This is a genomic window from Geoalkalibacter subterraneus, assembly GCF_000827125.1.
Lineage (GTDB): Bacteria > Desulfobacterota > Desulfuromonadia > Desulfuromonadales > Geoalkalibacteraceae > Geoalkalibacter_A > Geoalkalibacter_A subterraneus.
Map to the genome: position 1 here is coordinate 3,422,516 of NZ_CP010311.1, position 52,080 is coordinate 3,474,595.

Annotated in this window: 71 protein-coding genes, 1 tRNA gene, 3 other RNA genes and 1 pseudogene (2 of these 76 only partly in view); 9 read left to right on the plus strand and 67 right to left on the minus strand. The window is 56.7% G+C overall.

The genetic code is table 11. The features are described from left to right. The 33 genes from GSUB_RS16115 to GSUB_RS16235 all read right to left on the minus strand — a co-directional run. Positions 1-289 carry the 5' portion of a VpaChn25_0724 family phage protein gene (locus GSUB_RS16115; RefSeq protein WP_040201755.1) on the minus strand. Its footprint begins 8 nt before the window's first position, so 289 of the gene's 297 nt are visible here — the first part of the coding sequence; it begins with the start codon at positions 287-289; its stop codon lies off the left edge, out of view. After that, positions 286-732 (minus strand): DUF2730 family protein, encoded by a 447-nt coding sequence (locus tag GSUB_RS16120; protein WP_040201756.1) that lies wholly within the window; start codon positions 730-732, stop codon positions 286-288. The genes GSUB_RS16115 and GSUB_RS16120 overlap by 4 nt, the downstream gene beginning before the upstream one ends. Continuing rightward, the gene (locus GSUB_RS16125; protein WP_040201758.1) at positions 729-935 is read right to left on the minus strand and encodes a TraR/DksA C4-type zinc finger protein; all 207 of its coding nucleotides are present in this window, start codon (positions 933-935) and stop codon (positions 729-731) included. The genes GSUB_RS16120 and GSUB_RS16125 overlap by 4 nt, the downstream gene beginning before the upstream one ends. A 5-nt stretch (positions 936-940) precedes the next feature. After that, entirely contained in the window at positions 941-1,168 is a 228-nt protein-coding gene (locus GSUB_RS19455; RefSeq protein ID WP_158414109.1) for a hypothetical protein, read from the minus strand. Positions 1,169-1,274: 106 nt separating this feature from the next. Then, positions 1,275-1,496: a hypothetical protein gene (locus tag GSUB_RS16135; RefSeq protein ID WP_040201760.1), complete on the minus strand. Its 222-nt coding sequence runs from the start codon at positions 1,494-1,496 to the stop codon at positions 1,275-1,277. Positions 1,497-1,510: 14 nt separating this feature from the next. Continuing rightward, positions 1,511-2,005, minus strand: coding sequence for a glycoside hydrolase family 108 protein (locus GSUB_RS16140; protein WP_052465016.1), 495 nt, complete (start codon positions 2,003-2,005; stop codon positions 1,511-1,513). A gap of 120 nt (positions 2,006-2,125) precedes the next feature. After that, positions 2,126-2,428: a MerR family transcriptional regulator gene (locus tag GSUB_RS16145; RefSeq protein WP_040201762.1), complete on the minus strand. Its 303-nt coding sequence runs from the start codon at positions 2,426-2,428 to the stop codon at positions 2,126-2,128. A 7-nt stretch (positions 2,429-2,435) separates the two neighbouring features. Beyond that, positions 2,436-3,230, minus strand: coding sequence for an HI_1489 N-terminal domain-containing protein (locus GSUB_RS19200; protein ID WP_144402053.1), 795 nt, complete (start codon positions 3,228-3,230; stop codon positions 2,436-2,438). Next, positions 3,227-3,418 carry a hypothetical protein gene (locus GSUB_RS19460; RefSeq protein WP_158414110.1) on the minus strand — a complete coding sequence of 64 codons (192 nt, stop codon included), beginning with the start codon at positions 3,416-3,418 and terminating at the stop codon, positions 3,227-3,229. The genes GSUB_RS19200 and GSUB_RS19460 overlap by 4 nt, the downstream gene beginning before the upstream one ends. After that, positions 3,403-3,570: a hypothetical protein gene (locus GSUB_RS19465; protein WP_158414111.1), complete on the minus strand. Its 168-nt coding sequence runs from the start codon at positions 3,568-3,570 to the stop codon at positions 3,403-3,405. The genes GSUB_RS19460 and GSUB_RS19465 overlap by 16 nt, the downstream gene beginning before the upstream one ends. Before the next feature lie 18 nt (positions 3,571-3,588). Continuing rightward, positions 3,589-3,664: hammerhead ribozyme type II (locus GSUB_RS18800), an RNA gene on the minus strand. Positions 3,665-3,796: 132 nt separating this feature from the next. After that, entirely contained in the window at positions 3,797-4,492 is a 696-nt protein-coding gene (locus GSUB_RS18285) for an ORF6N domain-containing protein (RefSeq protein WP_052465017.1), read from the minus strand. Further along, positions 4,489-4,701 carry a hypothetical protein gene (locus GSUB_RS19205; RefSeq protein WP_144402054.1) on the minus strand — a complete coding sequence of 71 codons (213 nt, stop codon included), beginning with the start codon at positions 4,699-4,701 and terminating at the stop codon, positions 4,489-4,491. Before GSUB_RS19205 ends, GSUB_RS18285 begins: the two co-directional genes overlap by 4 nt. Before the next feature lie 300 nt (positions 4,702-5,001). Next, positions 5,002-5,077: hammerhead ribozyme type II (locus GSUB_RS18805), an RNA gene on the minus strand. A gap of 7 nt (positions 5,078-5,084) precedes the next feature. Further along, positions 5,085-5,528 (minus strand): gp16 family protein, encoded by a 444-nt coding sequence (locus GSUB_RS16170; protein ID WP_040201765.1) that lies wholly within the window; start codon positions 5,526-5,528, stop codon positions 5,085-5,087. After that, complete coding sequence (nrdD, locus tag GSUB_RS18290; RefSeq protein WP_052465018.1) at positions 5,506-5,688, minus strand: anaerobic ribonucleoside-triphosphate reductase; 183 nt, start codon at positions 5,686-5,688, stop codon at positions 5,506-5,508. The genes GSUB_RS16170 and nrdD overlap by 23 nt, the downstream gene beginning before the upstream one ends. Next, complete coding sequence (locus GSUB_RS16180) at positions 5,681-5,866, minus strand: hypothetical protein (RefSeq protein WP_040201766.1); 186 nt, start codon at positions 5,864-5,866, stop codon at positions 5,681-5,683. The genes nrdD and GSUB_RS16180 overlap by 8 nt, the downstream gene beginning before the upstream one ends. Next, positions 5,866-6,105: a hypothetical protein gene (locus tag GSUB_RS16185; protein ID WP_040201767.1), complete on the minus strand. Its 240-nt coding sequence runs from the start codon at positions 6,103-6,105 to the stop codon at positions 5,866-5,868. Before GSUB_RS16185 ends, GSUB_RS16180 begins: the two co-directional genes overlap by 1 nt. Next, positions 6,102-6,287, minus strand: a complete 186-nt coding sequence (locus tag GSUB_RS16190) for a hypothetical protein (RefSeq protein WP_040201768.1) — start codon at positions 6,285-6,287, stop codon at positions 6,102-6,104. The genes GSUB_RS16185 and GSUB_RS16190 overlap by 4 nt, the downstream gene beginning before the upstream one ends. Positions 6,288-6,381: 94 nt before the next feature. Continuing rightward, positions 6,382-6,453, minus strand: an RNA gene (locus GSUB_RS18810) — hammerhead ribozyme type II. Beyond that, positions 6,451-6,654: a hypothetical protein gene (locus tag GSUB_RS16195; protein ID WP_040201770.1), complete on the minus strand. Its 204-nt coding sequence runs from the start codon at positions 6,652-6,654 to the stop codon at positions 6,451-6,453. The genes GSUB_RS18810 and GSUB_RS16195 overlap by 3 nt, the downstream gene beginning before the upstream one ends. Beyond that, the gene (locus tag GSUB_RS19470) at positions 6,651-6,815 is read right to left on the minus strand and encodes a hypothetical protein (protein WP_158414112.1); all 165 of its coding nucleotides are present in this window, start codon (positions 6,813-6,815) and stop codon (positions 6,651-6,653) included. Before GSUB_RS19470 ends, GSUB_RS16195 begins: the two co-directional genes overlap by 4 nt. 121 nt (positions 6,816-6,936) lie before the next feature. Then, the gene (locus tag GSUB_RS16200; RefSeq protein ID WP_040201771.1) at positions 6,937-7,557 is read right to left on the minus strand and encodes a DUF3164 family protein; all 621 of its coding nucleotides are present in this window, start codon (positions 7,555-7,557) and stop codon (positions 6,937-6,939) included. Between the two features lie 6 nt (positions 7,558-7,563). After that, entirely contained in the window at positions 7,564-7,704 is a 141-nt protein-coding gene (locus GSUB_RS19475; RefSeq protein WP_158414113.1) for a hypothetical protein, read from the minus strand. Continuing rightward, on the minus strand, positions 7,697-7,819 hold the full coding sequence (locus GSUB_RS19895; RefSeq protein ID WP_268747553.1) for a hypothetical protein: 123 nt from the start codon (positions 7,817-7,819) through the stop codon (positions 7,697-7,699). The genes GSUB_RS19475 and GSUB_RS19895 overlap by 8 nt, the downstream gene beginning before the upstream one ends. After that, positions 7,816-7,938, minus strand: a complete 123-nt coding sequence (locus tag GSUB_RS19900) for a hypothetical protein (protein ID WP_268747554.1) — start codon at positions 7,936-7,938, stop codon at positions 7,816-7,818. The genes GSUB_RS19895 and GSUB_RS19900 overlap by 4 nt, the downstream gene beginning before the upstream one ends. Further along, entirely contained in the window at positions 7,935-8,369 is a 435-nt protein-coding gene (locus tag GSUB_RS16205) for a hypothetical protein (protein WP_040201772.1), read from the minus strand. The genes GSUB_RS19900 and GSUB_RS16205 overlap by 4 nt, the downstream gene beginning before the upstream one ends. Before the next feature lie 4 nt (positions 8,370-8,373). Then, on the minus strand, positions 8,374-8,706 hold the full coding sequence (locus tag GSUB_RS16210) for a hypothetical protein (RefSeq protein ID WP_084212169.1): 333 nt from the start codon (positions 8,704-8,706) through the stop codon (positions 8,374-8,376). Next, positions 8,703-9,119 carry a hypothetical protein gene (locus tag GSUB_RS16215; RefSeq protein WP_040201774.1) on the minus strand — a complete coding sequence of 139 codons (417 nt, stop codon included), beginning with the start codon at positions 9,117-9,119 and terminating at the stop codon, positions 8,703-8,705. Before GSUB_RS16215 ends, GSUB_RS16210 begins: the two co-directional genes overlap by 4 nt. A gap of 71 nt (positions 9,120-9,190) precedes the next feature. Next, positions 9,191-9,922 (minus strand): AAA family ATPase, encoded by a 732-nt coding sequence (locus tag GSUB_RS16220; RefSeq protein WP_235269854.1) that lies wholly within the window; start codon positions 9,920-9,922, stop codon positions 9,191-9,193. 99 nt (positions 9,923-10,021) lie between these two features. After that, positions 10,022-10,399 carry a hypothetical protein gene (locus GSUB_RS16225; RefSeq protein WP_040201776.1) on the minus strand — a complete coding sequence of 126 codons (378 nt, stop codon included), beginning with the start codon at positions 10,397-10,399 and terminating at the stop codon, positions 10,022-10,024. Beyond that, complete coding sequence (locus GSUB_RS16230; protein ID WP_040201778.1) at positions 10,392-12,587, minus strand: Mu transposase C-terminal domain-containing protein; 2,196 nt, start codon at positions 12,585-12,587, stop codon at positions 10,392-10,394. The genes GSUB_RS16225 and GSUB_RS16230 overlap by 8 nt, the downstream gene beginning before the upstream one ends. Before the next feature lie 26 nt (positions 12,588-12,613). Further along, on the minus strand, positions 12,614-12,883 hold the full coding sequence (locus tag GSUB_RS16235; RefSeq protein ID WP_052465019.1) for a helix-turn-helix domain-containing protein: 270 nt from the start codon (positions 12,881-12,883) through the stop codon (positions 12,614-12,616). 744 nt (positions 12,884-13,627) lie between these two features. On the opposite strand from GSUB_RS16235, the gene GSUB_RS18295 reads away from it, so the two are divergent. Next, positions 13,628-14,302 carry an XRE family transcriptional regulator gene (locus GSUB_RS18295; protein WP_052465020.1) on the plus strand — a complete coding sequence of 225 codons (675 nt, stop codon included), beginning with the start codon at positions 13,628-13,630 and terminating at the stop codon, positions 14,300-14,302. Positions 14,303-14,312: 10 nt separating this feature from the next. On the opposite strand, the gene GSUB_RS16250 is transcribed toward GSUB_RS18295, so the two are convergent. From GSUB_RS16250 to GSUB_RS16270, 5 genes are all read right to left on the minus strand, one after another. Further along, the gene (locus GSUB_RS16250; RefSeq protein WP_040201781.1) at positions 14,313-14,828 is read right to left on the minus strand and encodes a hypothetical protein; all 516 of its coding nucleotides are present in this window, start codon (positions 14,826-14,828) and stop codon (positions 14,313-14,315) included. 242 nt (positions 14,829-15,070) lie between these two features. Continuing rightward, positions 15,071-15,250 (minus strand): hypothetical protein, encoded by a 180-nt coding sequence (locus GSUB_RS16255; protein WP_040201782.1) that lies wholly within the window; start codon positions 15,248-15,250, stop codon positions 15,071-15,073. A 548-nt stretch (positions 15,251-15,798) separates the two neighbouring features. Then, the gene (locus GSUB_RS16260) at positions 15,799-16,074 is read right to left on the minus strand and encodes a hypothetical protein (RefSeq protein ID WP_040201783.1); all 276 of its coding nucleotides are present in this window, start codon (positions 16,072-16,074) and stop codon (positions 15,799-15,801) included. Further along, positions 16,071-16,508: a DUF5681 domain-containing protein gene (locus GSUB_RS16265; protein WP_052465021.1), complete on the minus strand. Its 438-nt coding sequence runs from the start codon at positions 16,506-16,508 to the stop codon at positions 16,071-16,073. The genes GSUB_RS16260 and GSUB_RS16265 overlap by 4 nt, the downstream gene beginning before the upstream one ends. A gap of 336 nt (positions 16,509-16,844) precedes the next feature. After that, a complete protein-coding gene (locus GSUB_RS16270) occupies positions 16,845-17,834 on the minus strand; it encodes a DUF3987 domain-containing protein (RefSeq protein ID WP_052465022.1) in 990 nt (329 codons plus the stop codon). Between the two features lie 126 nt (positions 17,835-17,960). On the opposite strand from GSUB_RS16270, the gene istA reads away from it, so the two are divergent. The 3 genes from istA to GSUB_RS16285 are packed head-to-tail and all read left to right on the plus strand — an operon-like array spanning position 17,961 to position 20,444. After that, complete coding sequence (istA, locus tag GSUB_RS16275) at positions 17,961-19,412, plus strand: IS21 family transposase (protein WP_084211813.1); 1,452 nt, start codon at positions 17,961-17,963, stop codon at positions 19,410-19,412. Next, positions 19,402-20,187 (plus strand): IS21-like element helper ATPase IstB, encoded by a 786-nt coding sequence (gene istB, locus GSUB_RS16280; protein ID WP_040199855.1) that lies wholly within the window; start codon positions 19,402-19,404, stop codon positions 20,185-20,187. The genes istA and istB overlap by 11 nt, the downstream gene beginning before the upstream one ends. Positions 20,188-20,198: 11 nt before the next feature. Then, the gene (locus GSUB_RS16285) at positions 20,199-20,444 is read left to right on the plus strand and encodes a hypothetical protein (RefSeq protein WP_040199854.1); all 246 of its coding nucleotides are present in this window, start codon (positions 20,199-20,201) and stop codon (positions 20,442-20,444) included. A gap of 56 nt (positions 20,445-20,500) precedes the next feature. Here the strand turns inward: GSUB_RS16285 and GSUB_RS18300 are convergent, their stop codons facing one another. From GSUB_RS18300 to GSUB_RS16320, 8 genes are all read right to left on the minus strand, one after another. After that, positions 20,501-21,934 (minus strand): DUF3987 domain-containing protein, encoded by a 1,434-nt coding sequence (locus GSUB_RS18300; protein WP_052465023.1) that lies wholly within the window; start codon positions 21,932-21,934, stop codon positions 20,501-20,503. Further along, positions 21,931-22,164 (minus strand): hypothetical protein, encoded by a 234-nt coding sequence (locus GSUB_RS16295; protein WP_040201784.1) that lies wholly within the window; start codon positions 22,162-22,164, stop codon positions 21,931-21,933. The genes GSUB_RS18300 and GSUB_RS16295 overlap by 4 nt, the downstream gene beginning before the upstream one ends. Beyond that, entirely contained in the window at positions 22,161-22,391 is a 231-nt protein-coding gene (locus tag GSUB_RS16300; protein ID WP_040201786.1) for a hypothetical protein, read from the minus strand. Before GSUB_RS16300 ends, GSUB_RS16295 begins: the two co-directional genes overlap by 4 nt. A gap of 207 nt (positions 22,392-22,598) precedes the next feature. Further along, complete coding sequence (locus GSUB_RS16305; protein ID WP_040201787.1) at positions 22,599-23,213, minus strand: hypothetical protein; 615 nt, start codon at positions 23,211-23,213, stop codon at positions 22,599-22,601. Between the two features lie 39 nt (positions 23,214-23,252). Beyond that, positions 23,253-24,269, minus strand: a complete 1,017-nt coding sequence (locus GSUB_RS19210) for a hypothetical protein (protein ID WP_144402056.1) — start codon at positions 24,267-24,269, stop codon at positions 23,253-23,255. Between the two features lie 89 nt (positions 24,270-24,358). Next, positions 24,359-24,688, minus strand: coding sequence for a helix-turn-helix domain-containing protein (locus tag GSUB_RS16310; protein WP_040201789.1), 330 nt, complete (start codon positions 24,686-24,688; stop codon positions 24,359-24,361). Beyond that, complete coding sequence (locus GSUB_RS16315) at positions 24,685-25,044, minus strand: type II toxin-antitoxin system RelE/ParE family toxin (protein ID WP_040201790.1); 360 nt, start codon at positions 25,042-25,044, stop codon at positions 24,685-24,687. Before GSUB_RS16315 ends, GSUB_RS16310 begins: the two co-directional genes overlap by 4 nt. 70 nt (positions 25,045-25,114) lie before the next feature. Next, positions 25,115-26,326 carry a tyrosine-type recombinase/integrase gene (locus tag GSUB_RS16320; protein ID WP_158414114.1) on the minus strand — a complete coding sequence of 404 codons (1,212 nt, stop codon included), beginning with the start codon at positions 26,324-26,326 and terminating at the stop codon, positions 25,115-25,117. A 191-nt stretch (positions 26,327-26,517) separates the two neighbouring features. Here GSUB_RS16320 and GSUB_RS19290 point away from each other — a divergent pair. The 5 genes from GSUB_RS19290 (at position 26,518) to GSUB_RS16335 (ending at position 31,744) form a co-directional block, all read left to right on the plus strand. Then, a tRNA-Phe gene (locus GSUB_RS19290) sits at positions 26,518-26,589 on the plus strand. 198 nt (positions 26,590-26,787) lie between these two features. Further along, on the plus strand, positions 26,788-27,324 hold the full coding sequence (locus GSUB_RS18305; RefSeq protein ID WP_052465024.1) for a rhodanese-like domain-containing protein: 537 nt from the start codon (positions 26,788-26,790) through the stop codon (positions 27,322-27,324). A 3-nt stretch (positions 27,325-27,327) separates the two neighbouring features. Beyond that, positions 27,328-28,071 (plus strand): rhodanese-like domain-containing protein, encoded by a 744-nt coding sequence (locus GSUB_RS18310; RefSeq protein ID WP_052465025.1) that lies wholly within the window; start codon positions 27,328-27,330, stop codon positions 28,069-28,071. Positions 28,072-28,263: 192 nt separating this feature from the next. Further along, a complete protein-coding gene (locus GSUB_RS16330; protein ID WP_040201792.1) occupies positions 28,264-29,148 on the plus strand; it encodes a bifunctional methylenetetrahydrofolate dehydrogenase/methenyltetrahydrofolate cyclohydrolase in 885 nt (294 codons plus the stop codon). A gap of 199 nt (positions 29,149-29,347) precedes the next feature. Further along, positions 29,348-31,744, plus strand: coding sequence for a glycoside hydrolase family 65 protein (locus tag GSUB_RS16335; RefSeq protein ID WP_040201794.1), 2,397 nt, complete (start codon positions 29,348-29,350; stop codon positions 31,742-31,744). A 24-nt stretch (positions 31,745-31,768) separates the two neighbouring features. Here GSUB_RS16335 and GSUB_RS16340 read toward each other — a convergent pair whose 3' ends face one another. From GSUB_RS16340 to yidD, 21 genes and pseudogenes are all read right to left on the minus strand, one after another. Then, on the minus strand, positions 31,769-33,007 hold the full coding sequence (locus GSUB_RS16340) for an MFS transporter (RefSeq protein WP_040201796.1): 1,239 nt from the start codon (positions 33,005-33,007) through the stop codon (positions 31,769-31,771). A gap of 57 nt (positions 33,008-33,064) precedes the next feature. Continuing rightward, positions 33,065-34,351, minus strand: a complete 1,287-nt coding sequence (locus GSUB_RS16345) for a diadenylate cyclase (protein WP_040201797.1) — start codon at positions 34,349-34,351, stop codon at positions 33,065-33,067. Between the two features lie 91 nt (positions 34,352-34,442). Continuing rightward, complete coding sequence (locus GSUB_RS16350; protein WP_040201798.1) at positions 34,443-35,054, minus strand: hypothetical protein; 612 nt, start codon at positions 35,052-35,054, stop codon at positions 34,443-34,445. Beyond that, on the minus strand, positions 35,051-35,365 hold the full coding sequence (locus tag GSUB_RS16355) for a redoxin domain-containing protein (protein ID WP_040201799.1): 315 nt from the start codon (positions 35,363-35,365) through the stop codon (positions 35,051-35,053). Before GSUB_RS16355 ends, GSUB_RS16350 begins: the two co-directional genes overlap by 4 nt. A gap of 9 nt (positions 35,366-35,374) precedes the next feature. Continuing rightward, entirely contained in the window at positions 35,375-35,635 is a 261-nt protein-coding gene (locus GSUB_RS16360; RefSeq protein WP_144402058.1) for a thioredoxin domain-containing protein, read from the minus strand. A 78-nt stretch (positions 35,636-35,713) separates the two neighbouring features. Beyond that, positions 35,714-36,370, minus strand: a complete 657-nt coding sequence (locus GSUB_RS16365; RefSeq protein ID WP_144402059.1) for a hypothetical protein — start codon at positions 36,368-36,370, stop codon at positions 35,714-35,716. A 92-nt stretch (positions 36,371-36,462) separates the two neighbouring features. Beyond that, positions 36,463-37,494: a 4Fe-4S binding protein gene (locus GSUB_RS16370; RefSeq protein ID WP_052465026.1), complete on the minus strand. Its 1,032-nt coding sequence runs from the start codon at positions 37,492-37,494 to the stop codon at positions 36,463-36,465. A gap of 211 nt (positions 37,495-37,705) precedes the next feature. Continuing rightward, positions 37,706-38,386: pseudogene (locus GSUB_RS18815) on the minus strand (ATP-binding cassette domain-containing protein); the annotation flags it as partial. 172 nt (positions 38,387-38,558) lie between these two features. Next, positions 38,559-39,407, minus strand: coding sequence for a hypothetical protein (locus GSUB_RS16380; RefSeq protein ID WP_052465029.1), 849 nt, complete (start codon positions 39,405-39,407; stop codon positions 38,559-38,561). 126 nt (positions 39,408-39,533) lie between these two features. Then, positions 39,534-39,827: a hypothetical protein gene (locus GSUB_RS18320; RefSeq protein ID WP_052465030.1), complete on the minus strand. Its 294-nt coding sequence runs from the start codon at positions 39,825-39,827 to the stop codon at positions 39,534-39,536. Positions 39,828-40,436: 609 nt separating this feature from the next. Next, positions 40,437-41,816: a glutamate--cysteine ligase gene (locus GSUB_RS16385; protein WP_040201803.1), complete on the minus strand. Its 1,380-nt coding sequence runs from the start codon at positions 41,814-41,816 to the stop codon at positions 40,437-40,439. A 15-nt stretch (positions 41,817-41,831) separates the two neighbouring features. Further along, positions 41,832-43,136: a pyridoxal phosphate-dependent aminotransferase gene (locus GSUB_RS16390; RefSeq protein ID WP_040201805.1), complete on the minus strand. Its 1,305-nt coding sequence runs from the start codon at positions 43,134-43,136 to the stop codon at positions 41,832-41,834. Between the two features lie 277 nt (positions 43,137-43,413). After that, entirely contained in the window at positions 43,414-43,857 is a 444-nt protein-coding gene (locus GSUB_RS16395) for a bactofilin family protein (RefSeq protein WP_084212171.1), read from the minus strand. A gap of 40 nt (positions 43,858-43,897) precedes the next feature. Further along, positions 43,898-44,761, minus strand: a complete 864-nt coding sequence (locus GSUB_RS16400) for a ParB/RepB/Spo0J family partition protein (protein WP_040201807.1) — start codon at positions 44,759-44,761, stop codon at positions 43,898-43,900. Between the two features lies 1 nt (position 44,762). Further along, positions 44,763-45,527 (minus strand): ParA family protein, encoded by a 765-nt coding sequence (locus GSUB_RS16405; RefSeq protein WP_040201808.1) that lies wholly within the window; start codon positions 45,525-45,527, stop codon positions 44,763-44,765. A 118-nt stretch (positions 45,528-45,645) separates the two neighbouring features. Beyond that, complete coding sequence (gene rsmG, locus GSUB_RS16410) at positions 45,646-46,350, minus strand: 16S rRNA (guanine(527)-N(7))-methyltransferase RsmG (protein ID WP_158414115.1); 705 nt, start codon at positions 46,348-46,350, stop codon at positions 45,646-45,648. Beyond that, on the minus strand, positions 46,316-48,178 hold the full coding sequence (mnmG, locus tag GSUB_RS16415) for a tRNA uridine-5-carboxymethylaminomethyl(34) synthesis enzyme MnmG (RefSeq protein ID WP_040201810.1): 1,863 nt from the start codon (positions 48,176-48,178) through the stop codon (positions 46,316-46,318). Before mnmG ends, rsmG begins: the two co-directional genes overlap by 35 nt. A gap of 197 nt (positions 48,179-48,375) precedes the next feature. Then, complete coding sequence (gene tnpA, locus GSUB_RS16420; protein WP_040198735.1) at positions 48,376-48,813, minus strand: IS200/IS605 family transposase; 438 nt, start codon at positions 48,811-48,813, stop codon at positions 48,376-48,378. A 179-nt stretch (positions 48,814-48,992) separates the two neighbouring features. Continuing rightward, on the minus strand, positions 48,993-50,417 hold the full coding sequence (gene mnmE, locus GSUB_RS16425) for a tRNA uridine-5-carboxymethylaminomethyl(34) synthesis GTPase MnmE (protein ID WP_052465031.1): 1,425 nt from the start codon (positions 50,415-50,417) through the stop codon (positions 48,993-48,995). Between the two features lie 16 nt (positions 50,418-50,433). After that, positions 50,434-52,047, minus strand: coding sequence for a membrane protein insertase YidC (gene yidC / locus GSUB_RS16430; protein WP_040201812.1), 1,614 nt, complete (start codon positions 52,045-52,047; stop codon positions 50,434-50,436). A gap of 24 nt (positions 52,048-52,071) precedes the next feature. After that, positions 52,072-52,080 carry the final stretch of a membrane protein insertion efficiency factor YidD gene (yidD, locus tag GSUB_RS18820; protein WP_235269855.1) on the minus strand. The gene runs 201 nt beyond the window's last position, so the window shows 9 of its 210 coding nt (coding positions 202-210); its start codon lies beyond the right edge, outside the window; the stop codon is at positions 52,072-52,074.

Below are 52,080 nucleotides of genomic sequence, written 5' to 3' on the forward strand. Positions count from 1 at the left end.
TCGGCCGGGGGCGCTTGATGCCGTCGACGCGGGCGGCGCCGGTAGAGACGTCGATGCCGCGCCCGGTGATGCGCGCAACCTTGATGCCTGCGGTATCGCCCACGGTCACCAGCCCCTGCTCTTCGAGCCAGCCAAGCTCGGTGCGCACCCGGTCACGGGTCACGGTGTGCCCGAAAAGCCCTAGAATCTCTTGCAGGATGGACTCGTTTGCGCTGTAGCCCTGGTCTTCTGCCAGCGCCTTTAGAATCACCAGCCGGATATCCGCAGTGACAAGATCGGCAAAGCTCATGTGTTCCCCCGGTTGTTCAGCAGGTGCTCATGCACCAGTTGCAGGTTGTTGTTCAGGCCCTTGACCGCGCCCACCAGCTCGTGCACGTCGCCGTGGATCTGGTCGATGCGGCGGTAGACTTTAGCGAGGTCTGTGTGGTTGGGCAGGTGCTTGACTTCGCCTTCAACGGTGCGGATCCGGTCGCCGTGCAGCGCCATGATTTCATCGATTCGTTTATGGTGATCCCTGCAGTCGGCTGGGGACGTCACAGCGTCGAGCCGTTTTCTCAGGGCGTCCACCTGTGTTTTGGGGGCCCGGTCATTCACCGCCGCTTCAACCGCCCTGAAACGCTTTGAGGTCACCTTCTCGCGATCGCGCCACCAGGAAAAGATCCCCAGCGCAATCAACCCGCCCAGCTGGACCACGTCGAACCAGAACCGCGCCGCGCCGTAGTTTTCAATCATCGGTGCGCCTCGATCTCGCGCTGGCAGTCGATGCAGCGCACAGCATTGGGGTTGGCCTGGCGGCGTTTCAACGGGATCTCCTCTTCGCAGTCGATACAGTGTGTGCGCCCGGCGGCGCTGCTCTGTCGGTTGCGCCAGGCGTCGAGCGCCTGGGCCTGGTAGCGCTCGTTGTGCCTCTGCGCCCGGTCGATATCGTCAGCCATGTCGTCTATTCTTCTTGCAGCCGGTCGCCGCAGCACTCCAGCAGATCGACCAGCGCCTCGTCGGAGAGCAGCCAGCCGGTAAAGGGGGCGGGCTCTGTCGCCTCAAGGGCGATCGTCTCGCTGCTGCCCCGCAGATAAATGTTCTCGGGCGGCTTTGCGGCGCAGCTCGTCAATACGAGCGCTGACGCGATCAGCGTCCCTCTCAGCCACAGCCCGGCGTATCTCTTGCTCATCCTCGGTTCCGCGCCGCTCATCCTGGCGCGCCTTCCATTCCTGGTAGTGGTGCAGCAGCGCGACGATGACCGCCGCGATGCCTGCGATTGCCTCCAGCACCGCCGCTTAGTCCGTGCCCTGTGCGCCGACGTGCGGGTCGGTCTTATCCCCCCAGGTCACCGGCTCTTTGGTCATCAGACGCAACGCCACGTTGATGGCGGCGAGGAGCGAAACCTGTGTTTCAGGGTCGATTACAAAGCCTGTAAAGGACTGTAAAACCATCGCCAGCAGTGCGACGACGTTGGTCCAGAAGGTTTTGGAGAGATAGATTTTCTTTCCGGTTGCCATAGGGTGTGCTCCTTTCAGCTTTCGAGACGGCCCAGCCAGCCGGCCAGAAAGCGCGGCTGATCAAGGGATATGTAGTGCCCGGCGGCCTGGTATTTAAGCGCAGCAAGCAGGGCGCGCGGGTGATCGTACTCGTTGACGGCGGCGGCGGTGACGGGGCCAAGCAGGCCGTCCACAACCAGAGAGCCCCCGGCGCGCAGCAGGTTGCAGGCACGCTGCAGCATGCGCACAGCCGCCCCGGGCCCGCAGTTGACCCCCAGGTCGAACAGGCGCGCGGCCAGATCCGGGTGCTTAATGCGCCAGATGCCGGGCTTCTCCCAGTAGTCTTCGCGGTAGATGGCCACAGCGTGGGCCATCGAGAGATTGGCAATGTCAAGGTCGGGATAGGCGCGGCGGCTGATGCCGTACTTCGTCGCGCCGCCGCGATCGTGCGCGTCGTCGACGTAGCCGCCTTCATGCTGGATGGTACGCATCACCGCATTATTGAAATGATCTGTCTCGGAATGGCCCATGTCGATACCCTTAAAGCCGCCAGGCGGGCCCGGCGGCGTTGCAGTGTGACGTATTCTGTCACGGTCAGGGTATGAAAAAGCCCGCCGGGCGGCGGGCGGTTTGTCAGGGGTGAGATAATTCTAAAGAGGCAGGTCCATCTGGTTGGGGTCGTCGAACTTGCGGGTGATGGTGCGGTTGCGGGCGAGGAAATCAACCAGCTCCTGGTAGCGTACCCGGTGGTGGCCGCGCGTCATGTAGCTATCGAGCGTCCAGGGCAGGCGGGGGCTGCCGTCAAGCTCCTGATCGTAGGCGGCGACCATGCGCCAGAATGTACGCTCTGAGACACCCAGGATCAGACACACCTCGCTGCGCCGGTAGCTGGGGCGCACCGGCAGGCCTGCGGCCTTGAGCATGCCGTTGAGCTTTTCTTGGGCGAGGTCCATAGGCTGTTCACTCTCCTTTCTTGGCAAGCTGTTCGCGCAGCTCGCGCAGCCGCTGTTTTCCGGCTTCGCGCTCTGCGTCGCTGAGCGGCGGCTCGTCGAGCTTTGGCCGGTCGGGGCGGCGCGGCAGGGCCTCGATCAGCGCTGCGGGTTCGGGCCAGCGTTTGAGCCCCTGGGACAGCAGCTTTTCAAAACCCTTGCGGATGCGCGGCGCGTCGATCTCTTCAATCTTCAAGCCCTGGCGCTGGGCCACCAGCCGCCAGATATCGGCGGTGCGGCAGATCACATCGGCGGCGGGCGTGCCGTCAAGCCCCAGCGTCAGCAGCGCCGAGAGCCCTTCAGCCAGGCCGCGCTCCAGCCAGCCGCTTCCCGCCCACTCTGAGAGCGCCACGATGGCCGAAGCCCGCTTGCCGCGTGGGGCGGGGTTGTCGTTTGCGACATATTCTGTCACGGCATGCGCCCCGGCGTCGACGGACTCAACAACGCGTTTCAGGTAATTATGGTTCTTCAGCGGCCGCACGTCGCCCTGGTCGCGCTTGGCGCGCATGGCTTCGACGGTCTCGGTCAGGGCCGTGGCCAGGGCGCTGCGGTCGGCGGGCAGCTCAAGCACCTCGCGCGCCAGCTTGAGGGCGCGGGCATGGCTTAAATCTCGCGACGCCGGGCGAAAGCAGCCCAGGTAGGCCACCAGCGGCTTGAACAGCGGGCCGCTGCCGGCGAGCAGAACCAGCAGCTCGCGGCCGGATTCGTCGGCGGTGAAGGCTTCAAGGCTGTTGCTGGCGTGGCAGCAGGGGCAGCGCAGTTTCATGCCAGGTCCAGCAAGCGTTCGACGATGCGCAACAGATCCTTGGCGACGTCGCCGTCTCTGCCGAACTGGTCCCCGGCGAACTTGAGGCGCTTTACGCAGGCGGCGTCAATGTCGCCGTCGTCGATATAGGGGCGCCCAGTCGTCAAAATGGCGTCAACCAATTCTTTTTCGGTCATATCTTCCTCCATTTGCACACCATCACCGGCCCGAGCATCAGCGACCATTCGAGCACATCATAGGGCGCGTCGCAGCGCTCGAAACCCCAGCACTTCCACCAGACGCGCAGCGGCCCGCCGTAGCTGCAGGTGATGCGGGTTAGTCGAAAAAAAAGGCGCTTCATCCGTTGCCTCCCATCTTTTTATGGCTGCTCGTCAGTACCGGGTCGCCACGCCCGGCAGACGTGAGGTCGCAAAATGCGGCCTCACGTTTCGCTTAAGTTCGACGCTTCTTCTCCGCCTCAGCCTCAGCCTTCCATCTCTTGAGCTGCTCTAGCTCGGCAATAAAAGCGGCATACTCGTTGGCATCCAAAATGACTTTATTCCCGTTGTACCCCAGTATTCTAGGTATCATTCCAGCTCCCCTCTTTTGTGTTTATAGATCTGGGTTGCGATGGTGTTAATGTTGACGCCGGTCAAGTCTCTAATTTTCGCAGGCTTTAACCCTTGATTGTGGTAGGTGATGATCTGCCTTTTCATGTCGGGAGCTATCCTCGCGCGCTGCACGCCTCGCAACATCCGGTTTTCGCACTCTATCAGCTCGTAATAGCGGTCTTCAGGGATGGTGCGCGTTTTCGTGGCGGCCTGCGGTGCCGGGGCAAATCGCTCGCTCGGTGCGGCTGGCCTGTCCTGTTTCTCAAGCGCATGCTCGAAAGCCATAAAACCTTCGACGATGCGGATCGCCTGCTCGGTCGCCTCCGGCGTTTGCAGGATGGTGGCAAACATATAGGCGCCGCGACGGGTGTAGGCATAGGGAAGATGACCGCCGTTATAGGCGATATCACATTTTGTGACCTCGCGCCTTTCCAGCTGAAAGTAGGCCGTTCCTTCCTGAAACTTGGCGGGGTTTCTGTTCCTGGCCTGGTTTAACTCTCGGGTTGTTACCCCATAAATTTTCGCCAGGTCGGACTGCACCATGAAGGGTTCGCGGTCTGCAAGTTGATAAATTTTTGCTCCTGCATCCGCCAGTACGGCGGACCGAACGGCAGGCTGGAAAAGGGAGTCGAAAACATCGTCAAGATAGCTCTGAGCTTGTTTTTTGCTCATGCGGTTGCCTCCTTCTCTTCAAGGGTGTTCTTTGCGTGAGTGATGTTGCGCTCGATGTCCGCCAGAAGCATGCTGAGCCCCTCAAGCCCGCGCGGGCTGAGGTTGTCGCGGCTGTGGGCGGCGAAGCAGGAAAGGGCGTCGGCCAGAAAGGCCGACTTGCAGATGCACTCTGAGAGAGCATCCAGGGGATGGGGAGCGGGTTGGGTCATGATTTTCTCCTTGGGTTGGGGTTGAATCCCCCTCTTCCCGCCGTCAAACGAAAAGAGGGCGCGCCATGCGGGTTGACGGACCGGCACCCAAGGAAGCCGGCGAGCCAGAAGGCTCCCCACATGACGCGCCCAACTGAAGGCGCGACCATGTTCCGGACGCACAAAAACCGCCTGAGACTCTCGGCGGTTGCGTCCGCCTTGGGTGTTTCGGGCCGTCAAACCCGGCCACTGGATTTTGCCAGCAGCAGGGCAAGCGTAGCCCGAAGCGGTTTTTGTGTCAAGTTTCTGCATTGTCTTCACCTGTGGCTGCTCATCAGTACCGGGTCGCCACATCCGGCAGACGCGACATGACAAAATGTCATGTCACGTTTCGCAAGTCAGGCTCACTCCCCGCTCAAATCCCACCCCTCACGCACCGCCTGCTTCCTGAGCGCCGTAATCAGCTTGTAAAGCTCGTCATCCGGCACCCAGGCGACCTTGTCGACCTTGCAGATCCGCTGCGCCAGGGCATCGGCATAGCCCCAGGGCTTGCCGCCAACGGTGAGCAGCGCTTCGATCTTCGCCAGCTGCGCGGCGCGGCCGTAGCGGCCCGCCTCGATGTTGTGCGGCCGCTTGCCTTTGCCGCCGGGTGCGCCACGGCGCTTCCAGACGCCTGCGGCTTCGGCCTTGTGCTCCAGGTCGGCCAGCAGCTTCGCGGCCTTGAAGGGGGTTAAGTCCTTGCTGGAGCTGGCGCCGTAGGTGGCGAGGATGTCGCGGTAGGCGTCGTCATCGAGATTCAGCGCGCCCTTGACCACATGGATCAACTTAATCTGCTTCTTGGTCGCCATGGCCTTTGCCTTTCTTGGTGTTCTTAGCGTCTTGGTGGCTGCTCAAATAGGGCGTGCGGTCTTTGTATTCCTGACGCTTGCCCTTGTTCCACTGCTGCACGGGCCGAAAGAAACCGCAGACGCGGGACCAGACCTCTGTGGGGCGGCTGCATTTAGGCATCGCGCCGCTCCATTTCTGACCTCACATCGCTGTAGATCTGCTGCATGACGGCGGTTTCAAGGTAATCGCTGATGCACACGCCGCGTTTTTTAGCGTCGGCGATCATCGCCCGGTAGACCTCGCCGGTCATGCGGCAGCTGGCGACGTGCGTCTTGGGGTTTTCGACTGTTTTTCCCATCAGAACAGGCTCCTTTGGTTTTCGAGAATCATCTGGTACTCAAATCGCCCGCGGCCGACGCAGCGGGTCACGATGTCGTAGCCGTTGCAGCGCAGCTCGGCAATGACCGTATTGACGGCGCACACGTCGGCTGCGCGCATGATGTCGCGGGTGCTGTGCCAGGCTCCGTCGGAGAGCAGGCGGTGAGCACGTTGAAGGCGCTCGCTTTCGTCGATCTTTGCGTAATGGATACGGCTCATTGGTCTCCCCTGCGCGCGTCTGCGGCTCCGCGCCGCCAGTGGATGGCGGCAAACGAGGTGTATGGATAAGGGCAGGGCGCGCCCTGGGCGGCCAGCCCCTGGTGGTAATAGCGGTTTTGGGCCTCCTCGGTCTGGCGGCGGATCGCGGCCATGGCGGCTTCCCATTTCCAGTCGGTTGCCATGATCTCAAGCCCCTTAAAAAAGTTCCCCGGCGCAGCGGCTCAGGAGGAGGGGGCCGCTGCTCCGGGTGAGGTAATAAACCTCGAAAGCCTCGGTGGCTGGCTGCTCATCAGGCCCGGGGCACCACCCCCGGACGACCGGCCCCTGAAGAGGGGCGCGGTTTCGCTAGATTTCTCGCTCAAGCAGGGTACAATCCTGCGGCTTGACCCACTGTTTTTCGGGCTTGATGCCTGCGGCCAGGAAGCGCACCTGCACTTTTTGCTTGCCGACCCGGACGATCTGGGCGCGCTCGGCTTCAAACTGCTCGGGGTCTTCGTCGACTTCAACGACATCGCCCAGGTACAGAACCTCTCCGTCTCGATCGATCATGACTGCTCCTTTACAAATGCGGCGCAGGTTGACTTCCGGCCGACCTGGTAGTTGCACTGCAGCGGGCATTCAAGCCGTGCGCTTGCGGGGCGAACGCGGTGGTTTTTGCACTGTGCGCAGGTGCCTTCCTCACGTTTTGCGGTGCGGTATTTGTGTGCCATGGCTTCTTCCTTCCTCTCCATCGGTGGGTATTTTTAGCGGCGCTTGAGCGCGTCAAGGGCTTCGTCTGTACTCTGGCATGTCTGGCTGCCTACAACGATCAGCATAGCGGCCCCCTTTAGCTCAGGCGTTGGCCAGGTCGAGCGGGATCTGCTCGTAGCGGCCGCCCTCGGTGCGCTCGTAGATGCGCAGGTAGGTGCTGGAGCCGACCACCTGGAGGCTTTCGCCGATGGCGTCCATGGCGCGGTTCCAGCGCGGGTCGTCGATGTCGTAGCGGCGCAGCTCGAGGATGCGGCGAATATCGAGTCTGCCCTCCTGGTTGACTTTGAAGGCATCGTTGACGATGACCTTGAGGTTGGCGTTTGAGCCTTCGGCCCATTCGTTGATGCACTCGTCGATCAAGGCTTTCGCGGCCTGCACGCCTTCATCAAACGTCAGGTGCTCGGCCTGATCGCGCCGCACCTTGTATTTGCCGTCGAAGGTCGAAAGCTGCACGTTGCCCTTGACGCCGCCGAATTTGACGCCGTAGCGCTCCAGCGAAAGTTCAATGAAGGCGTCGATATCCCCCAGGCGCTGCAGCTTGAATTCAGCCAGGTGCCGGCGCAGCTTGAGGGCGGCTTCGACGATCTCGCGCACCAGGGCGTCGCGCTCGATGTCGATGGGCCTGATCTTCTCCATCGGAATCAGCCGCCCCTGGGCGTCTTCCATGTAGCCTTGAGGGATGTCTTTTATCTGTTGTTCCATGATGGTTTATCCTTTCTTTAAACTCGGTTGATTGAGGCCCTGCACGGTGTTATTGGCCACCATCAGCTGGGCATTCTTGACGGCGCGCTGGTAGCGGATGCGGCGTTCTTTGCGCCAGGCGAAATAATTGCGGATGCGGTTAATCATTTTGACCTCCTGAGAGTCTGCGGCGGGCCCGCTCTTCGCGGTACACGCGGATAAAGCCCATGACGTTGATGCCGACAACGATGCCGATAAAAAGCAGCGTGGCGTCGCGGATCATGCCGACCGGCCTTTTTCGCCGGGGCTTTCTTCGGTGCTGCTCAAGGCCAGGGCGCACATGATGGCGATGCCGACAAAGCCGCCCAGCAAAAACATAGCGATCAGATACACAGCGTTCATGACGCCCTCCTGCAAGTCCGTCGTTCGGGGTTCTCGATAAAGGTGCCGTCAGCCTGCTCAAACAGCGGCGGCGGTGCGGTTTGCTGGCCCTGATTCCAGTTGCGCCACAGCCGGGCATGGGCCGGGCACAGCGGGTACGTCGCGCAGCCTTCGACGTAGGTCTCTTCGCAGCCCTGCACAGTGCAGGTACGGGTGCGCTCGGCAACCCACTTGCGGCGGCTCTCAGAGGCCTTACGGCTCTTCACGGTGCGCTCCTGGCTGGCCTGGTCGGCGCGTCTTACCGCCCGCTCTTCAACCCGCTTGGGCGCTTCGCGCTGTACGCTGAAACCACAGCGCAGGCAGCGCACGCGCTGGATCTTGGTGTTTTCGAGGTAGTCGACCTGAGCGTCAAGGTACGCCGGGCCGCCTTTGCATTTGGGGCAGTGGGGCATGGGTTCACCTCCTGTTACAGTTGCGGCAGGCGCGGTACATGTGCACCCGCAGCGGGTTGGTGGCGGCAAAGGGCTTCTTGCGCCACTGGCTGCATTTGCCCAGGGTGATGGTTTCGCCAAGGCCGGGACAGTCGACGGTCGAGTTTCCATAGACTTCCTCGACGCGGGTCAAAAGGTTGTTCAGGTTGCCGCGATACTTGCCGCTTAAAGCCTGGCTGATCGCCGCCGAGGAGTAGCCAAGCTCCTCGGCAACGCGCGACTGGCCGCCTTGCCCCATCTCCCTGTTGTATTCGGTCACCTTCTGGCGCAGAAGGCTGAGCAGATCCGGGTGGGTCATTGTTTGCCTCCCGCAACTCTGAGGGTTTCGTCATCGGGGGTGTCCTCTTTGTTTTCTTCTTTGTCTTTTTCTGTTTCTTTGTCTTTTTTTTCACAGGCAGAAGCGATTGAATTGCCGCACTTCTCGCAGGATTGAGGGTAAAGAGGCCCCGAGTCGCGCACCAGGCGAAACACCTGGTAGTCACCGGCGCGGCCTGAAACGGGGCGGCCTTCCTTGACCACCACGCCGTGGGCGCAGAGGTTGGACATCCATTTGCGAAGGTTCTGGTAGTCGTTCTTACCCCGGCTTGGGCCGAGGGTCCGGCAAAGGTCAGGCAGGGTGAAGCGGCGCATGATGCGCATGCTCTGCCAAGCCTTGGCGCGCAGGGTGTGGGGTCGACGGCGGCGATGTTGCATGCCCTTTTTTCCAGCCATAAAAACGAACTCCATAAATTCAGATTGAACGGATTGTAAATGCGGATAAAAAGCGTCCTGAACTCAATGGGTCAGCCGCCGTTTCGCGTCGGTCGCGTGGTAAAAATAGGCTGATCGTAGAAAAGCTCCCGGTCGCCCCATTGTTCATGGGTAACCCGCCCGATTCCGCTGGCCTTGCCCATGCGCTCGATCTTGCTCAGCCCGATCACCATGCGGCCGATGTTGCCGCGCGCCGAGCTGTGCAGGTGCGCCAGCAGGCAGTCCGCAACGCCGACTTCACACAGCTCGTCGGCCACGGCGCGGGCGTCATCCAGGTCGATGCCGGTGAATTCGACCCACTGGGTGATGCGGCGGGCAAAGCGGCCGTGGGCCTGCACGGTGCGGGCGATGTCCTCCATCCCGCACAGGATGATGGGGCAACCGCTGATGTCGTAGATGTCGCGCAGGGCTTCTGCCATCTCGAACTTTTTCGGCTTGTCGAAGAGGTGATCGGCTTCGTCGATGAAGATCGGACGCTTGTTCTCGGCGAGCTGCTCGACGATGAAATCCACCATATCGGCGCGGCGCAGCATGCGCTGCCCGCCCAGCTCTCTGCACAAGTAGCCGAGCATGCTGGTCACCGTCCAACTGCTCATGGCGCGGGCGTAGATCCCGTCCATGGCATTGACGACATAAGCGATGGAGGTTGACTTGCCCTCGCCGGGTTCGCCCCACAGCAGACCCATGCCTTCGGTGCCCATCGGGCGGTCCATCAGTTCATCGACGGCGGCCAGAAACCGCCGCATGTTCTTGGTCATTGCCATTACGTGCCTCATTTTGGTATCCTCCTTAATGTTGCTGTTTTGCGCCCCAAAAAGGGCGCGCCCAATTTGCCGCCGGCGGGGCCTCGCCGGCGGCTTGTTTTATTTGACCCGGCGCAACCTGGCCCCGTCGAGCACGCGGCTGGGGATCTCACCCATCGGCGGGTTGAGCCACAGCTCATGCTTGCGGTCAAGCGCGGCAAGCTTTAGCCGCCGGTTATTTTCAAGCCGGGTTTCGTGCCTGCGTCTCTCATGCAGGTTCATGGGCCGCAGCCCCTCTTCTTCGAGCCAGCGTCGGCGGATATCGCACCCGCCCACCACATGATCCAGGCGCCGATAAGCCTCCTCGAAATACGCCTCTTCCTTTTCCACCGACCACTGCGGACCGAAATCTCTGTCGAGCTGTGCGAGAACGTCCCTTTCATGCCATTTCAGGACGGCCTCCGGGTCATAACTGCGGCTGCTGATGTCGTTATTCATCGCCTCGCTCCCCTCTGGCCTTGCGGGCCCTCTCAGCAAACGGCTGCCAGCCGGACCGCAGCAGGCCCTTCTTGCCTTTCCCGGCCAGGAAGGCGTTGTAATCCGCCAGCCATTGCTGTTCTTTCTCGGTCAGCGCCTCGCCGCGCTTGCGCTCGGCTTCCAGCCGTTCGTAGGCTTCGTAGTCGTTGCTGGGCATGAAGTCGGCCTGCCCTTTTTTCTCGACCTTGGCGATGATGCGCTCTGACTTCTCCAGGGCTTCCGGCGCAATCTCGACGACCTCGGGGGCTTTGCGCGCCTCGATCGGTCCGCCGCGGCGCTCAAGCTCGATCTCTTCGGCCCGCCGCTCGACATTGCGCATGCGGTTTTTGTAGCGCTCCTCGCGGGCCTGCTCGACCTTCGAGACCGGGAAGAATGCGCTCTTGTTGGCGTCGCGCTTGGCGATCACGATCAGGCGGCCTTCCTGGTCGCGCACCCAAACGCGGCTGGCGTCGTGGATGTCGTAGCCCACCATGACCTGCTCGCCGTGATAGTGCTCAAGCGCGGCATCGGCGTAGACGTTCTTCCACAACCGCACGATTCCCTTGCGGGTGGTGACTCTCTGATGCGGGCGAAACAGCAGCGCGATTTCGTCGTCGGTCAGGGTTTCGGGGCGCCAGCCACGTTCGAGCCAGCTGGCCCAGGCTTCAAGGGGGCACATGTTGCGGCGGCGGCCGGTCTGCGGGTCGGTAATGCGCGGCAGGGCCGAATGGGGGCGGCGGTTGTAATCTTCCACCGCGCTCTCCATCAGCAGCAGAAATTCCGCCCAGGGAATCATCAGGTCGGACTGCACGTCGCGCTGCTCTTTCTGGGCCTGCTTCACCTCTTTATCCAGTGCGAGATAAACCTTGCGCTTGACGGCGGTGTCCATATCCTTGCCGGTGTAGGTCGGCAGCTTCTTTGCGGCGCGAATCCACAATCCTTTATTGAGGTTTTCCACCAGGCCGCGCCCCTGCGGGTTGCCCGGGCGTCCGCTCTCGAAATTGATGCCGACCCGGGGGAAGAGGCCAGCCACCTTGTCGATGTTGACCTTCGCCATGTTGCCCGCGCCCTTGTCGGCATAAACGAACAGCGGCAGGCCGCCCACCGGTTTGTTTTCGTCGACGGTGACGCCGTGACGGATCGCGTCGGCCACCGTGGTTGCACTCTCGGCAAGCCCCGCGCTCCAGCCGATCACCACCTTGGTCACCGTGTCGATCACAGCGCAGACCTCGGGGTGAAAGGGGCGGCCGTGGCTGGGGTGCGCCACGTAGGCTTTGAAACTGTGGCCGTCGATCTGCACGATGTCCAGCGGCAGGAACTCGCTCACGTCGCGCTGGCGGTACATGCGCTGGCCCCGCAGCTCGCTTGCGGTCTTGCGGCCGCGTTGCACATCGAGGCGGCTGAACTTTTTCAGGAATCTGCGCGCTTGGCCCTCGCTGGGAATCGGTTCACCGGGCAGCGCAACCATCTTCATGCGCTCGATGGCGTCGGCCACGCTGATTTTCTGCGGCACCTGGTACTGCTTGAGAAACGCGGCGGCCCAGGGCGGCAGCTGATCCTTTTCAACGGTTTTCGGGGCCAGGGCGGCGTAGTTTCCGCCGGATTTTTTGTAATCGCTCCACCACCGCATCAGGGTGCGCCGCGACAGAGCCCGTGCCCCGCCTTTGCCGGATCGCGCGTTGGCCACCGGCACCAGCTCCTGCAGCTCCTCGGGCAGCGTGCCCGCCTTCGATTCGCGCACCAGGTAGTCAATCCCTTTAGAGACGCCGGCTTCCATCTCGGCCCGTTCGATCAGGCGAATAAACACCAGGCGCGCATCCATGCGCCGCTGCTGCCATGTTTTGAGCGAACCCAGGTCCTGCACGTCGATCACGGCGGGAAGGCCGGCATCCTCCTTGGTCGCAAGGGCGGTTTGCGGATCGTCGCAAGGCAGCGCCTCGGGGATCTGGCGCGTCTCTTCGGTGAGCTTTCCCAGCTGTTGATCGGCCAGGTAGCCGCGGATCAGCTCGCGCTCCTCCCTCGAAATCGGCAGCGCCGCCAGGTCGTAGACCTTTCCGCCGCCTTTGGCCCGCTTCGGCAGCGGCGTCCAGCCTTCGTTCGCGGCGCGCTTTCTGATGGCCCTGTCACCAACGCCAAGCGCGGCGGCTATGTCGGATGTTTTCACGTTCATCGCTCGACTCTCCCGGGGGAAACTTGCTATTGCCGTGGCTTGCGCCCTCGTTTACAATGTTTCCCCGCCCCGTAGCGCTCGGGCCAGATCTGTTCGGGGGGCATCCCCAGCTTTGCTGCGATGGCCCGCTCCATCCGGGGGCGCCGGTCGGTCATGGCGCGTCCCACCGCCTGGCGCGAAACGCCAAGCTCTCGCGCGATGGTGGCAAAAGATTCGCCGCGCAGCTCAAGCTGGCCCTTGACCCAGACGCGGCGCTCTGCGTCGCTGAGCCCTTTTTTCGGGAAAGGAGCAATCATGGACGTGTCCTCCCTGCTGAGATGGTCTCTCGGACGCGGTAGCGAGCTTCGGAGAGAGTTTTCCGAACAAGATATTTCCACGCTGTGGCAAGACCTGCGGTCAATGGGCAGTGCCCGCTGGGGAGTTTGGCTTCGCGAGCACAGGCCTCACATAGCCTCTCTCGCTGCCGCCGCGCCTCGCGAGCTGCGCGCAGAGCTTGAGCCTCTGGATCGTTCTTTTCGGCTTCGTATCTTGCTAGGAGTGCTGCTCTGTAATCTTGAATCGTCCAGGTTTTTCGAGATTCTGGAGTATGTGGTGTTTGACCAGGACGCGCCGCCGGAGGCTCTTCAGTCCGGGGCAGCCGAGGCTTACGATCTGATTCGGCATGATGCGCCACAGCCTCTGTGGCCGTTTGCGGGCGATTCTCCGTTTGGGGGTTCATAGACAGTCTCCTTTGCCGACTTCGTGTCGGTTTTTTTAGTAACCGTTTGGTTGACCTGAAAACGACTATAAGTCCCCAAACGGAAACCTGTCAAGGTCAAATTTACCGTATGGCCTTTTTTTATAAACCGTTCGGATTTTTTCATTCTGGGAGTTTTCGTTTGGTTCCGACTTAACAAAAAGCCAGAAGTCGGAACCAATGACAGATTTTCATTTAATTACAATACCTTGCGGTCTAGTCGGAACCGCTTGCAGGATTTTGCCATAGTTCCGACTTTACAAGCAGAGAAGTCGGAACTCCCAAACGGACATCGGAGATAGGTATGGAAAGCATAGGGAGCCGAATAAAAGCTATTCGAGGCGAAGAGCTCCAGGAGGGATTTGCAAAAAAGGTAGGTGTTTCAAAGATGACTGTAGGTCGATGGGAGCGTGGAGAGAGATTTCCCAATTTTGAAGACTTACAGAATATTTTAAAGACCTGCCCTGAAATCAGCCCAGCCTGGCTTCTTGCCGGAGAAGGCCCCATGCTGCGCCAGGCAGATAACGACAGCGCCTGTTTCAGTGCGCAGGAGTGCCTCAGCGGCGATTTCGCCCTGGTGCCGCGCTACAACGTCTGCGTCAGCTCCGGCGGCGGGGCCGTGATCGAAAGCGAGCAGGTTGTCGATTATCTGGCGTTTAAAAGAAATTGGATCAGCGAGATGGGCTTGCAAGTTGATCGCCTCGCTCTGGTGACCGCCATAGGCGATTCAATGAGCCCGACCATCCAGGAAGGCAATCTCCTCCTGGTCGACCTAAGTCAGACACACGTCCAGGACGGCGCGATCTACACACTAAGAATGGATTCAACCCTCGTCGCAAAACGACTTCAACGAAAAATAGACGGCGGAATTATCGTTAAAAGCGACAATCCCGACTATTCAGACCTGTTCGTGGACGTCAAAGACCTGAACATGCTGAATATCGTTGGGCGTGTTGTTTGGGCGGGGCGGAGGATGTAAGAGCAAAGAGTTACTTTTCACGCAGGTGATTGACAAATCCAGCGGATAGCCAGCCAGAGGCCGCACCCACAAGCAGCAGAACAATCCCAAGGAGAGAGTCATGCAAGGTATTGTCTTCGGAATCTTTGCTCATCCCTTGATCACGATGGTCATAGGGTTCCTTTTCGGCTTCTACGGACGAGTTCTGACGGATAGGTTCAAGCTTTCCAGGCAAGCCGGGTCCGACCTCGTCGCTACTATAGACAGTGAGCTTCTGTCTTTGACTAGCAGACGACGCGCAGATGGTTGTACCAACTACAAAGCCGTTGAAATTACCACCCGCGAGATATCCAGGTATCGTAGCCTGGCAAGCAGAAAAATCCGAAAACGCATCAGCACTTACTGCCAGGAATACAAAAGCCAGATAGAACACCACCGTTTGCACGAAGACCCAAGCGAATTGTTTTTTGGCTACCGAAACCACTTTGCAGCGGCTGATGCTCTTAAAAAAATACGATTTGAGATTTGCAAAGAATAAACGAACCATTGCTGACATCCTTTCCTTGCCTCGATTTGCACAGCTTTTCAGTGCCAAATCACGCAACAGAAAACGCTGCACTGGATAAATATGTCGAAATCCAGTGCCAAATTGCAAAAATTTCGTTGGCGGTTAAACTTTTTCTCAAAGCCCGATAAATAAAGGCTTCCCGTTCAATCCCATCGTTTCCAAATCGTTCCCGGCTTAGTGCCATAGCAACCAGTGGGTAACACTGTTTTTCCCGTCTTTTTTCAACCCGGCAACAGTTCGACCAGCAGGCCAAGTGCTTCACTTTTTGTGATCCTGAACGGTGTCTCCGACTCCAGCCCCTTTTCCGTTTTGAGCCGTCGGATAAGCTCGACCATGCCCTCAGGTGCAAGTTCATTGCCTGCCTGCTGCTCGATTCGTTCAAGTCGTGTTTTTAGTCGCATGGTATCTGCTCCGTTACTGCGTAACAATTGCTCCGCAAATCAGCAGTAACTGATCCGCAACTGCCGCCCATTCTCTGGAGTAAAAAAACATTATCTGCCGATTCGGGTCGATCAAGTCGCAAGCAATCGCCAGAATGGGAGACTTTCGTCGGCGTTGCGGGTAGTGGGTGCCGCCAGGGTCATTCACTCCCGGCGGTTCATATACGCGCTTCACACGCAAGCAATGACCACACCATGTAAATCAATCCGCCGTCCTGCCTGCCGTTCGTCGCTCACAGGGCAAATCTGAGCGCCGGTTGTGAGTAAATGACAGCTACACACTTGTAGTTTCTGGAAAGGATTATTGATTGAGCAAACACTGCATGACTGTTGAGAAAAACCGAGATGGTATGATACATGCTTTCTGAGTAAATAATGGCATCAAACCGCCGCCGTTTGAGTAATAAAAAACCTCTGCCACCACAAAGGGCGACAGGGGCATAACTCCCGGCCATGGCCACGGAACCGGATTTTTCACGTTGTTGATCATGGGCTGATAACGCTTGTTATCAGTCGCACTTGCTGATCTGCCGAAACATCATAAACGCCTGTTCGCCCTGTGTCTTGGCGTGATCCAGTGCCCTTTGCTGGAGTGCTTCGTCGGATTCGCCATCCATCCGCAGGATGTCAACGTCGCCATAGCGCCAGCCGATTGCAGGGACGCGCCAGCCATCAGAGGCGTTGCCATGCTCTTTTGAAACAAGGCATATCCATAATGCCCTCGGTTCCGTGGGAGAATGCCGGGCCTCGAGTTCGTCAAGTCGCCGCCTCAATGTTCGAGTCATTTCTCCAGACTCCTTTCGAGTTCGGCCAGTCGCTGTTCGAGTTCGTCAATCTCGCGGACTTTCGCCATAGTGGATAGCGCCTGCATCAGCTGGCCGGCAATGTCCGGTGCAATAGTGCCATCAGTAGCCGCCTGCAATATCCGTTGCGCCTGATCCAGCAGATTGCCGCTTGCTGGCATCTCCAGTTGAATTGGTGCGGCCTGACCCTTCAGCGGTGGTGCAATTCGCGCCAGACAGGCATTCAGCGCCGTTGTGTCGCCTGCCAGTGCAAGGTTGATTGCAGTCTGTGTCAACTGTTCGGCATTCGCCATCAGCAGACGCCTTGCCGGGTTCTCGACGGGTCGCCCTGACGGGTTGCCGCTTGCGCCTTTTTTCCACCGACCATCCTTGGTGCGTGATTTGGCCGTGCTTTCAGGGTGTGGTGATTTCTTCATGGAACAGACTCCCTTCTATACTTGCGTATGCCGTACATTGCCTTTTTGCGTGGGGCCATGGGTAGGTCGGGATCTCGCCAATGCTACAAGCGCCCCTGCCTTGCTCCGGGTTGATGGTGTCGCGCTCAAAGTGTCGGCATGGCCCGCAGGTGACAACAGTCGCCGCCGCCGGTTTAGAATAAAATCCTGACGGTGCCGGGGTGGTTTTTTCGGTGGCCCGATCCCCTGCTAAAGTCGCTAAAGTTGCTAAAGTTTCGTTTTCATCCGGTTCGGGTTTAGCAACTTTAGCGACTTTAGCGGCCCCCGCCGTGCTGAATTGGAATTTCGGGAACAGACTCACGCTGTTACCTCCCATACTTCCCGCCGCTTTTTCCCGCCTATTTCTGCGCCGCCATCAACCGCCCTGATCCGTCTGTGTTGCTCCAGAATTTCAACAATCCGCTGGGCTGTTTTTCGGTCTCTGACGCGATTTGGGCCGCGCTGATATAAACAGGGCAAGCTAAAGCGTCCGCCCTGCTCCGTCGCCCATGTCAAACAGGTTTCGGCAAGTACCAGCTCCGGGTCGTCGGCACTGCTATGGAATAAGCGCAACGATTCGCCAAGGTAGAATTGAGCGATTGAAATCCCGGCCTGAATCTCCAACTTGGTGATGGTGGTTTGTGCCGGGTCGTCGATAATTGCCAGAGTGCCCGCGATCCGCGCCGCCTGCTCCGCTGCCTTGCAGGCGAACCCCTTAATCGGTGCAAGTGCTTCGCCCTCCCTGCAAAGCAATTCAACATGATCATGAAACCTGATCCATTCCCCTTTGGCGTCGCTTGTCAGTGTAATTTGTCGCGGGTTCAGCTCGTTGCGCTCGCCGTCTGCTATGGGTTGCGGGTATTCAAGCAACGCCATCATGGTTGAAAAATAACGCCTTGCCTCGATGGTGCTGTTCAGGTCAACAGACTTATAAAGACGGGTGCCGATGGTGCTTTGGGGGTAGCAGGTCAAACAACGCGACAATAGTCCCTGATCCGCCAGGGTCTGGTTTGCCAGCAACCGACCAGATATTCCCGGTTGCAACATCAGATGGACCGAACAACGTCGTCCATACAATAAAATATTGCCGTCTTTACTCCGTGTTCGATCAATAGGGCTGCCGTCCCAGAGTTTGGATAGTCCCGCCGCTGTTTTGAGCTGATTATCTTGGTTCATAGCGTGACCGCCGACAAAGCGGCCACCTTCGCTGCTGAAAATTCCAAGGGACGGTTGCCCGTGCTGTAGTAGCACGACAATGCCCTCATAAGTCGGTTCTTCCGTGATGATCTGTCCCTTGATCAGCGACAATTAAATCTCCCGTCCGGCGACAATTATAATTCCCGAAATTTTTAGGGGATTGTAAGCTTCCGCCCATCTTTAAAGAAAGGATGGCGGATGGTCACCGATCAACAAGTAAGGAGGTTATTCAAGCTGATGAAAACGCAAACCACAGGCTGCGTTGCCGCTGCCAAGGCCGGCATGGATGAAAAGACCGCCCGCAAGTACGTGAAGGCGGGCAACCTACCCAGCGAGCTCAAGGTTGAGCACACCTGGCGAACCAGAACGGACCCCTTTGAGGCCCATTGGGAGGACATTCGTGAGAAGCTTGCCGATAATCCGGGGCTGGAGGCCAAGACCCTCTTCGAGGATCTCCAGCGCCGCTTTCCCGGCGTCTTCTCAGACGGCCAGCTGCGCACCCTGCAGCGTCGCGTGAAGCGGTGGCGGGCCCTGGAAGGTCCCTCCAAGGAAACGTTCTTCCCTCAGCTGCACCGCCCCGGCGAGCTGGCCCAGTCCGATTACACGCACATGGGCAAGCTCGGCATCACCATCGCCAAACAGCCCTTCGACCACCTCATCTATCACTTCGTGCTCACCTACTCCAACTGGGAAACCGGCAGCATCTGCTACTCGGAGAGCTTCGAAAGCCTCAGCGAGGGGCTGCAGGCGGCGTTGTGGGAACTCGGCGGCGTGCCACAGGCTCATCAGACGGACCGGCTGACGGCGGCCGTGCACAACGCCCTGCACCAGGAAGAATTCACCCAACGCTATCAGGCTCTGCTCAGGCATTACAACCTGAGTGGTCGCAAGACGCAGGCCGCCAGCCCCAACGAGAACGGCGACGTGGAGCAGAGCAACTACCGTTTGAAGAGGGCGGTTCGCCAGGCCCTCCTTCTGCGCGGCAGCTTCGACTTCGAGAGCATCGAGGAGTACCGGCGCTTTTTGCGCGAGCTCTTCACCAAGCTCAACCGCGGTCGCCGCGAGCGTTTTCTGGAGGAGCAACGCATACTGCGCCACCTGCCACAAAGGCGGCTGGAGAGCTGTACGCGCCTTGAGGTCACGGTCAGTCGCGCAAGCACCATCCGGGTCAGCAACAACACCTATTCCGTCGAAAGCCGCCTGATCGGCGAGAGCCTACAAGTTGAGCTTTTTGCCGACCATCTCGATCTTTTCTACGCTCAGAAGCGCGTGGACTCGATGCCTCGCCTGCGCGGCAGGTGCCGGCATCTTATCAACTACCGCCACGTCATCGATCAGCTGCAGCGAAAGCCTGGAGCCTTCGAGAATTACCGCTACCGCGAGGAGATGTTTCCCGGCAGCTGTTTCCGGCTCGCCTATGACGAGCTCAAAGAGCGCCACACCCAGCAAGTGGCCGCTCGCGAGTACCTCAAGATACTGGCGCTGGCGGCCAAAGAGAGCGAAGTGGCGGTTGCTGCGGCCCTGGACGAGCTGTGCGGGCATCAACCCGTCACGGCACAGGCCGTGGAGGAGTTGGTGCACGCACAGCAGATTGCCTCGCCTGTGACCGAGATCGGAGTCGCCGCAGTCGACCTTCTCAGCTACGATCGCCTATTGTCCGGGCAGCAGGAGCTGGCCCATGCAATCTGAGAAGGAGAAAGCAGCCCGCCTGCACCGCCACCTGACCGAACTGCACCTGCCCACCATCCGGCGCTGCTATCAGGAGAGCGCAATCGCAGCGCGCCGGGACAACTGGGAGTACGAGAGCTACCTGCTGGAGCTGGCCGAGCGCGAGCGCGAAGAGCGCCGTAACGCCAGGACCGCGCGCCTGCTCAAGGACTCGAAACTGCCGCTGGAGAAAAACCTCAAGGCGTTTGACCGCAAGCGATTGCCTCGTAAGGTCGATACACAGCTGACCCAGCTGCTCAAGGCGACGTTTCTCGATCATAAGGAAAACGTCCTGGCCTTCGGCAATCCCGGCAGCGGCAAGACCCATCTGCTGTGCGCGGTGGCCCAGGAGCTCATTTATCAGGGCCGGCAGATACGCTTTATGCCCTGTAACCTGCTGGTGCAGGAGCTTCTGATCGCCAAGAGGGATCTGACGCTGGCCCGCGTGCTCAAGCGCTACGCAAAATACGAGGCGCTGATCATCGACGACATCGGGTACGTGCAGCAAAGCCGCGAGGAGATGGAGGTCCTCTTCACCCTGCTGGCGGATCGCTATGAGCGTAGCAGCATCATGCTCACCAGCAATCTGCCCTTCTCAAAATGGGAGCAGATCTTCAAGGATCCCATGACCACAGCGGCGGCCATTGACCGACTCGTTCACCACAGCGTGATTCTGGAGCTCAATATGCCCAGCTACCGTTTGGAGCAATCACAAAAGGCGCAGGCCCTGACTGAGCCACACCAAGAGACCCTTTAGGAGCAAACCCCATGAAATGCTTAGCCTACAACCCCCAGAAAGGCCGCCTGGAGACGCTTGAGGTGGAGTTCACACCTGAGAACACGACACGGTTTCTGCGTTGCGGCAGTGGTTGCGTCACTGCGATCACCGACTGTAACGGTGGGTTGCTCATCAAGTCGGGCTTCGACCACCCGGTCTACCTGTATGACGTATCCAGAGCGGACATCGGGTACAGCCAGAAAAAGGCCAGAGAGCTTCAGCAGCAAAACATCTAGCAGAGCCGCAAGCGGCGGCGGCAAAAAGTCCCAACAGCCACCGTCGTCAACAGCTCTCAAGAAACGGGAATTTTAATTGTCGCTGACCCGGAAAAATAGTTGACGTTGATCAGTCCCTTAATGGGTGGCAAAGGTTCCGGGTCCAGTGCCATCAGTTCCCGACGGGTGTCTCCTTCTTTGGATTTCAAAATCTGATCTTTGGCTTTTGTCCATGCTGCATGCGCCGCGATAAATTCGAGCTGCTCTTGTTTTGCCTGATCCATCAGCGCCCGTTCATGCTTTCGGTGTGGTGCCAGAACAATGTTGTCGGTTGCGCTCTTGCGTTCGCCGCTCTCTCCGATGGAAACAGCAAACAGGGACAAGGGAAACTGACGCCCGTCGATGGTAACGTCGGCCAGAGACTGCGCCGCCAAGGTGGAGCCGATCAACAGACTTTGCGCAACCATTGCTGCGGGGGCCTGAACAACGTCGATGATCAAGTCGGCCATGTCGCGCAGGACGTGTGGTAACGCCTCAAGGGGAAACTGCTCTGCTGGTGGCAGTGGGCGCCGCAACGGCAAGGGTTCTGCTAAACCTGCTAATTCTGCTAAAGTTTCCGGCGTCCGCGCTGCCAGAATCTGCCGCTTGACCTCATCCAGTCCGACCGCTGCCGTTAGGTCGTTAAAGTCGGTCCCTTCCGCGCCAGATGGAAAATCAGGCACTGCCAGCAGACCGCCGACCGCCTGTGCCGCTTCGGTGCCTTTGGTCAGTCCGGGGTTGTTATCGGTGTGGCGATCATTGTCCGCGCAGATGATGATCTGGGCCTCCGGCAACTCCGACCGCATGGCCAGAGCGACGGGTTTCAGGTTTCCGCAGTCGAAACAGACCGCAACGGCCTGCCCGGTGGCTTCGTGGATTGTTGCTGCTGTAGCGTAACCTTCCGCCAGATACAGGACTGATTCGGGCCTGCCGCCAATGGAGTGATAACCGCCTTTTTTGTCAGTACCTGTTAGAAAAGTTTTGCTGCCATGAGGACTAATAAATTGCAGACCGACCAGCTCCTGATTGGCGCTGCGGACGGGGACGACAAGCGCCTCCTTATAAACTTTCAAGCCATAAGGCTTGACGTTCTTTTTTATCAAATAAGGGTGATCCGCTGGTGCCGGTGTTGCCTTGCTCCAGATAGCATTCGCCTTCTTCCTGCATTCGGCTCGTCTCTGCTCCTGCTCTGCCTCGCGCTGCCGTTTTTGGGCTTCCAAATTTGCCCTGTGCCGGGCTTTTTCCTCAGGGGTAAGGGTTTGGTACTCGCGGCCGCTCCATGTTTCGTTGATGTCCCGTTTCCAGCATCCGAACGCGCCTGCCGCCGGGTCACTGTGGAGAACGTACCAGCCATTTTCTGATCGGGTTCTGTCGCCGGTGACATGAAACCGGTGAAGATTGCCATCGGCTACAACGTCGCCGGGGGGGTCGATTCCTGCCTGCCGCATGGCGTCCTTGAATGACTCAATCATGGCGTCGCCCTCCTGACCAGCGATCCGACCGCCAGAATGAAAAACAGCGGTAACAGCAGCAGAACCGCAGGAACAGCCGCCAATGTCAGAACGCAATCAACAATGAAACCTTTGATTTTGGGGGGGGTTGTGGTAGTCTTGACGGTAAAAGGTGCCTCGCCGGTTCCTTTTTTCAACGCCCCGGTCTGGTGCCCGCCAGCCGGGGTTTCTGCGTTGCGGTGGCTCATCATACCGCCCGACCTTCGGTGCGCGCCCGCAACCAGCTGGCCAAACTCTCGGCGGAATAAACGCGTTTGTTGGCGATCCGGTAGGACTCCGGCACAGGCTCGCCCTTGCTTCGCATATTCGCCAGGGTTTTGCCGTTTAGCGTGCCGCCGGTGAATCTGGCAATTTCCGACGTGGCAACAACCGTTGACGGCCACTTTTCAACCATTTTTGTGAAGATGTCCGCTGTCATTTTGATTTCTCCTTTCAGTGGGGGGGCTGTTTGGAGAAACACGGACGATTCAGGTGCTAATCGGTAGGATGGTGATATCGCCGATCCGAAACGTCCGTGTTTATCCCTGTGATGGGGACTTTACCGGACGCGATTCGGCATTAAAAGTCTATTAAAAATGGATGTTTATTTAGACAAAAGTTACTGCCTTTTCTCTCTTTCTTGTCGTCAGCGTTTGCACTCTCTTAAATATTCGTTTTTTTCCTTTGTGACGCTATCCCAAACCTCTTGAGCTGACTTGTTGGCGTCGGATTGATGTTTCTTGTGCCATTCAAAAAAACGCTTTTTCTGATCGTTTTGATCCTTCGTGACCATTGCCTTGATATGTTTAATGCTTCGGCTATAGCTTCCATCATCGCGCTTGAAATATTTTTCTTGGATTCCATAGCAGGCCTCGATGTACTGATATCCTTGCTCGCGCAACTCCCAAAAATCTTCAATTATCATGTGGTCGGCCAGTGGATTGCGTTCTACTTTGGGGCGGCCTTGCTTGTTGTTGAGTAGGGCAAAATCATCAGAATTTGGACTCTCGCCATTCTTTGCGGCCTCAGCAATCCGTATCATTGCCCCTTTTTTAGTGGGAAGCATGGCTTCAATATCGTCTGCGCTCCATCTGTCTTTCCAGGTGCGGCATTTCGTTTTTCTGTCGAGCCGCTTCCGTGGTATCCCGTCGGGATATTCGAGGCAAACATCGCCATCTTGTCTATGAATGCAGGTGGTGCATTTTTGCCGCCTTGCGTCTTTTATGCGTTCAGCAGTCAGGGTGCCGTAAAAAATATCCATAGTTTTATTCGCCGCCGGTGCCAGTAAGCAGTTCAGTGTTCATTGTTTTAACATTTCGTAAAGACTTAAGATGTTAGATATTGATTCTTGCTGCTGATCACTGAGCTTCAAGTCTGAATAATATTTGTCCCCCCAGAATCGGACAATTGAACTTTTTGCCTGTGCCAATGCACGCATGTTATGCAGATCCTCAGTGTTTGGCGCTACGTCAATCCATTCCCATACCGATCCACCAGAGTGGTCGCGCTTAAAACTAACAGCGGGAGATTGCCAGCGCAGAGAATCAGCAGAAATGAGATATGACCGCACAAACAACCAATTGCTACCGGCATATCTAATTTGCATACGAAGCCATGTTTTCGTTGGGTTTAACCCAATATAAAGCCCCGCTTCACTGCTTTTAACGGTGCCGTTACTTGGCTTGATAAAATACTGATCATTGACTTCATCGTAGGATATGTTGAAAGGCAGAAGTGCTTCTGCTATTTTTAATTCCTGAGAAGGAAAACGTGATGAAATTTCCCTTATGTATGATAGTTTTTGGGGGCTAATTTGATTTCCATCATGACTAAGTCTTAGATTGTTACTGCCAAAACTGCTAAGTACTGGCTCAACTTTAATACTAGAACCATCAACAAGTGGCTCTACAAAAATTCCCCCTTTTTCTTTATAGGGCAGAATCTCAGCGTGTAGATATTTATCGGGCAGCGTTTTTGGCCTGACATAATAAAACCTCTCCCCATTCTCTAAAAAAACCGGCCAACTATAAGCAAACCTGCCAAAAGGGTCGTCCCCTGGAGCAATTTTTGCGTCTTTTGTTTCAAAGTATCCTTTCATTCCTGCATATTGATAAAAATCAAGTGGTGGACACGATGTATATGTGATTGGCTGAGATTTGCAAAAAGATCTAAAACCACTTCTTTGCGCCTGCGAGCTGAATTCAGACAATACAAATTGTTCATGATTTTCTGGCTGATAGGAACCTGATTCTCCTCGAGCATTTGCAAGGCCAACGCACAAAAAAGCGATTCCTGAAACGACAATTATCAATCTCATGACTCCCCCTATCCAAAATCTATCAGTGCTTGTCGGCTGATCGTTGACTTGGCAGACGCCCTGTGGTTTCGATGATGACTGCCTTCTGCTCACGCATACTTGACCCGCAGCTCGCCATGATCTTTTGTCCGTGGTTTGCGCTTCACAACGATTTCAATATCGCGATCAAGGGCAATCATCAGGTGCAGCAGTTTTTCCAGTGAAAAGCCCCTGAGCCGTCCATTCAATATGGCGGAAACTTTCGGTTGTGTAATCCCCAGCAGCTCCGCCGCCTGAGCTTGGGACAGATGTCGCTTGTTGATAATCTGCGCGATCTTCAGCGCCAGGTCGGCTTTAGCAAGACGTTCTCCAGCTTCGGGCAATCCCAAATCGTCAAAAACGTTGCCGGTACTTTTTTCGAGCTTGATGTCGTCGTTCATGTCATGTCCTTTTCGTGCGCCTCGACGCGCTTCAGACGATCCCTGATTAAATCAATAACCGGTTGCGGTGTCTGAATACCTTTTTTCGACTTCTTCTGGAATGCGTGTAAAACGTAAACCCTGCCTTTGAATCGGACGGTATAAACCGCCCGGTAAGTATCGCCGTCGTGATCTTCGACAATTTCAAGGACGCCAGCGCCTTTGAATCCCTTCAGTGGTTTTGCAGCAGGATGCTTGCCGCCCTGTTGCGCTTGTCGCAGGGCAAAACCCATAGCGTCTTTCACTTCTTCTGGAAACGATCTGAGATTATCTTTACTGTCGCCGACCCAAATGATGTCTTTGTCGTTTGCAGTCATGTCATTTATACCAATTTAGGAATAAGTAGTCAATCGAATGAATGGGTCTTTTGGCAGTTTTGGCAGTACGTCAACTGCTCGTTTTCTCGATTTGTCGGTGAAGGGGAATGGTGTTGTCGCCGGTGGTTCGCTCCAGCAGTTCCAGTGCTTCACGGCTCGCGCTTGGCAACAGGTGGGCGTAACGCTCCGTCGTCTTGATGGTATGGTGACCTAAAACATCCTTGATGGTATACAGGGGTACTCCCGCCATTGCCAATCGACTGGCGCAGGTGTGTCGGCAACTATGAAAACTTAACCAGTGCTTGCGATCTTTGCCGGTATTAAATCCGAGTTCCTTGATAACGCGATAACTGACTCGGTTGACCTGCTCCTGCTGACCGCCGTCTGTCGCCGGAAAAACAAAATCACTTTGCCTTTCATCATAGCGCAGTTGCAGCATTGCTCTGACCCTATTGGTGGCAAGGTGCAGGGTTCGGTCGTCTCCGGCCTTGGTGTCAATCAGGCGGACGGTTTCGGCTGTTAAATTGACGTGCTGCCATTGCAGCTTTGCCAGCTCCGACCAACGTGCGCCAGTATCAAGACTCATGACCGCCATGTCGTGTGTTATCGGACTTCGCTTTGCCAGCTCATCCAGATAAAGGGCTTCTTCCTCATAGGTAAAAAAACGATCTTTCTTGTTGTTCACCTTTGGGCTTTTCACCTCTTTAATCGGGTTCTGGAGATTTGTCACTCGCGCCTTGACTGCCGTTGTCCAGATTTGCCGCGCAACGGCCAGTGCGTATTGAATATGCCGTGGTGACTGCCCTTTATTGACCATGTTTTTTTTGATCCGCTCAATATGCAGGGACTGAATCTGCTTGAATGTCAGATTGCCGATAACCGGCTCCAGATGATACTTGAACAAAACCTGCTCGCGCCCGATGGACTTCTTCTTATTCGAGTGCTGAATCGGGAGATAGCTGTCGTTAAAAAAATCAGCAAAGGTGACATTTTCAAACGCCTCCTGCTTTCTCTGGCGCTCGATCTGTGCCGCCAGCAGTGCCGCTGCATCATCTTCATCCTGTCTGCATATCGGACGCCGGGGCTTGTCAGGATTCTGCTGATTCCACTTGTGGTTCGATTTATATTCTGCCGCCTTGTTCATGGCGTCGCCGATCAAATGACCCTCACTCATCCAACCGACAACAGAAACCCTCTGGACGCCTCCAAGGGTCTGCCGGATGATCCATTGACGATCAAACTTGACGCCATTTTTCCGGGTCGGGTGTTCGCGATAATACACTCCGGGTTCACCTGTTTTGTGAACATCCTTCAGAATTGGTTCGCTCATATTCGACCCCTTGCATGGCAAAAAAAGACGTAACAACTTACGTAACAGGTTTTGGTGTGAAACAATGGGTTTTCAAGGGAATATACAGGAAACAGTATAATTGTAAATATCCTTAATATCAATGGTTTTTTTGATGATTTGGGAATACAAAGGAAAGTATTTTCCGTGGACTGAAAATCCTCGTGTCGGCAGTTCGATTCTGTCCCTGGGCACCACGAGTTCAAAGGGGTTGTCTTTTTCAAGGCAACCCCTTTTTGTTTTTATTAATCCTCACCCGCACCCCTCTCCCCAAAAAAATAAAATTTCGGGTATAGTTGATGCATAAGCAGAACGAATCTTCTATCTATCCAAGACTGCCGGACACGGGTTTTTGTTGTCCTGTCTATCAACCCGAACACAGAAAGGGGTCGTGTATGAGAAAGTTTGTTTTCTCGTCCTGGGTTTCAACGGGCCTGGCCATACTGCTGGCGCTTTGCCTGCAGCTCGCAGCCTTGCCTGCCGTTGCCCAGGACATCCAGATCAGCGGACAGGTCAAGGGGGTCAGCCAGAAGGCAAAGACCATCCAGGTCCAGACCTCCGACGGGCCGCGCATGGTGCTGTTCGATTCGGACACCGAAGGTATGGAACATGTCAAGGAAGGCGAAGCGGCGATCTTCACCGTTGAGCAGGTAGGCAATGACCGTATCGCACGAAAGATTGCACCGAAACTGGCAAAGCTGCCGGAAGGCGTCAAAGAAATTTCCACCGAAGAGGTGGCTCGCCTGGTGGCCCAGGGCCCGGCAAAAGGCGGCTACTACCTGGTGGATTCGCGACCCGCGCAGCGCTATGCCGAAGGACACATCCCCACCGCCGTATCCATCCCGGTACCGCGCTTAGAAAAAACCGGTGCCATGCTGCTGCCTGAGGACAAGGATCGGTTGCTGATCTTTTACTGCGGAGGCCCTACCTGAGGCATGAGTCCTAAAGCCGCCGGTCTGGCGGTTAAAATGGGTTACACCCAGGTCAAAGTCTATCTGCAGGGCGATCCCGGCTGGCAGGAATCGGGTCGGGTTCTGACGGCAAGCGACGCATTTATCCTCGACGGCAACATTATCCTGATCGACCTGCGTGCACCGGAGTTGGCTGCAAAGGGCCACATCCCCGGTGCGGTCAATATTCCCTTTGAGCAGCTTGAAGATTCATGGGAGCAATTTCCCAGTTTCGCCCGCGCGCCGATCATCTTCTACGGAGAGGGGAATCAGGCGGATGAGGCCGTGGAGATGCTGAGAACATGGGGATATCTCAACCTCTCGGTGGTCGCAGGCGGTTTCGAGCGCTGGATAAAAGAAGGGTTCCCGGTCGTCGAGGGCGCTCCGGCCACCGAGGTTGAATGGGTGCGCACCCTGGAAGAGGGAGAGATTGCGCTGGAGGATTTCCGCAAAGCGCTTGATGTGCAACCGGACGATATCCTTATCCTCGACGTGCGTGGACCGGCAGAGGTTGCCGAAGGCATGCTGCCGGGCGCGCGCAACATCCCTCTCGATCAACTCGAATCACGGGTGAGCGAGCTGCCCAAAGACAAGAAGATCCTGGTCTATTGTTCCACCGGTGCCCGCGCGTCCATGGCCCGCGACGTGCTGGTCAAGGCCGGGCTTGATGCTCGCTTTGTCACGGCCACCCTTCGGTGTTCCGACGGAGAGTGCTCCGTGGACCAGTAGTTCTTTTGTTGTTGGGTTCAGGCAGGCCGGCGTTTTTTCCGCCGGCCTGTTTTTTTTGGGGGGGTAGTCGAAAAACCTGGGAACTATGGGACCTATTGGACTTATGGGACCTCTGGAGGAGGTATACGTGGTGTTTTTGTGCGGCGGGATTTGATAGGCTTGTGGGCGAAAAAAATTCCGGAGGATAATAATATGATTGCAACTCCAGACGTTGTTGCGGCCCGCTACCGGGCGGAGATCCGCAACGAAATCGACGCGCATGATCGGCCCCTCAAGGTGGTCGGCCTGCTCTCCGGCGACTATGCGCCGTCCAGAACCTATGCCGCCTATACCCGCAAGGCCTGTGAGGATCTCGGCATTGAGTATGAGTTGCGCGAGGCGGCCCGCCTCGATCTGGAGCACGCCATTCGCGACGCCAACGCCGACCCGGATGTCAACGGGCTGATGGTCTACTATCCGATCTTCGGCAACGAGCAGGATCGCTACCTCAAGGAGGTCGTCGATTATCGCAAGGATATCGAGGGGCTGCACTCCTTCTGGATCAACATGCTTTACAGCAACGAGCGTATCGACCTCGATGCGCCGCAGCCCAACAAGGCGGTGGTTCCCTGCACACCGCTAGCGATCCTCAAGATGCTTGAAGCCAACGGTGCCTACGGCAGCAGCGGGCACGAGCCGGCGGCCAATCGCACGGTCACCATTTTCAACCGCAGCGAAGTGGTGGGGCGGCCACTGGCGGTGATGATGTCCAACGACGGCGCCACGGTCTATTCCTTTGATGAGTTCGGTCCCCTGCTCTACCGCGGCGGACAGGCCGAGGAAACCGACATTTCACGGGAGCAGGCGCTGGCGTCATCCAATGTGGTCATCACCGGAGTACCTTCGAAATCATTTCCCAAGATCGAAGCCCATGAACTCAACGCCAACACGGTGTGCCTCAACTTCGCCACCGTGAAGAACTTTACCGCTGAAGCCGAACAGCAGGCGCAGACCTTCATCCCGCGCGTGGGTCCGGTGACCATCGCCATGTGCATGCGCAATACCCTGCGGCTCTATCACGCCTACCAGAAGAAGTGACCGGCTGAACCATTCTTTCTCTCCTTGCGGGGGCTTTATCGATCCTTCCATCCGGCAATAAAGTCCCCGCAAGGTATTTTCCCACCCCCCCAACGCTTTCACTTGATCCAACCATCTGCTAACCTTGTATTATTACCGGACTGACGAGACGGCCCTGCCCGCCTCTCTTATTCCTTCCGCCCCTTTTACGAGGTTTTGCATGATTCGACATGAAACCCTCAACCCGCCGCCGCATATCTACCCGGTCAATCCGTGGAAGATTATCGAAACCGCCTTTTATCCCCGCTTCCTGGCGCAGACGGAAACCATTTTTTCCGTCGGCAACGGCTATCTCGGTTTTCGCGGCAATTTCGAAGAGGGGCGTCCGACGGTTCAAAACGGCACTTTCATCAACGGCTTTCACGAGACCTGGCCGATCGTCTACGGTGAAACCGCCTTCGGCTTCGCCCAGACCGGGCAGACCATGCTCAATGTCCCGGACGCCAAGGTCGTCAAGCTCTATGTCGACGATGAACCCTTTTACCTGCCGACGGCGATGCTGCAGATCTATGAGCGCACCCTCGACATGCAGAGCGGCACCCTGGACCGCGAAGTGCTGTGGGAAACGCCGTCCGGAAAGCGGGTACTGATCGAATCGCGCCGCCTGGTTTCCCTGTCGCAGCGGCATCTGGCCGCGATCTCGTTTCAGGTCACGGTGCTCAACGATCATGCCCCGGTGGTGATCTGCTCTGAAATCGTCGGCGACCAGCCCAACCAGTCGGGAGACAAAGACCCGCGTCAGTCCAAGGGATTTATTCACAACCCCTGGATCACCGAAGACCACTACGGCCGCAAAAACCGACTGATGCTGAGCCACCGCGTGAAAAACAGCGGCATGGTGCTTGCCTGCGGCGCCGATCACCACATCGAGACCGAATGCGAATACAGCCGCTCCAGCAGTTGTGACGGGGTTTACGGCAAGGTGGAGTTTTCAGTCGATGCCCGCATGGGCAAGCCGATCCAGATATTCAAATACGTCGCCTACCATACCTCTCGTGGAGGGGCGAGCCCGCAGGAGCTTTGCGAGCGGTGCGAGCGCACCCTGGACCGAGCCCTGAAGCTGGGATTTTCCTCCCTTGTCAAGGAGCAGCGGACTTTCCTGGATGATTTCTGGCAGCGCGCCGATATTGAGATTGAAGGCGATCCTGAAAAAAACACCCGTTCGGCCGGTGAGATGCAGCAGGCGCTACGCTGGAACCTGTTTCAGATCCTGCAGGCCTGTGCCCGGGCGGAAGGCACCGGCATCCCCGCCAAGGGCCTGACCGGCCAGACCTACGAGGGGCACTATTTCTGGGATACCGAAATCTACGTCCTGCCCTTTCTCACCTATACCACGCCGCGCATCGCCCGCAACCTGCTGCGCTTTCGCCACAGCATGCTCGATCGGGCCCGGAAGCGGGCACGGGAAGTGAACCAGGTCGGAGCCCTGTTTCCCTGGCGCACCATCAACGGCGAGGAAGCCAGCGCCTACTATGCCGCAGGCACGGCGCAGTATCATATCAACGCCGACATCATGTTCGCCCTGCGCAAATATGCGGAAATCACCGACGACAAATCTCTGCTGTTCAACGAGGGCGCCGAAATGTTGGTGGAAACGGCGCGTTTGTGGCTCGATCTCGGCTTTTATTCAGAGCGGCAGGGTGGGTGCTTCTGCATCCACAGCGTCACCGGCCCTGACGAATACACCACCGTCGTCAACAACAATGCCTTTACCAACCTGATGGCGCGGGAGAACCTGTGGCACGCCGCCCAGACGGTGCAATTTATGCGGGAGAACTTCGCCGAACATTACGCCAACCTGGTCCACAGAACGGGGCTTGCCGAGAAGGAGGATCAGCACTGGCAGGAAGCGGCGGACCGGATGTTTATCCCGTACGACGAGGAGCTGCGCATTCATCCGCAGGACGACAGCTTTCTCGACCGCGAGGTGTGGGATCTGAAAAAAACGCCCAAATCGCACTTCCCGCTGCTGCTCTACTACCACCCGCTGGTGATCTATCGGCACCAGGTCATCAAGCAGGCCGATGTGGTGCTGGCCATGTTCCTGCTGGGCGATGAATTCACCCGCGAGCAGAAACATAGAAACTTCGATTACTATGATCCCCTGACCACCGGGGACTCCTCTCTGTCAGCCTGCATCCAGGCGATCGTGGCCGCAGAGATCGGCGATGAGGAGAAGGCGGTCAAGTACGCACGCTACGCGGTCCTGATGGACCTGGCCGATGTGGGCGGAAACGTCAAGGACGGCTGCCACATCGCCTCCATGGGCGGCACCTGGATGGTAGCGGTGTACGGCTTTGCCGGCATGCGTGATTTCGGCGGCAACATCAGCTTCGACCCCCGCCTGCCCGAAATGCTCAAAAGCATGCGCTTTGCCCTGACGCTGCGCGGACAGCGGTTGGAAGTCAAGATCACCCATGAGAAGACGCAATACACCCTGGGCGGCGGCGATCGCCTGCAGGTGACCCATCAGGGGGAGGAGTTGACCCTCTCCATCGGTGAGACAATCGAGCGTCCCAATCGTCCACCGCCAATCCCTGAGGGGCACGAGAAATAAAGAAGGGCAGGGGCGTGGAAAATCTTATGCGTCGCCGGCTTCCCTGCCATGCCTGCGGCGTCCGCTCCACAGAAACCACCCCGCGGCGGCAAGCTGCAGCAGCAGCAAAAGCCCGAATCCGGCGCGGTACCCGGTCGGATGATAGCCAGTCGCCGTCTCCGGCCACAATCCGATCATCGCGCCGACCAGCCACTGGGCAGAAAACGCCCCCAGGAAAACCGGCAGATTCAAAGCGGTATTGGCACGCCCGGCCAGTTCGCGGGGAAACTTCTGGGACAAAACAGCATAGGGCAGAATGCAGGCCGTACCGCTGAAACCAAACAGGATCCAGGCCAGAGCCGGGGCCACCTGCCCAGCGCCGATCAGGGCCAGCTGCACGCTGCCGAACAACGCCAGCCCAGTCACCACGACTCGCAGGGGCGCAACGCCTCGTCTTGACAATCGCTCGGTAATAAAACCGAAGAAGAAATAACCGGCCATCATCGCCACTGCCAGCAGCAGAAGAACACGTGCAGCGTCGCCTCGATCCAACCCTGCAAGGTCGCGCAGCCAGGGTCCCGCCCACAAGCCGGGAAGAGACAGATAGGCGGCCTGAGCCGCGATCGCCCAGGGCGCAAGACGCCAGAAAAACCCGCTGGAATAGATGGTTCGGACACCTTGCCACTGCTCGCTTAACGAAATCGCTCCCTTTCCCTCATCGCGCCGCGGCACCACCAGATAGACCGCCAGCGCTGCCAGCAGGGTGACGCCGCTCAGCAGGGTAAACACCCCGCGCCAGTCGGTGACATGCAACGCCGCTTCTACCGGTGCGGTCGCCACCAGCGCCCCCAGGCCGCCGGAAATCATCTGGATGCCATTGACCAGCGGCAGGCGCTCGGGCTCGAACCACTGGGTAAACGCCTTGAACGCGGCCATCAGGCAGGCCGACACGCCCAGTCCAATCAGGGCGCGCCCGACCATAAGCATCATCAGGCTCTCGGCCCGCGCAAACAGAAAAGCCCCCGCCGCGGCAACAACCAGCAGGGTTGCCTCCACCCGTCGCGGCCCGAAACGGTCGAGCAGCACGCCGAGGGGCAGCTGAAAGGCGGCAAAAGCCAGGAAATAGGCGGAGGTCAGCAGCCCCAGCGCGGCCGGATCCAGATTGAGATCGGCCACCAGGTCGGGCGCCAGCACCGCGTTGACGGTTCGGTAGATATAGGAGAGGAAATAACCCAGGGCAAAGGGCAGAAAGACCCGGATCAGATGGAGAAAAGAGGAGGGCATGGAGTCTCCTTGGTCCTGCGCTGCTGACGGGTTCGCGCGCCTTCGAGGGATGAAGGCTCAGCCGAAACGATAGACACTTTGACCGTCGCGGAACAGGTCGACCGGGCCATCCTCTGAGACCTTGACCACCCGCCCGAAACGCGAGGCTGCGGTGGCAGCGGTGGTCCGCCCGCCGCCGGTGACCAGATCACCCACCTGGGAGGTGTCGATGATAACGCCCGTGTCGAGCAGCTCCCCCTTGCGGTTGATCACCGTCAGGCCGTCCGACGAGAGGATGCGGATCAGTTCGCCGGAGCGTTTGAGGGTGCCGATCTTGGTCCCGCGCACGTGGTGAATCAGGGCGCGGCTCAGCGCATCGCGCCCCCCGACGGAGCCCTTTCGCAGCGCCTCCAGGTCCGTTTCATCGTCCGCCACCAGCACCACCGTGCCGTGACGCGCCTTGGAGAGGGCGTAGATCGACCACACCAGGTGATCGATCGAGCGCTTGTCGAGGTGGCCGCGCAGGAAATCGCGGTAGATGTCGGGGTCGAAGATCCCCCAGGAGCCTCTGCGCCAGACCAGCAGGCGGTCGCTGTCCAGAACCACCTCCACCTCGGAGGCCTTGTTGACGTAGATGGCAAACGCCCCCTCGCCGGCCTGGGCCAGCAGGGAAACCGTCTCACGGTTGGCCAGTTGCTCGATGGAGTCGCGCGGCCCCGGGGCGCTGGTGCGGATGGTGCCCTTGACGTTCATGCGGATGTCGCACACGAACAGGGCACGCAGGCCGTCGACAAAGCGATAGGAGAGGGGGTTGCGGAAGAAGTCCCCCGACAGGCGCCGGCGGTCGTCGCCCAGGTCGAGCCAGTCGTAGCGGGTTTTTTTGATCGATTCAAGCAGATCGTCGAGCTGGGTGCGGTAGACCAGAAAGCCGGTGGTGGCGGGGGAGCCTTCATAGCGCTGATAGGAGAGGGTCTTGAGCAGTTGAAGCAGGCTCTGCGTCGGCCAGAAGACCCCTTTGCGGTCGCCGCGGATATACCGGGCCACGGCAATATCGGTAAGTGAGGTCAGCAGCGCCGTTCGGAAATGGGCCGCATAGCCGTCGGCGCTGAAGCCGCGCAGCAAACCTTCAAACGCGGCAAAAAGCTCCTGAATGAAACTTCTTTCAGTGGCCGTGAATGAGAGGTATTTGCGCTGCGCGCGGAAAAGGTAGGCGGATTTATCAATTTTGAGCCGAACCAGAATCTGGCACGGGTCATCAGCGCCTTCATCCTTGTCCTGTTCATCGATTTCGGTCAGGGTGACGCGCGCCCCGCCAAGAAAATCACGAAGACTGTTTTCAATCGCACTGAAAGCTGATTTCGGCATGTCCTAAAGAATGCCCTATCGTGCGCCGGCGTGCAAGGATAAAGCCCCGGACGCAGATCATCCGGGGCTTTCATGTCCTGTAACCAGGAGATTATTCAGACAGCAGGCGTTGATAGAAAGAGGGGCGTTCAAAGTGAAACTGTTCCACAAACTGATCGAAATCCTTTTCATCCGCCTTATCGTATTCTCCGTCAGCCGGTCGCCACTGGGTGTAGTAAAACGCCACCACTCGTTCGCCGCGGCGGGCGAAAACCACCTTGACATCCACCTTGTGTCCGAGTACGGGCTCAACCCCTTCAGTGCGGGCGATCAGCGCCTCTTCACCGAAAAGCTCGGCTTTGCTGAGCTGTGCCTTGGCAAAATTGACCCGGCTGGCCCACAGGAAACGCTTGAAGAACTCGCGCTGACGCTGCTCGAAATCCATGGAGTAGCCGAAGGGCTCTTCCGCATAGGCCAGCGTGCTCTGGCAGGGATAGCTCTCGCGGCAGGTTTTCATGAAAGCAATGGAGTAATCCGTTTCATTCAGATCAATGAGCTGCCACGGGGCCTCGGGAGGCACAAAGGAATACTCCTGCTGCCATAGAACCGACCCGTCGGGCTGGCGCATGGAGCCGAAGGGATCGACCGGTTCAGACGGCTGAGGCGCCGCACAGCCCGCCAGAACCAGCAATCCGACGATGACCGCAGATATCCGTTTCATCATCGCTTGCCCTCCTCTTCATGCAGTTGCTTGAGCAGGGTCAGGATTTCATGATAGTCGGGGGAACCGCTCTTCATGTAACGGATAATGCCCCACTTGTCGATCACCACCGTGGTGCGTGAGAACATGGGATAGCCTTCCTTGAGAGCCCCGAACCAGATACCGGCGTGCCCGACCGTGTTGGAAAACACCGGAAAAGTCAATTCCAGGTCCTCGGCCCAATAGGCGAGGGTGGTGGGATCGTTGCGGCTGACGCCCGCGACGCGGGCGTTGAAGCGGTCATAGAGATAGAGGTTTCTCTGATGACCCTCCATTTCCCCCGTTCAGACAGGTGTGAAGGCCGCAGGGACGAAGGTCATGACCAGATGGTGTTTTCCGTAATAGTCCCGGTCATAGTCAACCAGAGTTCCCTGCGAGGTCGCCAGGCTGAAAATAGGAGCACGATCTCCCACGGACTTGCTCATATCGGCGCGCTGCTGGTCCGCCAAAAGCTCGGCAGGCGCCAGGGAAAACGTCAGCAGCAACACAACTGCCGCAATTATCGCTTTGCGGTACACAGGCCTTGGTTTCTTTCTTCCAGTCACCACATTTCCTCCTCACAAAGATAAAATTTAACGGTCATTCGATTTTTTTTCCTGTCCATTCCAAGTTATAAGTTGGATTCAAATCAACCCATTTTCATCCAGGCTGCGGGTGAGAATTCCCACCAACCCTTCGATATTGTCCGAGACCTTGCCCTGGTCAAAGGTTTCGGTGCGCGCCGACCAGACCAGCTTTCCGTCGCTGCCGCGGTACAGATTGGTTTCCATGGTAAAAACCTCCACCTGACTGGTGCGCGCCGGAGTGCGGATGACTTCGTAGCTTCGATCGTAGTAGCGATACCAGTGGTCATAATAGGGCGTGTGCCAGTAGGGGCGGGGACTGTAATAGGAGGGACCCTGGTCAATCACCCGCACCCTTTCGGGATGGGTCACTTCCACCGTTTCACGTTTCACCATCCGGGTGATCAGGATCCCGTCGATATCGAGGCCGTGCACCTTTCCTTCCACCACATCCTTATCCAGACGCTTCACATCGGGGAACATGCGATAGCTGGCAAGGCCGGTTACCCCGTAGCGTCTCAGGTCTTCGCCGAATCCATCCTCAAACAGCTTCCGGATCAGGTCATTTTCCATCACGCCGACCACCAGCACCTTGCCGAAACGCGGACCCTGATAATCGGGATCCTTCCACTGCGCCTCCAGGGTGGAGGCTGAGCACCCCCAGGTCAAAGTGAGAAGGACGAGGCCGAACAAAAATAACAGATGATTTTTCATCATAAGCTCCTTTGGACGGCAGACTTCCGTATTGCTTTAAAACAATACTGTAAAACCCGGCCAGTGCAAGAGCCCGCAGGCAGGAGACGGCACGCTCACTCCTGTTTCAGTTCCACCATCTGCCGGCGAATTTCCTGTGGCGCTCTTTCATCGTGCCAGCGACCTTCGAAGCGGCCGTAGAGATCCATCGCCGCAAACAAGCTGAGCAGCAGAATTCCAAAGAGCAGGGAAGGGATCACCAACCTGCGGGCGGCACGCAGCGTCACCGCTCCCGGGGCCGGACAGTTGTGCACGCAGCGGTAGCAGGCAAAGCATTCCGGCGAGCGCACCCTGAGCTTGTGCATCACCGGCAGCCACGCTGGACACTTTGCCGAACACAGGCCGCAGCGTATGCAGCGGCGGGGGTCGCGGCATACACCGACCAGGGAGAAAAGCGACAACAGTCCCAGAAGAGCACCATAAGGGCACAGATAGCGGCACCAGGCCATCTGGATACAAAAACAGGCCGTCGCCAGCAGAACGATGACAAGGAGAGTCGTCGTGGAGGGAGATTGGAAAAAATGCAGCAGCCGGATATCGGCCAATTGGTGGCGGGACGAATCGACGTAGGCCTGCAGCTGCGGGAAGGACATGAAAAATACACGCTGCAGAATAAATCCAAGCAGCAGATATTTAAAGGTGCGCAGAAAGAGGTCAAGCCAGAAGGGTGGGGCAAAGGTGCGCCCCATGAGCTTTTCACCCAGGCGCCACAAGCCCTCCGACAGAGGAAACACCGGGCAGACCCAGGAACAGAACCCGCGCTTGAGCAGCAATGCGCTCAGCAGCGCGGCCAGCACAATAAAGGCTGCCGCCCCATGAACGGGATACCATTCGCCACTGGCGAGCCAATACTGCAAGCCTACCAGCCCGTTGTAGGGCAGAAAACCATCGATGGCAACGGGACGGGGGGAAGGGGGCGGGCCCGTTGTTTGCAGCGAGGCCGTCCAGAGGGCAAACTGCACGATCAGCCAGCCATAAAACACCAGAAAGCCGGCCTGCACCAGGTAACGGGGCAGCATCGGCGGCAGGCGAGGGGAGGGGCGTTGCCTGGTGTGGTATCTGGAGCCGTTTTCTTTGTTGATTGACACCTTGATGGAACCTCATTACCTTGAATCAGAAAAGGATTTATTCACCTCGTGGGGTCGCAACTCCCATGACAAGGGACACTTTTCGCCATCCCTGGCCGTTTGATTGGCGCCCTCCCTGGCGCCAAACACCCTTGACATAGGAGTGACGACCCCGCGAGGCGAATAGATAAGAATAAATAACGCTAAACACTGAAAAAGCCACCCGGAGAGGGGGATTGGTCAGAATATCCTCCGGCGTGCCGTTCTGCACAATGGCGCCATCCTTCATGATGATGATTCGATCGCCGAGTTTGAGGGCTTCGTCCATGAAGAGCACATCGGGGTCGACCGCCAGCGCCAGCGCCAGGCCGACCCGCTGCTACATGCCGCCGGAGAGCTGTTCCGGGTAAGAATCCTCCCATCCCTCGAGCCCAACCAGCTTGAGGCTGGAACGCGCTTTTTCGGCTCTCTGTGCCGCATCCATCCCCTGGATTTCCAGGCCGAATTCCGTATTCTGCTGCACCGTGCGGTGAGGCAGCAGGGCGAAGCGTTGGAACACCATGCCGAACTTTTTCTGGCGCAGGCGGCGCAATTCAGCGTCGGACAGGGCGGTTACGTCGATCCCGTCCATATAAACATGGCCTGCGGTGGGTTCGATCAGGCGGTTGAGACAGCGCAGCAGAGTTGATTTCCCGCTGCCCGATAAGCCCATCACCAACAGCATTTCTCTTTCCGCCACTTCGAAGGAGGCGTTGTTGACCCCCACCGCGAGGCGGGTTTTCTTCATGATCTCTTCCTTGGGGATCCCCTGCTCGAGCATCTTGATGCCGCGCTTGGGATCGCGCCCGAAAATCTTGGAGACTTTGTCCACCTTGATCTTGGGCTGTTTACTTTTGACTTCTTCTGCGTTCATTCGCATTCCGTTCAGTGAAGGACGTTTGTCCGTGTGGGTTATGGAGGCAGCGGTGAAGCTCTCAATTGCCCGACCTCATTCCCGGAAGGTGCTCTGTGGAGACAACAGGGCCAGAGCGCCTGTTCCAGCCGTGCGGACGGAACAGGCGCTCTGGCGCAAAAGAAAGCTTCTATCAGAAATAATAGCCGAAGTTGACGTTGATGCGCGTGGTGCGCCCTTCGTTGCCGCCGCCGACCATGTTGCCGCCGCTGAAGATCATATTCTTGCCGGAGATGACATCCACATAGGTGTAGACCGGCCCTGCGGCGATCAGGCAGCCGACCACGTTCTGCCAGATGCTGTCGAAGCGGTCTTCGTCCAGCTCGATCAGCGTATTGTCGGAGTAGAAGGTGAGGCTATCGATGGGGCCCCAGTTGTTGACCGGCAAGGTGTAGGCGAGGTTGGCGATGGCGATCTGCGCCTCGGCCGGTGCACCCCAGGAGTAGGAATAGGCGCCGAGGGTGATGATGTCGTTGTCCACCGCAACAGTATCACCATCTGCATTTTTATAAGTCGCAGGATTTTCGGGGTCATACTCATAAGCGGCATACATCAACTGCAGGTTCCAGCGCCCGTAATCACCGTTGAGATGAGCGGCACCCGCCCAGTGATCGCCGGTGTCCTTTGTATTTTTATTATACAACTGGCCCCACTGCCCTGAAACACCCAGTTCGGTCTGACCGAGCTGGCCGTGATCGAGGGTATGGGCAACACGCAAATTGACCTGGTTGGTTTCCTCGTTGCCGTCGGGTTGCGCTCCGGCATAGCCGCCGTCGGCGTTATTGATGACATCCACCGAATAGCGTCCGGCTTCACCGGCATTGCCCAGCTCGCCGTTTTTATAGAAAGCCAGCGCCAGGTCCCAGGGGCCGGTGTTGTAGAGGAACTTCACGCCCATGTCGTAGTCGTCCTCAAGGCCGACATAATAGGCGCCGCTGAACCAGAAGTTGTGGCTGGCGTAGGGCTGCAGGCCGAACGGCACCTGGTGAATGCCGACCTGGCCCTGCAGACTCTCGGTGAATCATAGCCGATCCAGGCGTGATGAGGGGCGCGCCAATCATCCTGGGGGTAGAAGCGGTATTCAGCCGACAGCAGCATATCCTTGATTTTACCATAGGTTGAGGCGGAAGGTGTCGAAGTTAAAATCGCCGCCGCGCTCCCTGCTGCCCGAATCCCAATCGGTATAGGAATAGTTGACGCGCGCCGCGCCGCCCCAGGTAAAGCCGTCATCGCTTTCGACTTTTTCGTCGTCGCGGGGTTCTTCGGTCTTTCCGCTGGTGAGCTGTTGTTCGAGCTGCTGGATGCGCTCCTCCAAGGCCTTGATCCGGGCGTCATCCGCCGCCAAGGCCGACAGCGGCAGCGCGAACAGAATCAGGGCGCAAATCGCAAACCATCTCTTCATGTGTAACCTCCTTGCAGACAATTAGGTCAAAAAAAGCCCGGGGCATGGCGATATCCGCAAGCGAAAAAACACCAGGATATCATCAGGGCACGACCGGTTAAGGGAAAGGCTGCATTCGTCAGACTCCCGCAACCGGGATGTGCGACTGCATGTAATTGAACGCTGCTCGACACGGCCTGAGCGATCCAGACACGTGGATTTCAGCAATAGGACAGGCAGGGAGACTGCCCGGTAAAACGAATACGGAAACCTAGACTATATCGAAACAATTGTCAAATTGAGGAATTTTCAGCGTTTTTTTATTTTGTGCAGGGAATTAGGGGAAATTACGGATCTGCCGGGGGGCCAGAAAAGTTTCGGGGCCGGCTACGGGAGGAGGCATGTCCCGAAAACCGGCCCCGAGGGGGTCTTGCCAGAGGGAGTAAGAAATGAAGAAGGACAATGTCCCTGATCAAAAGACCGCCTGCCACAACGGCTTCTTGATGGTTTTATTTCTACCTTACCCAAATGAAACTTAACAGGGTATGTCGCGTAAAAAAGCCGGGAATATTGTCCGTTTCAAGACTGTACATTCGCACAGTCGGCTTGTTATGGATTGGACCGAAGGGTTTACATGATTGCGTTGAATTCAAAGCCGCAATGCTCAAGCATCAGTGCCACCTGCTGCTCGCGCGATTTCTGGTGGCTGCGCTCCAGAAGTTCTTCCGCCAAGGTTTTTCCCTCAGTCAGAAGAGAGTCAACCGCTTTGAGATAGATGCCTTCATCCTCTCCCGCAGGGTTGAGGGCGCCCTGACTCGCCAGCCCGTTTTGAGCCATATCGACAAGTTCGCGGACCACATCCAGCAAAGTCCCCCTGACCACTGGAGTCGCAAGCCCCTTCCGCCAGGACTGAGGGTATATGCGGTCAATTTGCGGCAATACCTGCTGTTGCAGAAGATGCAAGCTTTTCTCCAGAATAAAGGGATCGTACATCAGCCCTTTGACAAGGGCAGCAACCGCCATGGTCATGGTCGGCGGCAGGCTGTCTGCAGAGCGTAGCTCAATCTGAGGACGCAGGCGCGCTTCGGGGAAGAGAGTGGACAGGTGCAGATCCCAATCGGCCAGTGTCGCCCGATGCGATCCAAACCCTTCCTGGAGAAATTGACCGAATGTAAATCGCTGCCGGGTGAGGTCGATAAACCGCCCGTCGCGCTCGATGAAATACATCGGCACGTGCAGGGCATAGTCAACATAGGTGCCGTAGTCGGCATTTTCCGCAAACAGGGCCGGGATCAGGCCGGTACGATCTGGATCTGTCCGACTCCAGATTTCACCCCTGGTGGAAAGAAAGCCGCTGGGCTTGCCTTCGCGGAAAGGAGAATTGGCAAACAAGCCATAAAATACCGGCGAAAGCAGGAGCGCCAGACGGATCTTGGCCCGCCAGTCCACTTCGTCGGAAAAATCAACATTCACCTGCAGGCCGGCACTCTGTTTCATCATCGCCTGACCCAGATCGCCGGTTCGTTTCATATAGGGGCCCATGATCCCGTAGCGGGCCTTGGGAACCCAGTCGATCTGATCAATCGGTGTAAAGGGCTGCACACCCAGCCCCAGGAACGCAAGTCCCTGGCGTGCCGCTGCGTCGTTGAGCGCGTCTTGATAGAGAACGAAATCTGCTACGCAACAATGAAGATCGCCGCACAATTCGCCGGAGAGTTCCAATTGACCGCCCGGCTCGAGGGTGATGGACGAGGCCTGACCCTGCAAGGCGATCAGACGGTCACCTTCCCGAACCCCGTTCCAAGCGTGGCTTTCCTCCATCGTCTCTAATAGCCTCTCGATACGACCGAAATCGGCGGCTTCACCCGTTTCACGATCGATGACCAGTCGTTCCGATTCCGCCCCGATTCCCCATCTTTCCTTTGGACGGGCGCCCGCCGCGATATAGGCAACAAGGTCACTTCGCTGAAAAACAGGCTGATCAAGCCCCGGTTTGGAAAAGGTCGTCATTGCGTCGATGCCATTTCAGGAAGCGAGGTATTCAGTAATCTTTTCGCCGATGGTACGGAATATCTTGGTAAACTCCTTTTCGTCCTGTTCAAGCAGGGTAATGCGAAAACCGCGCTCTTCGGTACAGAAAGAGGAGAGGGGAACAACGCAGATACCGGTGGAGGCCAGCAGATAGTAGACAAAGCGCTTGTCCACGCTGACACCGGGTTGATTGACAAGCCCTTCCACCAGGGTCCGCACCTCCTTGACTTCAATCGGCAAAGTCTGTTGATCGGTGAGCAGATCGCGCTTGAACACGACGCTCATATAAAAAGCACCGTTGGTCCGGTTGACCTTGATGCCGGGGACCTGCTTCAGGACATTATAAGCGATGTTTGAATACTTTTCATAACGTTCCCTGCGGGCGGCCAGGTAGACCGGGTACTGCTCGTGGCTGAGAATTGGCGGAATCACCTTCTGCGGCAGGGTCGTTGAGCAGACTTCCACCATTTTCGAATCGACAATGCTCTGGATGTAGCGCCTGAAAACTTCATCCTTGTCGGCATTGTAGACCTCGATCCATCCGCAGCGCGCACCGGGCCAGGGCAACTCTTTGCTGATCCCCTTCATGGCTATGCAGGGGACATCGTCAATCAGGTCGGAAATCGGCTTGGTCGATTCTCCGTTGAAAATCAAATTATGATAAATTTCGTCACAAATAATAAACAGGTCATATTCTTTGGCAATTGTAACAATCTCTTTGAGAATTCGATCAGGAAACACGGCCCCGGTCGGATTGTCGGGATTGATAATCAGGATGCCGGAAATTGCGGGGTTGTATTTGACCGACAGGCGCAGGTCATCCAGGTCAGGATACCAGTTGTTGTCTGGGTCCAACCGGTAGGTCACCGGTCGCTGGCCGGCGTGGGCGGCCTCTCCGGAGGAGTGAGTCGAATAGGTGGGGGAGGGTCCGATAACCCGAGCCTCCCGACGCAGGAATCCATAAACCTTCTGGATTGCGTCGCCAAGGCCATTGAAGAAAATAATATCCTCCGGACTGATCTGTGTTATACCCCGGGCATTGGTCCGGTCCGCAAGAAATTGGCGTGTTTCCAAAAGACCTTTGGTGGCACAGTAAGCATAGGAGCAATCCTTCATGGCCATATCCGCCACGATTTCCTTCATCCATTGCGGGATTTTTTCTCCCTTCGCCACCGGGTCTCCGATGTTCTCCATATTGGTTTTTATGCCGAGCTGATTAAGCTTTTCGGCAATGGCAACAATGGCGCGGATTTCATATGTCAATTCTCCGGCGCCGATATGAACGATATTATTGCGCATGCTTGCATCTCCTTCGCGAACTGGACCGGGTCATTTCTCCGCCAGACCCCATAGACTAAAAAAGGCCATGGGTGTCTGCCCATGGCCTTTTGAGATCAAAAATAATATAATCCTAATTTTGCCGGTAAGCAGAAAACGAGTCTTTTTTCACTGCGGCCGCCGCCGCGCTGGTCGCTCGTGCCATCTGGCAAAATGAGTTCTGCATGTTAGGCTCCCTGGCAACATTTAAGAGTGAAAAGCAATACCATGATAAAACTGTTTCAGTCAAGCGAGGTTTTCAGCTTTTCCCCTCATTTTTGCCCTGACTTTCCTTCTTCTTCCGACTTACTTCATCACCCTGGTCTTGCGCTGCTCCCGGCATGATGATCTGCCCGTTGATCCGGACCCCGGGTTCAACCTCAAGCAGGGGAGTGGTGATATTGCCTTCAACAACAGCCGGGGCACGCAGCTCAACCTTTCCGGTAGCGGTCACATTGCCCTCAAGACGACCGCTGAAAATCAGTGATCCAACCTTGACTTCGGCAATCATCTCTCCGCTTTCGCCGACAATCAGGGTGTCGCTCGATTCAATTTCACCCCGGAAGGCTCCGTCAAGACGCACAATTTCACTGAAGGACAACTTACCCTCAAACTGGCTGCCGGCACCTAGAAAGGCTTTTATGTCGTTCTTGTCGCGGGACTGAGAATAGGATGAACCGCTTGTGCTTTTTTTCTTGAACATGTTCAGCTCCAACCTTTCGGGTAGACTCCGATGACCGGGCTTATTGAAGTGAAGACAGGACCCGATCCAGTTCCTCGCGGGAAGAGAAGGTGATTTCTATCTTGCCGCCTTTTTTCCCTTTAGGCTTAATGGTAACCGGCACCGAGAGAGCGGCATGAATTTTTTCCTGCGCCCTTTTCAATTCCGGATCCTGCAGCGTTTCTTTGTTGGGCTTTTCCTTGGGAGGGGAGGCCGGTCTTCCGAAACTCTTAATCTTTTTGACCATGGCTTCGGTTTCCCGCACGGAAAGCTGTTTACGCTGCAGCTCACGGCTTGCCTCCAGAATATCCTCCTCGTTTTCGAGAGAGAGAAGGGCGCGTGCGTGGCCCATGCTCAACAGTCCCTTAAGCAGATCGTCCCGAACCGGGTCGGGTAATTTCAGAAGACGCAGGGAATTGGCGATGGATGAACGATCCTTTCCTACCCGGCGTGCCACTTCCTCCTGGGACAGGTCGAAATTACCGATCAGATTGCGGTAGGCTTCGGCTTCTTCCACCGGGTTGAGATCTTCACGCTGAATATTCTCGATCAGGGCCATCTCCAGCGCCCAGTCTTCGGACACATCTTTGATGACAACCGGAACCTCATCAAGGCCTGCTTTCTGTGCGGCCCGCCAGCGGCGTTCCCCGGCGATAATCTGATAATGGTCTTCCACCCGCCGCACCACCAGGGGTTGAATGATCCCCTTTTCGCGCACGGAGGCGACAAGTTCCTCCATTTTGGCGTCATCAAAGAATTTACGCGGCTGGTCCGAATGAGGACGAAGATCGGTCAGAGGACAAAGGAAAAACTTCTTATCGGTGGCCTGGGCAGCGGAGCCGAGCAGCGCTCCCATTCCCCGTCCCAAAGCGGGTCGCTTTGCCATATCAATCTCCCATTCCGATGATTTCGCGGGCCAGGTCCAGATAGGCAACCGCACCCTTGGAGCTGACATCATACAGCAGAACCGGAACTCCATGGCTTGGCGCCTCAGACAGACGGACATTGCGTGGAATCATCGTCTGAAAAACCTGCCCTTGAAAATGCTTGCGGATTTCGACGGTGACCTGATGGGACAGATTGTTGCGCCCGTCGAACATCGTGAGAAGAATTCCGTGTATTTCGAGACGAGGGTTGAGCTGGTTTTTGATGATGCGGATGGTGTTCATCAGCTGGGACAACCCCTCCATCGCATAAAATTCGCATTGCAGGGGCACCAGGACAGAATCTGCAGCAGTCAGCGCATTGACGGTCAAAAGTCCCAGCGAAGGAGGGCAGTCGATGACGATAAAATCATATTCGTGACGGATGGCTTCAAGCGCGCTTTTCAGCTTGATTTCGCGGGCAAGCGCGGTCACCAGCTCGATTTCAGCGCCGATCAGGTCGGTGTTGGATGGAAGCACATCAAGCAGGTCAAGGTCGGTTTTGATCAGAATATCACGGACATCGGCTTCTCCGAGCAGTGCATGATAAACCGTGTATTCAAGCGCTGTTTTGTCGATCCCTAAACCGGTGCATGCGTTGGCCTGGGGATCCATATCCACCAGGAGGGTTCTTTTTTCCGCGGCAGCAATGGACGCCGCCAGATTTACCGCGGTGGTCGTCTTACCAACGCCGCCCTTCTGATTTGCTATGGCAATGATTTTGGCCATGATTCAACTCCTCGTGAGCACATCAAGGGCGACAGCATAACACAAGGATGGCTGCAGCAGAATAAATAAAATTTCCATGAATGTTGAAGGTACGATTCAGGCCGTTCCCGCAGCAGGTTTATTGCTTTTCATAGATCAACAGGTGGCGGCGCGCCTTACTTACGGGAAGAACGATGGGGCGATTTTCGCGTTGAATAAAACCCTGAAGATCGGTATGAGGCTGCGTTTCGTCGGCATCGCCTTCGCGCGGACCTTTCATGGCAATCATCAGCCCCGCACCCTTTAAATACGGCGATGCCCATTGCAGCAACTGGGGCAATTCAGTCAAGGCGCGGGCAATGACGACATCAAAAATGTTTTCTTTTTCGAGGAGCTGTGGGTAATTTTCTATACGCCCCTGATAAGCGGTGAAATTCGAAAGGCCCAAATGCCTTGCGGCGTGCCGCTGAAAATGGACTTTTTTCGCGACAGCCTCCAGAGAGACGACTTTCAGATCAGGCCGGGCCACTGCGAGGGGAAGCCCAGGCAATCCCGCGCCGGAACCCATATCCAACAACCTGCTGCCTTCAGCGATAAAGGGTAATGCCGTTAGCGAGTCGACCAGGTTTTTCTCGACACTCTCTTCCGGGTCACAGACAGCGGTCAGGTTGATCTTTTTATTCCAGCGCAACAGCTCTTCCTGATAGATCAGCAACTTCGTCCGAACCTGCTCATCCAGCTGCAGACCAAGGGCTGCCATGCACTGCTTTATTTTCGTATCGAGGAATAATTTTGCTGCCATGGCCTTCTTATTTTTTGCGTACCGCAACGGATAATACCGCAATTGCGGCAGGAGTAACGCCTGGGATGCGGGAAGCCTGGCCGAGTGTTGCGGGCTGAGTCTTCATCAATTTTTCGCGCACCTCAAAAGACAGCCCGGAGAGTTTTTCGTAGTTGAAATCTGCCGGGATCACCACCTGCTCGGTCCTGCGAAACCTTTCGACCATTTCCTTTTGACGTTCAATATATCCCGCATACTTGGTTTGGATTTCCAGCTGTTCCCTGGCGGACAGAGAAATGGATGTGAGTTCCTCATCGAGGAACATCAGATCATCAAGGGTTACCTCCGGCCGCCGCAGCAACTCCTCGAGAGTTTGTCCCTGGCGCAATTCACTCACAGGCAAACGCTGTAAAATTTCTGTCTGGCCAGGAGACACCTTGACCTGGCGCAACCGCTCCCGGCCGCGCTCCACCTGCTCCTGCTTTTCGCTGAAATGGCGCCAGCGTTCATCGCTTACCAAGCCTATTCTACGCCCCAGCGGTGTTAACCGTTGGTCTGCATTATCCTCTCTCAACAACAGTCGATACTCAGATCGCGAGGTAAACATGCGATAAGGCTCGTTGGTTCCGAGGGTGACCAGATCATCCACCATCACCCCGATGTACGAGGTGTCGCGGGTTAACACCAGCGGGTCATCTTCCCTCACCTGCAAAGCAGCGTTGATGCCGGCGAGAAGACCCTGAGCCGCAGCTTCTTCATAACCCGAGGTTCCATTGATCTGGCCGGCATGGAAGAGTCCTTCGACATGCTTTGTCTCCAATGTCGCGCGAAGCTGTGTCGGCGGAAAATAATCATATTCAATTGCATACCCTGGCCGCATGACCTCAACCTGTTCAAGACCGGGAATTGTGCGCAAAAAAGCCAACTGTACATCTGCCGGCAAAGAGGTAGAAACCCCGTTAGGGTAGACCTCGCGGGTTGCCAGACCTTCCGGCTCCAGGAAAATCTGATGCTGATCCTTTTCCGGAAAACGATGTACCTTATCCTCTATGGAAGGGCAGTAGCGTGGACCGACCCCTTGGATCTTTCCGGTATAAAGAGGGGAGCGATCCAAGCCAGCCCGAATAACATCGTGAGTGCGTGGATTGGTATAGGTGATATGACAGGGGACCTGCGGCGACCGGATTTTTTCAGTCAAAAAAGAAAAAGGTCTGGGCTGCGGATCACCATGTTGCTGCTCCAACTTGGCATAATCGATTGAATCCCCGGCCAGCCTTGCAGGCGTCCCAGTCTTCAACCTCCCGACTTCAAAACCGAGGTCCTTAATCTGTCCGGACAAAAACTCAGACGAAGGTTCTCCGGCTCGTCCCGATCCGTAGTGATGGAGGCCAATATGGACCAGCCCTCCCAGAAAGGTCCCATTGGTCAAAATAACTTTTCTTCCCTGATAAGCTATCCCCTCACGGGTCTCAACTCCCGCGACGGATGCCCCGCTTAACAGCAGGCGATTAACCGTGCCCTGCTTTAAGAACAAACCAGGCTGCCGCTCGAGCCTCGCTTTCATTTCCTGGTTATACTTGGACCGGTCGGCCTGAGCCCGGGTGGCACGAACAGCCGGACCTTTTTTGGTGTTCAGAATTCGAAACTGAATCCCCACCTGGTCAATCACACCAGCCATTTCGCCACCAAGGGCATCAATCTCTTTGACCAGGTGGCCTTTTGCCAACCCCCCGATAGCCGGGTTACATGACATCAACGCCACAGTGTCGAGGTTCATGGTCAGCAACAGGGTGACGCAGCCCATCCGTGCCGCCGCCAGAGCCGCCTCGCACCCTGCATGGCCCGCACCAACGACAATGACGTCATACTTTTTGCCGTAATCGCTCAACATAAGGAAACCTGATCGGAAAGATGTTTCACGTGAAACATTGGAATCAAAGCACTGATATAAGATTTTTTACTTATTTTTATATCCAAAGAAAAGTAAAGAATCCACGCCCACAGGACGTGGCTTTGTAGTTCGCCCCCCATAGGGGGGCTGGCCCTGCCCCCAAGGGGGCGGGCTGAAGTTGTGCCGCGGTCCTGTCCTCAATCTCCCAACTGAAGTTGCTCCATTTGCCGCTCTTGCTTGTCCTGATAGCGGACATACTTGCGTATCATGTCCGCATCCATGCCGACGGTATCAACGCAATAGCCCTTGGCCCAAAAGTGGTTGCCCCAATAGGGTTTCTTCCGCAAATGCCGAAACTGCTGAAACAGTTTCATCGACGTCTGCCCTTTTAACCGCCCCAGAAAGTTCGAGATCGACACCTTGGGCGGGATCATCACAACCAGATGGACATGATCGGGCTGAACATTCAACTCCACGACTTCACAACCGGAATAGCCACATATCGCATGAATACCTGATTCAACGGCCTCTTTCACTTTTCCCTGCAAAATCCGAAACCGGTACTTTGGGACCCAAACGATGTGATACTGGCAGTGCCATATCGAGTGTGATAACTTACGAAATCGGCTGCTCACTGTTTTCTCCTTTCTTTTCGATGTTGCGGCACAACTCGAAAGAAAGAATAACAGTGAGCGGCTTTCAGCCATACCCATTCGGGACCGGCGTAGCCAGTCCACATCACCACACCCACAGGGTGTGGGTTTCTACTTCAAACTAAAAAAGAGGACCGCAATCCCTTGCGAGAAACTGACCCTTATTTACCGATACAAAAACGACTGAAAATACGGTTTATAACCTCTTCAGGTGCCGTTTCACCAGTAATGACACCGAGGGATTCAACGGCCTCCCGTAAATCAAGAGCAATAAATTCAGGTGAAAGACCTGCATTAAGGCTCTCAATCGTCTTACCGAGTTTCTCAAGGGTCTGAGAAAGGGCCTGGTGGTGTCGCTCTTCGGTCAAAATCAAGGATTCGGGGCATTCCTCTCCATCGGCAATCCCGGCACGGATGCGAAGCTCCTCACGCAGCCGATCGATTCCGGCGCCGGTAGCAGCAGACACAGTTATTACGGGAAAATGAGAGGGCAGGGAAGGGATCTCGACCGAGGGAAGATCGCTTTTGTTGATAACGATGATGCTGTTTTTCCCGGCACAACGCCCCAAGGCAGAACGATCATCATCATCCATACCCCGGTGGCCGTCGATCACGAGGAGGACAATATCCGCCTGTGCAATCTTACCGCATGCTCGTCGGACACCTTCCTGCTCCACCGGATCGTCACTGTCGCGAAGACCGGCTGTGTCGGTCAGACGCAAACGCAGTCCGTCCAGATCGAGTTGTTCCTCAAGAGTATCCCGGGTGGTGCCGGGAAGGTCGGTGACAATAGCGCGGTCGCTGCCGACAAGAGCGTTAAGCAGAGAACTTTTACCGACATTGGGTTTACCGAGAATAAGAACTGAAACCCCTTCCCGCAACACCCGCCCGTTGCGAAAGCTGGCGACGACCGGACGCAGATTCTCGATAACAGAGGTCAGGGTGCCAACAATACTGTCAAAGGAAGGATGATCGATATCCTCTTCGGGAAAATCGATCCAGGTTTCAAGAAGCGCAAGCGAGTCAAGCAATTGTTCTCTGAGTTCATTGCAGAAGTGAGCCAGAGAGCCTTCAAGGTGCTGAACCGCGATCTGATGAGCACTGCGATGCCGTGCTTCGATCACCTCCATAACACCCTCAGCCTGGGTCAGATCAATCCGCCCATTAAGAAAAGCCCGCAGGGTAAACTCACCGGGCTGGGCGGTTCTGGCCCCGGCATGACGCAGCGTTTCAAGGATCCGACGACCGACAACCAATCCGCCATGGCAATGGATCTCAACCACATCCTCACGCGTATAGGAACGCGGAGAGGCCATGTACACAGCCATGACTTCATCAATCACACGCTGGCTGGAATCAGTAAATTGCCCGTAATAAAGGCGATGGCTTTTCCAGGAAGGCGGACCGCCCCCGAGGCCGAGCACAAAGGGGCGGACAAGATCCAGACACCCGGGGCCGGACAGTCGGATAATACCGATACCGCCCTGACCGAAAGAAGTTGCCGGGGCCACAATGATGTCTTCACCCTGGGGCCGGTTTCCGGCAACTTCCTTTGAGCGGGTTGTAGGGGGCAGATCAAAACTCATACGGGCTCAGGAAGCATCAGTCTTTTTGTCGGTGAATCAGATACTGCTGGCCGATCGTCAACAGGTTGTTCACCAACCAGTAGAGCACCAGACCGGCCGGGAAATTGAGGAACAGAACGGTAAAAACAATAGGCATGGCAAGGAAAATCCGCGCCTGCATAGGATCCATGGTCGTAGGGGTCAGTTTCTGCTGAACGAACATTGAGGCCCCCATCAGCAGGGGAGTCACATAGTAGGGATCCTTGGCCGACAGATCGGCGATCCATAGAAAAAAAGGCGCGTGACGCAGTTCAATGGAGATCAGCAGAGTTTTATAAAGAGCGAAGAAAACAGGGATCTGAACAAGCATGGGCAGGCACCCGCCCAAAGGATTGACCCGGTGCTCCTTATAGAGATTCATCAGTTCAACATTGAGACGCTGCTTGTCATCCTTATATTTTTCCCGCAGTTTCTGCATGTGAGGCTGCAGTTTCTGCATCCCCTTCATGGAAGTGTAGCTCTTCTGAGTCAACGGCCAGAAAATAAGCTTGATAATAACCGTCAGCAGGATAATGGCGAGGCCGTAGTTGTGCAGGAATCCGTAAAAGAACTTAAGAACATGCAGAAGAGGGCGGGCCAGAAATCCGAAAAACCCGTAGTCCACAGCATCACTCAAGCGGTGCCCGGCGGCGGAAAGAAGATCGAAGTCTTTAGGCCCCATGTAGGTTTTAAAGGAAAACTCGCGCACATCACCGGGAGAGAGGGTCTGGTACCCGGTAAAAAGAGAAGTCACAACCATGTCGGACAGATAACGGACCTGAGCCTCGCTGATGGTGTCGTCAACAGGGATCAGAGCGGTCAGAAAATATTTTTTTTCAAACCCGGTCCAGTAGATCGGTGCGGAGTATTTTTTCTCTTCCTTACGCAGGTCCTTGACCTTGTCCTGATATTTTTTTTCTTCGGTCAGGGTGGTGGGCCCTACAAATTCGTACATGCTCCCTTCCATGTCATCCGACCAGGGCTGTACGTGAGAAAAAACAAGGTTGCCGGAGAGGGGAGCACTGCCTTGGTTAGCAACCCGGAGAGTCACATTGATCTGATAGTGATCGGCATCGATTTCAAGAGTTTTGACCAGATCAAGACCTTCAGCCGTTTTAGCGGTAAAGACCAGGGAACGCTGTTCACCTTCGGAGAGGCGCAGGTCGCCGCGATCCTGCCGGGACCAGGACAGCCCCTCAAGGGCGCGAAAACCATCGGTTCCCCCAAGGCCGAGGGTGCCGACGCCGCGTTGAAGAGTATCAACCAGGACAACCGCACCCGCAGTATCCTTAAGGGACTGGCGATAATTCTTCAACTCCGTCCGAAGGACGCGACCGCTGTCCTGCGCAAGAGTCAACCGGACACGCGGCGTATCAACCACAAAAACACCCTTGTCGACAGAGGATTTCAGCGGAAGTCCGACGTTACCGGAAACAGTGGGGTCGACAGGCGTGATAGAGGCGGCAGGCGTTTCACCGGATGAAGATTGACTGACTTCCTGCTGTTGGGCAACCTCATTTTCCTGCTGGGGTTGCGGCGGAAAAAGAATGGAAAAACCCATCCAGACAACCAGCATGAGAAGTATCGCTATCAGGGTTTGCTTGTTTTCCATGAGAACTCCCGATCAATAAAAACTTCAGGGGAG

Bases quoted from the DNA above. Each gene is read 5' to 3' on its own strand.
- GSUB_RS16120 (WP_040201756.1), bottom strand. From the start codon at position 732: ATGATTGAAAACTACGGCGCGGCGCGGTTCTGGTTCGACGTGGTCCAG.
- GSUB_RS16125 (WP_040201758.1), bottom strand. From the start codon at position 935: ATGGCTGACGATATCGACCGGGCGCAGAGGCACAACGAGCGCTACCAG.
- GSUB_RS19455 (WP_158414109.1), bottom strand. From the start codon at position 1,168: ATGAGCAAGAGATACGCCGGGCTGTGGCTGAGAGGGACGCTGATCGCG.
- GSUB_RS16135 (WP_040201760.1), bottom strand. From the start codon at position 1,496: ATGGCAACCGGAAAGAAAATCTATCTCTCCAAAACCTTCTGGACCAAC.
- GSUB_RS16140 (WP_052465016.1), bottom strand. From the start codon at position 2,005: ATGGGCCATTCCGAGACAGATCATTTCAATAATGCGGTGATGCGTACC.
- GSUB_RS16145 (WP_040201762.1), bottom strand. From the start codon at position 2,428: ATGGACCTCGCCCAAGAAAAGCTCAACGGCATGCTCAAGGCCGCAGGC.
- GSUB_RS19200 (WP_144402053.1), bottom strand. From the start codon at position 3,230: ATGAAACTGCGCTGCCCCTGCTGCCACGCCAGCAACAGCCTTGAAGCC.
- GSUB_RS19460 (WP_158414110.1), bottom strand. From the start codon at position 3,418: ATGGAGGAAGATATGACCGAAAAAGAATTGGTTGACGCCATTTTGACG.
- GSUB_RS19465 (WP_158414111.1), bottom strand. From the start codon at position 3,570: ATGAAGCGCCTTTTTTTTCGACTAACCCGCATCACCTGCAGCTACGGC.
- GSUB_RS18285 (WP_052465017.1), bottom strand. From the start codon at position 4,492: ATGAGCAAAAAACAAGCTCAGAGCTATCTTGACGATGTTTTCGACTCC.
- GSUB_RS19205 (WP_144402054.1), bottom strand. From the start codon at position 4,701: ATGACCCAACCCGCTCCCCATCCCCTGGATGCTCTCTCAGAGTGCATC.
- GSUB_RS16170 (WP_040201765.1), bottom strand. From the start codon at position 5,528: ATGGCGACCAAGAAGCAGATTAAGTTGATCCATGTGGTCAAGGGCGCG.
- nrdD (WP_052465018.1), bottom strand. From the start codon at position 5,688: ATGCCTAAATGCAGCCGCCCCACAGAGGTCTGGTCCCGCGTCTGCGGT.
- GSUB_RS16180 (WP_040201766.1), bottom strand. From the start codon at position 5,866: ATGGGAAAAACAGTCGAAAACCCCAAGACGCACGTCGCCAGCTGCCGC.
- GSUB_RS16185 (WP_040201767.1), bottom strand. From the start codon at position 6,105: ATGAGCCGTATCCATTACGCAAAGATCGACGAAAGCGAGCGCCTTCAA.
- GSUB_RS16190 (WP_040201768.1), bottom strand. From the start codon at position 6,287: ATGGCAACCGACTGGAAATGGGAAGCCGCCATGGCCGCGATCCGCCGC.
- GSUB_RS16195 (WP_040201770.1), bottom strand. From the start codon at position 6,654: ATGATCGATCGAGACGGAGAGGTTCTGTACCTGGGCGATGTCGTTGAA.
- GSUB_RS19470 (WP_158414112.1), bottom strand. From the start codon at position 6,815: ATGGCACACAAATACCGCACCGCAAAACGTGAGGAAGGCACCTGCGCA.
- GSUB_RS16200 (WP_040201771.1), bottom strand. From the start codon at position 7,557: ATGGAACAACAGATAAAAGACATCCCTCAAGGCTACATGGAAGACGCC.
- GSUB_RS19475 (WP_158414113.1), bottom strand. From the start codon at position 7,704: ATGATTAACCGCATCCGCAATTATTTCGCCTGGCGCAAAGAACGCCGC.
- GSUB_RS19895 (WP_268747553.1), bottom strand. From the start codon at position 7,819: ATGATCCGCGACGCCACGCTGCTTTTTATCGGCATCGTTGTCGGCATC.
- GSUB_RS19900 (WP_268747554.1), bottom strand. From the start codon at position 7,938: ATGAACGCTGTGTATCTGATCGCTATGTTTTTGCTGGGCGGCTTTGTC.
- GSUB_RS16205 (WP_040201772.1), bottom strand. From the start codon at position 8,369: ATGCCCCACTGCCCCAAATGCAAAGGCGGCCCGGCGTACCTTGACGCT.
- GSUB_RS16210 (WP_084212169.1), bottom strand. From the start codon at position 8,706: ATGACCCACCCGGATCTGCTCAGCCTTCTGCGCCAGAAGGTGACCGAA.
- GSUB_RS16215 (WP_040201774.1), bottom strand. From the start codon at position 9,119: ATGGCTGGAAAAAAGGGCATGCAACATCGCCGCCGTCGACCCCACACC.
- GSUB_RS16220 (WP_235269854.1), bottom strand. From the start codon at position 9,922: ATGGCAATGACCAAGAACATGCGGCGGTTTCTGGCCGCCGTCGATGAA.
- GSUB_RS16225 (WP_040201776.1), bottom strand. From the start codon at position 10,399: ATGAATAACGACATCAGCAGCCGCAGTTATGACCCGGAGGCCGTCCTG.
- GSUB_RS16230 (WP_040201778.1), bottom strand. From the start codon at position 12,587: ATGAACGTGAAAACATCCGACATAGCCGCCGCGCTTGGCGTTGGTGAC.
- GSUB_RS16235 (WP_052465019.1), bottom strand. From the start codon at position 12,883: ATGATTGCTCCTTTCCCGAAAAAAGGGCTCAGCGACGCAGAGCGCCGC.
- GSUB_RS18295 (WP_052465020.1), top strand. From the start codon at position 13,628: ATGGAAAGCATAGGGAGCCGAATAAAAGCTATTCGAGGCGAAGAGCTC.
- GSUB_RS16250 (WP_040201781.1), bottom strand. From the start codon at position 14,828: ATGGTTCGTTTATTCTTTGCAAATCTCAAATCGTATTTTTTTAAGAGC.
- GSUB_RS16255 (WP_040201782.1), bottom strand. From the start codon at position 15,250: ATGCGACTAAAAACACGACTTGAACGAATCGAGCAGCAGGCAGGCAAT.
- GSUB_RS16260 (WP_040201783.1), bottom strand. From the start codon at position 16,074: ATGACTCGAACATTGAGGCGGCGACTTGACGAACTCGAGGCCCGGCAT.
- GSUB_RS16265 (WP_052465021.1), bottom strand. From the start codon at position 16,508: ATGAAGAAATCACCACACCCTGAAAGCACGGCCAAATCACGCACCAAG.
- istA (WP_084211813.1), top strand. From the start codon at position 17,961: ATGAAAACGCAAACCACAGGCTGCGTTGCCGCTGCCAAGGCCGGCATG.
- istB (WP_040199855.1), top strand. From the start codon at position 19,402: ATGCAATCTGAGAAGGAGAAAGCAGCCCGCCTGCACCGCCACCTGACC.
- GSUB_RS16285 (WP_040199854.1), top strand. From the start codon at position 20,199: ATGAAATGCTTAGCCTACAACCCCCAGAAAGGCCGCCTGGAGACGCTT.
- GSUB_RS18300 (WP_052465023.1), bottom strand. From the start codon at position 21,934: ATGATTGAGTCATTCAAGGACGCCATGCGGCAGGCAGGAATCGACCCC.
- GSUB_RS16295 (WP_040201784.1), bottom strand. From the start codon at position 22,164: ATGATGAGCCACCGCAACGCAGAAACCCCGGCTGGCGGGCACCAGACC.
- GSUB_RS16300 (WP_040201786.1), bottom strand. From the start codon at position 22,391: ATGACAGCGGACATCTTCACAAAAATGGTTGAAAAGTGGCCGTCAACG.
- GSUB_RS16305 (WP_040201787.1), bottom strand. From the start codon at position 23,213: ATGGATATTTTTTACGGCACCCTGACTGCTGAACGCATAAAAGACGCA.
- GSUB_RS19210 (WP_144402056.1), bottom strand. From the start codon at position 24,269: ATGAGATTGATAATTGTCGTTTCAGGAATCGCTTTTTTGTGCGTTGGC.
- GSUB_RS16310 (WP_040201789.1), bottom strand. From the start codon at position 24,688: ATGAACGACGACATCAAGCTCGAAAAAAGTACCGGCAACGTTTTTGAC.
- GSUB_RS16315 (WP_040201790.1), bottom strand. From the start codon at position 25,044: ATGACTGCAAACGACAAAGACATCATTTGGGTCGGCGACAGTAAAGAT.
- GSUB_RS18305 (WP_052465024.1), top strand. From the start codon at position 26,788: ATGAGAAAGTTTGTTTTCTCGTCCTGGGTTTCAACGGGCCTGGCCATA.
- GSUB_RS18310 (WP_052465025.1), top strand. From the start codon at position 27,328: ATGAGTCCTAAAGCCGCCGGTCTGGCGGTTAAAATGGGTTACACCCAG.
- GSUB_RS16330 (WP_040201792.1), top strand. From the start codon at position 28,264: ATGATTGCAACTCCAGACGTTGTTGCGGCCCGCTACCGGGCGGAGATC.
- GSUB_RS16335 (WP_040201794.1), top strand. From the start codon at position 29,348: ATGATTCGACATGAAACCCTCAACCCGCCGCCGCATATCTACCCGGTC.
- GSUB_RS16340 (WP_040201796.1), bottom strand. From the start codon at position 33,007: ATGCCCTCCTCTTTTCTCCATCTGATCCGGGTCTTTCTGCCCTTTGCC.
- GSUB_RS16345 (WP_040201797.1), bottom strand. From the start codon at position 34,351: ATGCCGAAATCAGCTTTCAGTGCGATTGAAAACAGTCTTCGTGATTTT.
- GSUB_RS16350 (WP_040201798.1), bottom strand. From the start codon at position 35,054: ATGATGAAACGGATATCTGCGGTCATCGTCGGATTGCTGGTTCTGGCG.
- GSUB_RS16355 (WP_040201799.1), bottom strand. From the start codon at position 35,365: ATGGAGGGTCATCAGAGAAACCTCTATCTCTATGACCGCTTCAACGCC.
- GSUB_RS16365 (WP_144402059.1), bottom strand. From the start codon at position 36,370: ATGATGAAAAATCATCTGTTATTTTTGTTCGGCCTCGTCCTTCTCACT.
- GSUB_RS18320 (WP_052465030.1), bottom strand. From the start codon at position 39,827: ATGAAGAGATGGTTTGCGATTTGCGCCCTGATTCTGTTCGCGCTGCCG.
- GSUB_RS16385 (WP_040201803.1), bottom strand. From the start codon at position 41,816: ATGACGACCTTTTCCAAACCGGGGCTTGATCAGCCTGTTTTTCAGCGA.
- GSUB_RS16390 (WP_040201805.1), bottom strand. From the start codon at position 43,136: ATGCGCAATAATATCGTTCATATCGGCGCCGGAGAATTGACATATGAA.
- GSUB_RS16395 (WP_084212171.1), bottom strand. From the start codon at position 43,857: ATGTTCAAGAAAAAAAGCACAAGCGGTTCATCCTATTCTCAGTCCCGC.
- GSUB_RS16400 (WP_040201807.1), bottom strand. From the start codon at position 44,761: ATGGCAAAGCGACCCGCTTTGGGACGGGGAATGGGAGCGCTGCTCGGC.
- GSUB_RS16405 (WP_040201808.1), bottom strand. From the start codon at position 45,527: ATGGCCAAAATCATTGCCATAGCAAATCAGAAGGGCGGCGTTGGTAAG.
- mnmG (WP_040201810.1), bottom strand. From the start codon at position 48,178: ATGTTGAGCGATTACGGCAAAAAGTATGACGTCATTGTCGTTGGTGCG.
- mnmE (WP_052465031.1), bottom strand. From the start codon at position 50,417: ATGAGTTTTGATCTGCCCCCTACAACCCGCTCAAAGGAAGTTGCCGGA.
- yidC (WP_040201812.1), bottom strand. From the start codon at position 52,047: ATGGAAAACAAGCAAACCCTGATAGCGATACTTCTCATGCTGGTTGTC.